At 39.2% G+C, this 57671-nt stretch carries 66 protein-coding genes, 2 tRNA genes and 1 other RNA gene (2 of these 69 cut by a window edge); 7 read left to right on the top strand and 62 right to left on the bottom strand.

Annotation, left to right across the window (positions count from 1 at the left end):
- The 5 genes from hpt to spoIIE all read right to left on the bottom strand — a co-directional run.
- Positions 1-145, bottom strand: the 5' portion of a protein-coding gene (gene hpt, locus J2S77_RS02080) for a hypoxanthine phosphoribosyltransferase (RefSeq protein ID WP_306974173.1). The gene continues 392 nt to the left of window position 1, outside the view; the window shows 145 of its 537 coding nt (coding positions 1-145); the start codon lies at positions 143-145; the stop codon falls past the left edge of the window.
- An 11-nt stretch (positions 146-156) separates the two neighbouring features.
- Positions 157-1527 (bottom strand): tRNA lysidine(34) synthetase TilS, encoded by a 1371-nt coding sequence (gene tilS, locus J2S77_RS02075; RefSeq protein WP_306974171.1) that lies wholly within the window; start codon positions 1525-1527, stop codon positions 157-159.
- An 84-nt stretch (positions 1528-1611) separates the two neighbouring features.
- A complete protein-coding gene (gene prkT / locus J2S77_RS02070; protein ID WP_306974169.1) occupies positions 1612-2538 on the bottom strand; it encodes a serine/threonine protein kinase PrkT in 927 nt (308 codons plus the stop codon).
- The gene (locus tag J2S77_RS02065) at positions 2501-3250 is read right to left on the bottom strand and encodes a vWA domain-containing protein (protein ID WP_306974167.1); all 750 of its coding nucleotides are present in this window, start codon (positions 3248-3250) and stop codon (positions 2501-2503) included. Before J2S77_RS02065 ends, prkT begins: the two co-directional genes overlap by 38 nt.
- 63 nt (positions 3251-3313) lie before the next feature.
- Positions 3314-5761 (bottom strand): stage II sporulation protein E, encoded by a 2448-nt coding sequence (gene spoIIE / locus J2S77_RS02060; RefSeq protein ID WP_306974165.1) that lies wholly within the window; start codon positions 5759-5761, stop codon positions 3314-3316.
- Positions 5762-6025: 264 nt separating this feature from the next.
- Here spoIIE and J2S77_RS02055 point away from each other — a divergent pair.
- Positions 6026-6099: transfer RNA gene (locus tag J2S77_RS02055), tRNA-Met, on the top strand.
- A gap of 15 nt (positions 6100-6114) precedes the next feature.
- A tRNA-Glu gene (locus tag J2S77_RS02050) sits at positions 6115-6186 on the top strand.
- 396 nt (positions 6187-6582) lie between these two features.
- Here J2S77_RS02050 and J2S77_RS02045 read toward each other — a convergent pair.
- The 26 genes from J2S77_RS02045 to metG form a co-directional block, all read right to left on the bottom strand.
- Complete coding sequence (locus J2S77_RS02045; RefSeq protein WP_306974163.1) at positions 6583-6792, bottom strand: hypothetical protein; 210 nt, start codon at positions 6790-6792, stop codon at positions 6583-6585.
- A gap of 420 nt (positions 6793-7212) precedes the next feature.
- Complete coding sequence (locus tag J2S77_RS02040; protein ID WP_306974161.1) at positions 7213-7593, bottom strand: S1 domain-containing RNA-binding protein; 381 nt, start codon at positions 7591-7593, stop codon at positions 7213-7215.
- Positions 7594-7667: 74 nt separating this feature from the next.
- Positions 7668-8069, bottom strand: a complete 402-nt coding sequence (locus J2S77_RS02035) for an FtsB family cell division protein (RefSeq protein WP_306974159.1) — start codon at positions 8067-8069, stop codon at positions 7668-7670.
- On the bottom strand, positions 8041-8649 hold the full coding sequence (gene yabQ, locus J2S77_RS14420) for a spore cortex biosynthesis protein YabQ (RefSeq protein WP_370871764.1): 609 nt from the start codon (positions 8647-8649) through the stop codon (positions 8041-8043). The genes J2S77_RS02035 and yabQ overlap by 29 nt, the downstream gene beginning before the upstream one ends.
- The gene (yabP, locus tag J2S77_RS02030) at positions 8646-8951 is read right to left on the bottom strand and encodes a sporulation protein YabP (RefSeq protein WP_306974157.1); all 306 of its coding nucleotides are present in this window, start codon (positions 8949-8951) and stop codon (positions 8646-8648) included. The genes yabQ and yabP overlap by 4 nt, the downstream gene beginning before the upstream one ends.
- Positions 8952-9009: 58 nt before the next feature.
- Positions 9010-9276 (bottom strand): RNA-binding S4 domain-containing protein, encoded by a 267-nt coding sequence (locus J2S77_RS02025; RefSeq protein ID WP_167262869.1) that lies wholly within the window; start codon positions 9274-9276, stop codon positions 9010-9012.
- A 9-nt stretch (positions 9277-9285) separates the two neighbouring features.
- Complete coding sequence (yabN, locus tag J2S77_RS02020; protein ID WP_306974154.1) at positions 9286-10734, bottom strand: bifunctional methyltransferase/pyrophosphohydrolase YabN; 1449 nt, start codon at positions 10732-10734, stop codon at positions 9286-9288.
- A gap of 17 nt (positions 10735-10751) precedes the next feature.
- Positions 10752-12320, bottom strand: a complete 1569-nt coding sequence (locus tag J2S77_RS02015; protein ID WP_306974152.1) for a polysaccharide biosynthesis protein — start codon at positions 12318-12320, stop codon at positions 10752-10754.
- Between the two features lie 76 nt (positions 12321-12396).
- Positions 12397-12930 (bottom strand): stage V sporulation protein T, encoded by a 534-nt coding sequence (gene spoVT, locus J2S77_RS02010; protein ID WP_306974150.1) that lies wholly within the window; start codon positions 12928-12930, stop codon positions 12397-12399.
- 91 nt (positions 12931-13021) lie between these two features.
- Positions 13022-16561 (bottom strand): transcription-repair coupling factor, encoded by a 3540-nt coding sequence (gene mfd / locus J2S77_RS02005; protein WP_306974148.1) that lies wholly within the window; start codon positions 16559-16561, stop codon positions 13022-13024.
- A 53-nt stretch (positions 16562-16614) separates the two neighbouring features.
- Positions 16615-16842: an anti-sigma-F factor Fin gene (locus J2S77_RS02000; RefSeq protein WP_306974146.1), complete on the bottom strand. Its 228-nt coding sequence runs from the start codon at positions 16840-16842 to the stop codon at positions 16615-16617.
- Positions 16843-16917: 75 nt separating this feature from the next.
- Positions 16918-17478: an aminoacyl-tRNA hydrolase gene (gene pth, locus J2S77_RS01995; protein WP_306974145.1), complete on the bottom strand. Its 561-nt coding sequence runs from the start codon at positions 17476-17478 to the stop codon at positions 16918-16920.
- A 119-nt stretch (positions 17479-17597) separates the two neighbouring features.
- Entirely contained in the window at positions 17598-18248 is a 651-nt protein-coding gene (locus tag J2S77_RS01990; protein ID WP_306974144.1) for a 50S ribosomal protein L25/general stress protein Ctc, read from the bottom strand.
- An 85-nt stretch (positions 18249-18333) separates the two neighbouring features.
- Positions 18334-19287, bottom strand: a complete 954-nt coding sequence (locus tag J2S77_RS01985) for a ribose-phosphate diphosphokinase (RefSeq protein ID WP_306974143.1) — start codon at positions 19285-19287, stop codon at positions 18334-18336.
- A gap of 57 nt (positions 19288-19344) precedes the next feature.
- Positions 19345-20718 carry a bifunctional UDP-N-acetylglucosamine diphosphorylase/glucosamine-1-phosphate N-acetyltransferase GlmU gene (gene glmU / locus J2S77_RS01980; protein WP_306974142.1) on the bottom strand — a complete coding sequence of 458 codons (1374 nt, stop codon included), beginning with the start codon at positions 20716-20718 and terminating at the stop codon, positions 19345-19347.
- A 447-nt stretch (positions 20719-21165) separates the two neighbouring features.
- A complete protein-coding gene (gene spoVG / locus J2S77_RS01975; RefSeq protein ID WP_167262890.1) occupies positions 21166-21453 on the bottom strand; it encodes a septation regulator SpoVG in 288 nt (95 codons plus the stop codon).
- 202 nt (positions 21454-21655) lie between these two features.
- The gene (gene purR / locus J2S77_RS01970; RefSeq protein WP_306974141.1) at positions 21656-22471 is read right to left on the bottom strand and encodes a pur operon repressor; all 816 of its coding nucleotides are present in this window, start codon (positions 22469-22471) and stop codon (positions 21656-21658) included.
- Between the two features lie 65 nt (positions 22472-22536).
- Positions 22537-23388, bottom strand: coding sequence for a 4-(cytidine 5'-diphospho)-2-C-methyl-D-erythritol kinase (gene ispE / locus J2S77_RS01965; protein ID WP_306974217.1), 852 nt, complete (start codon positions 23386-23388; stop codon positions 22537-22539).
- A 209-nt stretch (positions 23389-23597) separates the two neighbouring features.
- Entirely contained in the window at positions 23598-23756 is a 159-nt protein-coding gene (locus J2S77_RS01960) for a small, acid-soluble spore protein, alpha/beta type (RefSeq protein WP_306974216.1), read from the bottom strand.
- A gap of 139 nt (positions 23757-23895) precedes the next feature.
- On the bottom strand, positions 23896-24150 hold the full coding sequence (veg, locus tag J2S77_RS01955) for a biofilm formation stimulator Veg (RefSeq protein ID WP_306974140.1): 255 nt from the start codon (positions 24148-24150) through the stop codon (positions 23896-23898).
- Positions 24151-24321: 171 nt separating this feature from the next.
- A complete protein-coding gene (gene yabG / locus J2S77_RS01950; RefSeq protein ID WP_306974139.1) occupies positions 24322-25215 on the bottom strand; it encodes a sporulation peptidase YabG in 894 nt (297 codons plus the stop codon).
- 140 nt (positions 25216-25355) lie between these two features.
- On the bottom strand, positions 25356-26234 hold the full coding sequence (gene rsmA, locus J2S77_RS01945; protein WP_306974215.1) for a 16S rRNA (adenine(1518)-N(6)/adenine(1519)-N(6))-dimethyltransferase RsmA: 879 nt from the start codon (positions 26232-26234) through the stop codon (positions 25356-25358).
- Complete coding sequence (rnmV, locus tag J2S77_RS01940) at positions 26228-26788, bottom strand: ribonuclease M5 (protein WP_370871763.1); 561 nt, start codon at positions 26786-26788, stop codon at positions 26228-26230. The genes rsmA and rnmV overlap by 7 nt, the downstream gene beginning before the upstream one ends.
- A gap of 92 nt (positions 26789-26880) precedes the next feature.
- Positions 26881-28122, bottom strand: a complete 1242-nt coding sequence (locus J2S77_RS01935; protein WP_306974138.1) for a resuscitation-promoting factor — start codon at positions 28120-28122, stop codon at positions 26881-26883.
- A gap of 207 nt (positions 28123-28329) precedes the next feature.
- A complete protein-coding gene (locus J2S77_RS01930) occupies positions 28330-29094 on the bottom strand; it encodes a TatD family hydrolase (protein ID WP_306974136.1) in 765 nt (254 codons plus the stop codon).
- Between the two features lie 276 nt (positions 29095-29370).
- Positions 29371-31332, bottom strand: coding sequence for a methionine--tRNA ligase (metG, locus tag J2S77_RS01925; RefSeq protein ID WP_306974134.1), 1962 nt, complete (start codon positions 31330-31332; stop codon positions 29371-29373).
- A gap of 275 nt (positions 31333-31607) precedes the next feature.
- On the opposite strand from metG, the gene abrB reads away from it, so the two are divergent.
- A complete protein-coding gene (abrB, locus tag J2S77_RS01920; protein ID WP_306974132.1) occupies positions 31608-31883 on the top strand; it encodes a transition state genes transcriptional regulator AbrB in 276 nt (91 codons plus the stop codon).
- 42 nt (positions 31884-31925) lie between these two features.
- Here the strand turns inward: abrB and rsmI are convergent, their stop codons facing one another.
- The 9 genes from rsmI to J2S77_RS01875 form a co-directional block, all read right to left on the bottom strand.
- Positions 31926-32807: a 16S rRNA (cytidine(1402)-2'-O)-methyltransferase gene (rsmI, locus tag J2S77_RS01915; RefSeq protein WP_306974129.1), complete on the bottom strand. Its 882-nt coding sequence runs from the start codon at positions 32805-32807 to the stop codon at positions 31926-31928.
- 17 nt (positions 32808-32824) lie between these two features.
- Positions 32825-33562 carry a tRNA1(Val) (adenine(37)-N6)-methyltransferase gene (locus tag J2S77_RS01910; protein WP_306974127.1) on the bottom strand — a complete coding sequence of 246 codons (738 nt, stop codon included), beginning with the start codon at positions 33560-33562 and terminating at the stop codon, positions 32825-32827.
- Positions 33563-33654: 92 nt separating this feature from the next.
- Complete coding sequence (gene yabA, locus J2S77_RS01905) at positions 33655-33987, bottom strand: DNA replication initiation control protein YabA (RefSeq protein WP_167262917.1); 333 nt, start codon at positions 33985-33987, stop codon at positions 33655-33657.
- 13 nt (positions 33988-34000) lie between these two features.
- Complete coding sequence (locus J2S77_RS01900) at positions 34001-34828, bottom strand: PSP1 domain-containing protein (RefSeq protein ID WP_306974124.1); 828 nt, start codon at positions 34826-34828, stop codon at positions 34001-34003.
- Between the two features lie 5 nt (positions 34829-34833).
- Positions 34834-35826, bottom strand: coding sequence for a DNA polymerase III subunit delta' (gene holB, locus J2S77_RS01895; protein WP_306974122.1), 993 nt, complete (start codon positions 35824-35826; stop codon positions 34834-34836).
- Between the two features lie 19 nt (positions 35827-35845).
- The gene (locus tag J2S77_RS01890; protein WP_167262922.1) at positions 35846-36286 is read right to left on the bottom strand and encodes a YaaR family protein; all 441 of its coding nucleotides are present in this window, start codon (positions 36284-36286) and stop codon (positions 35846-35848) included.
- Positions 36287-36302: 16 nt separating this feature from the next.
- A complete protein-coding gene (darA, locus tag J2S77_RS01885; protein WP_167262924.1) occupies positions 36303-36632 on the bottom strand; it encodes a cyclic di-AMP receptor DarA in 330 nt (109 codons plus the stop codon).
- A 78-nt stretch (positions 36633-36710) separates the two neighbouring features.
- Positions 36711-37352, bottom strand: coding sequence for a dTMP kinase (tmk, locus tag J2S77_RS01880; protein ID WP_306974119.1), 642 nt, complete (start codon positions 37350-37352; stop codon positions 36711-36713).
- 12 nt (positions 37353-37364) lie between these two features.
- Positions 37365-38798, bottom strand: coding sequence for an aminotransferase class I/II-fold pyridoxal phosphate-dependent enzyme (locus tag J2S77_RS01875; protein WP_306974116.1), 1434 nt, complete (start codon positions 38796-38798; stop codon positions 37365-37367).
- 178 nt (positions 38799-38976) lie between these two features.
- On the opposite strand from J2S77_RS01875, the gene murB reads away from it, so the two are divergent.
- A complete protein-coding gene (gene murB, locus J2S77_RS01870; protein WP_306974114.1) occupies positions 38977-39897 on the top strand; it encodes a UDP-N-acetylmuramate dehydrogenase in 921 nt (306 codons plus the stop codon).
- 86 nt (positions 39898-39983) lie between these two features.
- On the opposite strand, the gene J2S77_RS01865 is transcribed toward murB, so the two are convergent.
- The 7 genes from J2S77_RS01865 to tadA form a co-directional block, all read right to left on the bottom strand.
- Entirely contained in the window at positions 39984-40175 is a 192-nt protein-coding gene (locus J2S77_RS01865) for a sigma factor G inhibitor Gin (protein ID WP_167262932.1), read from the bottom strand.
- A gap of 332 nt (positions 40176-40507) precedes the next feature.
- Complete coding sequence (locus J2S77_RS01860) at positions 40508-40771, bottom strand: pro-sigmaK processing inhibitor BofA family protein (RefSeq protein WP_306974110.1); 264 nt, start codon at positions 40769-40771, stop codon at positions 40508-40510.
- 69 nt (positions 40772-40840) lie between these two features.
- Positions 40841-41437: a recombination mediator RecR gene (gene recR, locus J2S77_RS01855; RefSeq protein WP_306974107.1), complete on the bottom strand. Its 597-nt coding sequence runs from the start codon at positions 41435-41437 to the stop codon at positions 40841-40843.
- A gap of 15 nt (positions 41438-41452) precedes the next feature.
- Positions 41453-41773, bottom strand: coding sequence for a YbaB/EbfC family nucleoid-associated protein (locus J2S77_RS01850; protein ID WP_306974105.1), 321 nt, complete (start codon positions 41771-41773; stop codon positions 41453-41455).
- A gap of 12 nt (positions 41774-41785) precedes the next feature.
- Entirely contained in the window at positions 41786-43516 is a 1731-nt protein-coding gene (dnaX, locus tag J2S77_RS01845) for a DNA polymerase III subunit gamma/tau (RefSeq protein ID WP_306974103.1), read from the bottom strand.
- Between the two features lie 145 nt (positions 43517-43661).
- An RNA gene (gene ffs, locus J2S77_RS01840) (signal recognition particle sRNA large type) lies at positions 43662-43929 on the bottom strand.
- 104 nt (positions 43930-44033) lie between these two features.
- Complete coding sequence (tadA, locus tag J2S77_RS01835) at positions 44034-44495, bottom strand: tRNA adenosine(34) deaminase TadA (RefSeq protein WP_306974101.1); 462 nt, start codon at positions 44493-44495, stop codon at positions 44034-44036.
- A 94-nt stretch (positions 44496-44589) separates the two neighbouring features.
- Between tadA and J2S77_RS01830 the strand changes: the two genes are divergently transcribed.
- Positions 44590-45873 carry a glycoside hydrolase family 18 protein gene (locus J2S77_RS01830; protein WP_306974099.1) on the top strand — a complete coding sequence of 428 codons (1284 nt, stop codon included), beginning with the start codon at positions 44590-44592 and terminating at the stop codon, positions 45871-45873.
- On the opposite strand, the gene J2S77_RS01825 is transcribed toward J2S77_RS01830, so the two are convergent.
- The 6 genes from J2S77_RS01825 to J2S77_RS01800 all read right to left on the bottom strand — a co-directional run bounded on the left by J2S77_RS01825 (position 45865) and on the right by J2S77_RS01800 (position 51638).
- Entirely contained in the window at positions 45865-46617 is a 753-nt protein-coding gene (locus J2S77_RS01825; protein WP_306974097.1) for a DUF3891 family protein, read from the bottom strand. The two genes, J2S77_RS01830 and J2S77_RS01825, sit on opposite strands and share 9 nt — an antisense overlap.
- A 49-nt stretch (positions 46618-46666) precedes the next feature.
- A complete protein-coding gene (locus J2S77_RS01820; protein ID WP_306974096.1) occupies positions 46667-47176 on the bottom strand; it encodes a type 1 glutamine amidotransferase domain-containing protein in 510 nt (169 codons plus the stop codon).
- A gap of 81 nt (positions 47177-47257) precedes the next feature.
- A complete protein-coding gene (locus J2S77_RS01815; RefSeq protein ID WP_306974094.1) occupies positions 47258-48571 on the bottom strand; it encodes a lysine N(6)-hydroxylase/L-ornithine N(5)-oxygenase family protein in 1314 nt (437 codons plus the stop codon).
- Positions 48572-48976: 405 nt separating this feature from the next.
- Complete coding sequence (gene acsA, locus J2S77_RS01810; protein WP_306974092.1) at positions 48977-50698, bottom strand: acetate--CoA ligase; 1722 nt, start codon at positions 50696-50698, stop codon at positions 48977-48979.
- A gap of 144 nt (positions 50699-50842) precedes the next feature.
- The gene (locus tag J2S77_RS01805; protein ID WP_306974090.1) at positions 50843-51046 is read right to left on the bottom strand and encodes a hypothetical protein; all 204 of its coding nucleotides are present in this window, start codon (positions 51044-51046) and stop codon (positions 50843-50845) included.
- Between the two features lie 25 nt (positions 51047-51071).
- Complete coding sequence (locus tag J2S77_RS01800; protein ID WP_306974088.1) at positions 51072-51638, bottom strand: sigma-70 family RNA polymerase sigma factor; 567 nt, start codon at positions 51636-51638, stop codon at positions 51072-51074.
- Between the two features lie 164 nt (positions 51639-51802).
- Between J2S77_RS01800 and J2S77_RS01795 the strand changes: the two genes are divergently transcribed.
- Positions 51803-51952, top strand: coding sequence for a YvrJ family protein (locus J2S77_RS01795; RefSeq protein ID WP_306974087.1), 150 nt, complete (start codon positions 51803-51805; stop codon positions 51950-51952).
- Between the two features lie 148 nt (positions 51953-52100).
- Here the strand turns inward: J2S77_RS01795 and J2S77_RS01790 are convergent, their stop codons facing one another.
- From J2S77_RS01790 to J2S77_RS01750, 9 genes are all read right to left on the bottom strand, one after another.
- Entirely contained in the window at positions 52101-52403 is a 303-nt protein-coding gene (locus tag J2S77_RS01790) for a rhodanese-like domain-containing protein (RefSeq protein WP_306974085.1), read from the bottom strand.
- A gap of 136 nt (positions 52404-52539) precedes the next feature.
- Positions 52540-52896 (bottom strand): YidH family protein, encoded by a 357-nt coding sequence (locus J2S77_RS01785; RefSeq protein WP_306974082.1) that lies wholly within the window; start codon positions 52894-52896, stop codon positions 52540-52542.
- A gap of 135 nt (positions 52897-53031) precedes the next feature.
- Positions 53032-53814 (bottom strand): sulfite exporter TauE/SafE family protein, encoded by a 783-nt coding sequence (locus J2S77_RS01780; RefSeq protein WP_306974080.1) that lies wholly within the window; start codon positions 53812-53814, stop codon positions 53032-53034.
- A gap of 70 nt (positions 53815-53884) precedes the next feature.
- Positions 53885-55015, bottom strand: coding sequence for an MBL fold metallo-hydrolase (locus J2S77_RS01775; RefSeq protein WP_306974078.1), 1131 nt, complete (start codon positions 55013-55015; stop codon positions 53885-53887).
- A gap of 157 nt (positions 55016-55172) precedes the next feature.
- Positions 55173-55469, bottom strand: a complete 297-nt coding sequence (locus J2S77_RS01770; RefSeq protein WP_306974077.1) for a rhodanese-like domain-containing protein — start codon at positions 55467-55469, stop codon at positions 55173-55175.
- Positions 55470-55543: 74 nt separating this feature from the next.
- Positions 55544-56023, bottom strand: coding sequence for a DsrE/DsrF/DrsH-like family protein (locus J2S77_RS01765; protein ID WP_306974075.1), 480 nt, complete (start codon positions 56021-56023; stop codon positions 55544-55546).
- Positions 56024-56079: 56 nt separating this feature from the next.
- Positions 56080-56307: a sulfurtransferase TusA family protein gene (locus tag J2S77_RS01760; protein ID WP_306974073.1), complete on the bottom strand. Its 228-nt coding sequence runs from the start codon at positions 56305-56307 to the stop codon at positions 56080-56082.
- A 95-nt stretch (positions 56308-56402) separates the two neighbouring features.
- Positions 56403-56663: a metal-sensitive transcriptional regulator gene (locus J2S77_RS01755; protein ID WP_306974071.1), complete on the bottom strand. Its 261-nt coding sequence runs from the start codon at positions 56661-56663 to the stop codon at positions 56403-56405.
- Between the two features lie 232 nt (positions 56664-56895).
- On the bottom strand, positions 56896-57459 hold the full coding sequence (locus J2S77_RS01750; protein ID WP_306974069.1) for a CotY/CotZ family spore coat protein: 564 nt from the start codon (positions 57457-57459) through the stop codon (positions 56896-56898).
- 178 nt (positions 57460-57637) lie between these two features.
- Between J2S77_RS01750 and J2S77_RS01745 the strand changes: the two genes are divergently transcribed.
- Positions 57638-57671: the start of a deoxynucleoside kinase gene (locus J2S77_RS01745; protein WP_306974068.1), read on the top strand. The gene runs 614 nt beyond the window's last position; 34 of the gene's 648 nt are visible here — the first part of the coding sequence; it begins with the start codon at positions 57638-57640; its stop codon lies off the right edge, out of view.

Raw genomic sequence — 57671 nt, 5'->3', positions numbered from 1 at the left:
TCATAAACGGCATGGCACCTTTTAAAACACCAATTGCCAGAGGGAACTTCCCATCAAAGTCACGTGTGATTTGCGCTCCTAATTCTTCTGCTTTAGCTTGAATTTCCTCTTCAGAAATCAACACTTCTTTAATTTCATTATGCAAAACAAATCCCCCTATGATTCACTTTCATCAATTGAAAGTATGATATGATGTGTATCCGATAAATCAGCCCAATCGCTCTGTTTTAATAATGGAATCCACAATACACGACCATCTGCATCTGTTACCACCGGCCATGTATCACGCTCATGTAAAGGAACTTTTTCATCAATGAAGATATCCTTTACTTTTTTATGACCATTTAATCCTTTAGGACGTATTCGATCACCTGGACGTCTTGTCCGAACGGTTAGCGGCCATGTCACATCCGATTTTGATCCAACGACAATGTGAGGGTTTAAATCGATTGTTTTACTGTTCTCAGAGCTCAACTCTTGAACTTGTATGGTCCAACCATTTGGTAGCCGATGCATATCACCAACATTTAATGGAATCGCGTAACTATTCGGCTCGAACGTCTGGGTTGTTACAGTACACGTATCGTAAGATTTAATGGCTTTCAAACCTTGTCGCAATGTCCACTCACTATTAGGAGCTTCCGATTCTAGCCACATTTTAAATGACTGAAAATCATGGCGATAAGACTGATTACTTACACTAAGATAGTTTAATATTAGATGAAAGCCTCGCCTTTGTAAAGGTAATGGCAATGCCTTAAAAGAATTAATTGAAAAGGTCACCTTTTGTTCACAAAATTGGCTGATCAACCCCATACGTTCCTCAGCCCATTCATTTAACATCTGATGATCTTCGGATAATTCATGATGAAGATCCATAGCACTATTATGTATATTAGGATTTTCTGATTGAACAAATGGTAATAACTGATGACGGAAACGATTGCGCGTATAATGATCCGAAGCATTGCTTGGGTCTTCACGGAAAGAGATCGAATGTTGATTCACATAATCCTTAATCTGTTCTTTACTCACTGTTAACAAAGGGCGTATGACGTGAAGCGCATCTAATTGCTTACTAGCGTCCATGCCTCTTGGGAGGACACCTTTGCTTAGACGCATGAACATCGTTTCAACTTGGTCATCACCATGATGGGCTAAAACGAGTTTTCCGGATTCACTCACTTCTTTCGCGAAAGCGTCGTAGCGTAAAATTCGCGCCGCTTCTTGCACACCTGTTTGGTTCTTTTGTTGATAAGCCTTAGTATCAACTTTAAGTACACGACAAGGAATGGATAAGTCGGCAGCCTGATTAGCCACAAATAAACTGTCCGCGGCAGATTCTTCGCCGCGTAGCTGGTGATCCACCGTTAAGACTGTCAGGGATAAATTCCATTCTGATTGCATGCTGTACAATAAATGGAGTAATGCCATCGAATCAACGCCACCTGATACAGCTACATAAAGTTCATCTCCCTTATGAATCAACCCCTGCTCCTGGATAAATTGTTTTACTTGTTCTTCCATAAGACAAGCCGCCCTTTTTGATCATTCATCACCACTTTATCGTACCATTATACCAAATCCTCATTCAATTAACAGCGGGATCGACTATAATAATATATAGATCATTAACCCATTAAACGCCACCATCCCACTCAATGTAATTAAGTCACGTTCACTGATGCGTTGGGTATTTGTTTTAGTGGTACGACCTTGGACTGGGCGAGAAAGGCTTAATTGTTGCAAAGCTAGATCAAGATCGCGTTTCATATGCAAAGCATCACGGTATTTCCCTAACAAAGCCTGTTTAATGACTTGTTGAAAGGGCGTGATCCGCCTGCTACTAGATAAGAAACGCCAAAGCATTTGTTGCTGACCGTTTGAATCAAATTTCAACGGGCGTTCTGCGTGCATCAAACAAATCGCCAATGCAAATAAGTCGTAAGTTGGATCCGCTTTTCGTCCGCCTAGCCGCCAAAACCCTCGGTCATAGATGGACGTATATTCACGAATACCACGTCCTACTTGAGTAACCCCTCCAACATCCACTAACCGAATTCTTTTAAGGCCATCGTCAAATATCATATTATCTAACTTTAAATCACCGAAAATATAACCCATACTATGGAGCTGATGAAGTTCAGATAAAAGACGTGACATTAATCGGCCAAGATCAACTAATGATAACTTCCCCACTAGTGACGTCATAGGTTTACCTTGCACATATTCCATCACATAAAAGCTTTGCTTCATTCGATTAGGAAGATAACCATCATCTACATCGATTAAAGAAGGCCCAAGTGAAACACTTTGGGCCCGCTGTAATTTCTTTAGAATATTAGCTTCAGCCGTGACAACGGATGGATCGCGACTAATTTTTAAGGCCATTTTCTTACCCGATGCTTCAACAAGATAAGTAGACCCTCGCGCACCTTCACCTAATAGCTGTTTAATATGATACTGTCGATTATGCCACAGACCATTAATCCTCGTCCCATTAGCTAGACGAACGGTAGGATGGATCGATGACATCATATGCTGCCCCTCTCATCACATCATCTTGCTCACTAATATGGAAGGCCTTTGCCGCTTCACGCAATGCTGCACCAGTAGGGGTAATCCCTCCCACAGCAAACTTCGGAAATACCTTGGCAATTCGTTTACCATCATCCGTCCAATCAAGCAGCAATTTGACGACTTGCTTACGAGTTGGGAATTGATAAACTGTATACATAAATTGACCTTGTCTTGCATCTAAACTAATCATTAAATCATCTAGGGCCTCTTTCACAGCAGACATTTTCGTTTGCATACTAGCACTCGTATCCACTAGAATCACCATATTTAAATCAACTGTTTCACTTAAATCTTCCATAACCTCTTGTACTTCACCCCTTGTCTCAGGTGGCAAAGCCTCTTCATTTGTTTCATCACCTAAAATACTTTTTAGCTCTTGATTCACATAGCCTTGAATCGTTTGCGTCATAGCTTGCTGAGTGACCATTTGCATTGTTTCTGATAAATCATCCGCATATACAATCCGGCTAACCCCTTTACCTGCTTCAGCTATTTCATTGACTTCACGCAAACCAATCGGTTCTTCTGTTTGATCATCATCTAATACACCAATCACATTAACAGATACCCCTGTTGATACAATGTGACGACTAACAGCCACTGGATCTTCACCTTGGTTTGAACAACCATCTGTGATTAATAGAATTTGACTAACACTACCTTTATTCAACTGCCAACGCCTCCTTCAACATTTACAATCATTGTTGACAGCCAAAAATAGAAATATACGTCATTAAACCGTAGCTACTGAAGAGAATGAAGCCCATTTCGGACGACTTTTTTCGATTTTTGTCACTAACACGGTCATATCATCGACTATAGCTCCATGATGACTACGAATCGTTTCTTCTAATATTAAATCTGCCACATCTTGAGGATCATCTGTTTCGAGCTCACGAATTTTCCGTTTTAACCACATTTCCCGGTTATCTTCAGTTGCCGCAGACTCTAAAATGCCATCACTCACCATAACGAGTAAGTCGCCATCTTTAAGCGATTCATAAACAGGTTCCACATCGAATTCTTCTAAAATACCAATTGGTAAGTTACCCGATTCAATAGGGTAGACAGCATCGCCTCTTTTAATGAAACTCATCATGGCACCAATCTTCAAAAAGTTCACATGTGGTTCTTGTAAATCAATCACGGCCAAATCAAGCGTCGCATAGATCTCATCAGATGTTCGCAACGATAGAATCGAATTAATCGACTGTAAAGCGACTTGTTCATTAATACCCGATTGTAAAATTTGTTTAAGTAGCTTCAATGTTTCCGAGCTTTCTAAATAAGCCCGTTCGCCATTCCCCATACCATCACTAATCGCTAACACAAAACGACTCTTACCTAAAGGCAACGTCATATACGTGTCTCCAGATAATAGATTGCCTTGTTTCGCCGCATGAGCTACTCCTGAAGCCAACTGATAATTTTTCACCGAACTAAAGACAAACGTCCTGTCACCATGCCGTTCTGAAGAAGCCGTCTCTTCATCTACCACAACTGTTTCATTTAATAAATCCGATAAAAGCGGGGCAATTACTTTTTCCGCTTCTCCGTGATAATCGTTAAAATAAATTGTCATTTCTAAATCAATATTACCCTTATCAATCGAAAATAATTCCAAATGCTCCAATGAATAACGATTCTCATACAGCATGCGGCGAATCATTTGTTCATGCCAAACATAATCTTCTCGTTCCTTAACCATTTCTGTCGCGAAATTGTTCATCACTTCTGATACACCATTAAGTTGTTCCGATACAAACTGGCGACTTTCTCTTACTTGTTGTTTTAAACGCTTATTCGCTTTATAAAATGAAAATTCATAACGCATTTGATCCACGACTTGATCACTTTTCACGCAGAAATTCCGCAATTTCCCCATTTGAAAATTAAGTTGTGATGAATCTCGTTCTTCAATCGCCATCATCATTTGCTTTAATACAGGATAAGTACGATCAAATTGATTCACCCAACAATTTTGTTTCTTAAGACAAGTTTGACACGTCTTCTCCGTCACCCGACTCAAATACTCATCCACGTCATGCATGTCATCAAACTTTGTTGTATCCGTTTCAATCGAAGCAAAACTATCCGATAGAGCTTCAAACATTTCAGAGAATCGTTCTACCCGGTTCGCTGTTGCATCACGAACTTTTTGTAAATAATGCTCGTTTTCAGCTTGTGCTTCTTCCGTTCCTGGAACATACTTAGCCACTTTCTTACCGAGCATAGATGGTGTCAGCAAAAATAAACCTGCTGCTATGACAGTTTGCCATAACAGATTGTGTAGCGACATCATTTCAATGTTATAAATACCAATTAATAATGCAGCAATAAGTGCACCGAACGTCATCACAGTTCTGTTAACATTTTTTAATAAGCCAGCTAATAAACCGATGAGTGCTAATAAACTAATCTGATAAAGTTCAATAGCACTTGTCAAACTCAACATCAAACCAACCATTACACCGACAGCCGAACCCGCAGTCGTACCTGCTACTAAAGCAGCAAATAACACAACATAAATCGCCATGATCTGATCAATCGCAATACCATTGATGGTTAATCCAACCATACCCGTTAACACAGCCGTCGCTAATATCATGGCACAGATCATTTCTTCTACTTTGAACTTCGCGCGCGGTGGTTTTAGAGAATTAAATGGATACGCTTGCAAAAATACCATCACTAGAAATCCAGCAAGCGTACCTTCAATCACAAACATCGTCATATCATAAACCGTAAAAACACCTTGAAAAGCGATGATCATTAGCCTTGCCAATATAACGCTCGCACCACTCGTCAATGCCAGCCACTTTAGACGTTTTGAACGTGTTTGTCCCCAATGATGGTCAATCATCAGCATCAACAAACTACTCAAGCTGATAAAAACTGCGTGTGGGATACTAACAGTCAAAGCCCCTAGTATCATACACAACATCGTCAACGGAGCAAACGACCGTTTTGTAACTGCTGTAACAGCCAAAAAAGCAATCGCAAACGGTGAAATTTCCGATAATATAATGGCTCGTCCTAATAATAACCCTAATAAGTACCATAATAGTCCGTACGTAATCATCAATTGATAGAAAAACTTTGCCATTCTATTAAGTACTGGCATCGTTTCGTTTAGGCGACGATTACTGGCGAATATAGATCGTTTTGATAGAGAACTCACGTCATCACCACCCCTTATATGCACAGTTAATCACGAATATGACTAAAACTTTGTCAAAATCACGAGTAGCAATGGAAAAATTTTTCGACTTTTCCTTTCGTTAATTGATGAATTAAGCGTACAAATATGATTTAGGGTACATGCTTTTACATGGCTTGATGAACATCAACAAAATTTACAAGAGAAATCGTTGAAATCTTGTTGACACATGCATTCTCGTATTGTACTATAATCTTTGTGCTCAACAGAGCAGGTTTAAAACTTGGCGGTGTAGCTCAGCTGGCGAGAGCGTACGGTTCATACCCGTGAGGTCGGGGGTTCGATTCCCTCCGCCGCCACTTTTTTAATACTGAGGCCCGTTGGTCAAGTGGTTAAGACACTGCCCTTTCACGGCAGTAACACGGGTTCGAATCCCGTACGGGTCACTAAAAATGAAGCTCGACATTGTTTTTAAAACAATGTCGGGCTTTTTATGTATGCTTGATCATTTTATAAATACGAAAATAACAGACTTGAGTAACTCCATTCGTTCCAGTCCTGCAAGAGAAAGTAATAAATAACAAACTAAGTAGGAATAAAATTCGAATAACATTTCGTATTCTTATTTTCATTGATATAACAAGATTTATTTACAGCTTGCAATGAAGGTTTTAAAACGATTCTTAAACGCTGTATTATTTGTGATCCCAAGGACAATTTGTTCTGGATTATTTAGAAAAGATTTGTGGAATTTTATGTTAAGGATCTGTTAAAGTTCAATGTTGATATTTTTATAATATTTGCTTGTAGGCTAACACACCCGTTAGTGAAATAGACATACCTTATTCTTTGTGCATCGTTTCAACCTTTTTCCTGTAATTTAAATCTATAACAATATCTCCGACACCCATTGCGATAAATCCATTTAGTAAAGCAAATATCGGAAGTGTTATACCTCCACCACCATTTGAAAAAGGAACCATAATCATTACCACTACACTAAAGAAGACGAAAGCCATTCCCAATAAATATAAAGTTCGACCAACAAACAATTTAAACCACTCCCATCTATATGAAGAACTTATAAAAAACTAATTCTTTCTTCAAGTAACCTGCCCGTTATTTGAACAAGAAACTTAAAAGCATCATTTCATTTTACTTATTGAAAAAATTGTATCTACGATCTAAGTAATGAAGAAAAAACAATTTATTTAAGATTATAGTTGATGGTGCCCCCAGGTGAATAATTATCACTTGCTGAAGATTTAATAAATTCGGCAGAAGTTTTATTGAAACAAATAATGTACTATTTATACCGTTATTAGCTATTAAAACTCACAAACCTGACCTAAATTGTACTTATACCCCAACAAATATTTAGAGCCATAATAAAAAATGCCACAACAGAACAATGTTCCGTTGTGGCATTTCTAAAATCGCTATATATTGACGAACCTAAATAGACAGCAAAATTACCCTCTTTTAGCACCACGTCCACCACGGCGAGATTCCGTATGCTTTTTAAGTGAGGACATCTTATCTTCACTATCCTTTAAAAATTTGTTCATTTTTGATTCAAAGTTTTCTGCGCGTTTCTTCTGTTCTTCGCGCTCATATTTCACATCCGCCTTTTTAATGGATAAACCAATCTTTCCATTATCTTCTACATTTAAAACTTTAACCTCGACCTCATCACCGACGGATAAGTGTTCGCTAATGTCCTTAACGAACTGATCTGCCACCTCACTAATGTGGACCAAGCCAGTTGACCCATCTGGAAGCTCAACAAAAGCTCCAAAATTTGTAATGCGGGTCACCTTACCGTGCAACTTGCTGCCTACTTCAACTGACATAAAGAAAATGCTCCTCCTTAATAATAATAAGAAAATCTACTCTTTATCATTATATATAAGCTCGATTAAAAGTGTCAATAAGAAGGCTCACCTTCTTCACTGTCTTCAGGCAAGTTGAAAATTACTTCTCCTTCACGCGAGAAGAAATAATCTTTCCGTGCGATTTGTAATAAATAATCAGTGTCATTTAATAATTCAACTTCTCGTTCTAATCGCTCTTGTTCATCCTTAGCTGTTTTTAATTCCGCTTGAAGTTGTTCTTGTTCTGCTTTTTTATCTTCATGTATAGCTTGTTGTTGTACATAATAAACTGAAAGTGTACCGGCTACTAATAAGAAAAGTAAACCAAAGGCGATTAAGCGACGTTTCAGAAGTTTTTTCTCTCTTCGCTTTCGAGCAAGATAAGCTTCTTGTTCTTTAACGTATGTTGAATCTAACTTTTCAACATTATCCATTCTTTTCTTCTTCTTGAACATCCCCTGCACGCCTCCTTTTCTTTATGAATAGCCCAAGTTTTTTCCACACAACTCTAATTCTATTATCGCAAGTTTCGACGAACTGTTTAAGGTACTTTTTTACTATTCTCGGCAGAAATGGTGCCAGCAATAGCTTAATCAGCTTAAATAAAGTCACTATTACTCGCCATACAATACTCAAAACAAAAACGACTATGCCCGCCAATACACGGACAATCCACGTTATAGGTTTAACAATCACATGGTTTATGAGCTGATAAATAGCTCGAAAACAAGCGGACAAAAGATTCAGAAAATACGCAAAAAATCGTAGAAATATGTCTTGAAATAGCGCATAGTATATCGAAATACCTAGAGCTAAGGCGATTATAAAATAAAATCGCAGTGCTCCTCCGTTAAGTTGAAATAAGATATAGTATAACCATACCCCAACTAACCCACAAAATAAACTATCAATTACTAATCGGTTCTTAAAAGCATGCGGACGAACCAACTGCTTGTACACATCAAATATAGCACCGATTAGTAATCCGCATAGAATAAGGACGAGCATCGTGGTGAATTGTGTTGTTAGCGTCATTTCAATAACTTGCTAAAGAATCCTTTAGCTGGCTGTTGTTTAGACTCATCGATATAATCAAATGAATAGATTTTACCTTGAATCGTGAGCAACCCTTCATCAACATTCAAATTCTTCATATGCAAATTATGGCCGCGCACCATCAAGTACCCTAGTGATGTCTTTAACAGAAATTCCTCTGTATCAAAACTATCGACATCCAAAACCCCTGTTAACTTCAATTCCTTTCGATCAGTCAAAGTCACAGCATGCTCTCGTTTTTCCTCGCGCTCTGGTTGATAGAGTGATTTTTCATATGGCATGTCTACCCCTCCTATTCACTAGCCATCTTATGACTAGCAATAAGAGTTCATGCATCAATTAATCATTTGTTTCAACTTTTTCTTCTTTAATGACTGTGTATAGACGTGTTGTTTGATCCTTTTTCACATGTTCCTGTAAGGATTCTACTTGAATAACTAATTTTTTATGGCCGTACTGAATCATAACTTCATCTCCAACTGTAAGGTCAGATGATGCTTTAGCTGGTTGACCATTAACTTCTATACGGCCTTGATTCGCTACATCTTTCGCAACTGTACGTCGTTTAATTAAGCGTGATAGTTTTAAAAATTTATCTAAGCGCATCATGTCACCTCATTGCTGATTTCTTTTAATCTCTTGCCAATACTCCTCAAGCTTTTCTAAAGACAAGTCCGTTAACGCTTGATTACTCTCTTTCACACGTTTTTCAACGCTTTGAAATCTTTGAATAAATTTATAACACGTTCTATTAAGTGCTACTTCTGGGTCGATACGATAATAACGTGCTAAGTTCACAAGCGAAAATAAGACATCTCCTAACTCTAATTCCGCTTCATCACTTGTTTCATTCGCCACTGCCTGTTCAAATTCCTTTAATTCTTCATAAACTTTCGCTATAACTGGTTGAGCTTCTTTCCAATCAAATCCAACCTTAGAAACTTTCTTTTGAACTTCTTTTGCCAATAGTAAGCGAGGTAGTGACTCATTCACATCATCTAATATTGACTCTTGTTTCGGACGACCTTGCTGTTTAATTTCTTCCCAATTCCGTTTTACATCATCAGCAGAATCTACATCTTCATCGCCAAAGACATGAGGATGGCGTTCAACCATTTTGTCAGTCACATTCCGAATGACATCATCAACTGTGAAATAACCGTGATCTTCACCAATTTGACTATGGAGCATCACTTGAAGGAGAACATCCCCTAACTCCTCAGCTAGATGATCATCATCCTGCTGGTCAATCGCTTCAATCACTTCATACGCTTCTTCAATCAAATAAGGACGAAGTGATTCATGCGTTTGCTTCTGATCCCAAGGACATCCTCCTGGCCCTCGTAATCTTGCAATGACCTCACGCAAAGCTGTAAACGTGTGGTGTAACTGATCACGTGATTGAGGCGGTACATAAACCGTGATTAAATTACTCACCGGAAAATTCCGATCAAGTTCATATAATGGGACTGTTCGCTGCCAAGCTTGATCACTTCCAGCTGCATGAACAATGGTAACAGGATAATCATGTGGCAAATCCTCCATCAACGTCAACTTCACATCAGAGGCCGTGACGGTATCAAACACTTGGCTAATTAAAAGATGTTGCTCATATTGAATCACATGTCTATCGAGAGCTGTTCCGTCTAATAATTGAAACCCTTCGATTGGATCAACATTGACGGCTGTTAAGAGTGGATCGATAAAACTCTGCCCACCTTCAATTGAAACTGTCAGCTCGTCCTGCTCTGTTTCTAACAATAACTGCACCGTCTTTTCAGCGACCATTGGATGCCCTGGTACTGTATAAATGATATCTTTTTGTCCGGCTTGCTTGATTAAATCTTTAGCAATAGTTTCATAGACACTCGCAAATTGATTATTCGCCTCATAAACTTCATCGTAGCTAGAAAATGTGACACCTTCTGCTTGCAGATCATGAATAACTGGATGATCAAGCGTTCGAGTTAAAACGCTTTCATGTTTTATGAGTTGTCGGTAAATGCCTAATGGTAATTGATCAACCGTACCAGCACCAAGTCCAACAATATGTATATGTCCCATGCAACCCCTACTTTCTATTAGTCTTTAAACCATTTCCCTATCTGTGGTAATTGGGATAATGTTTGCCGTTCATAGGTATTAAATAACTTGCTCTTTGTCATAATGGATAAAATCACCACCGCTCCAAGTCCACACATCAACACGACAGCAATACTTAATAACCATCGCTGATCTTCCTGTAATACCCCAATCGCCTCTAAGCCAAACGAAAACAATGAAACGAGCGCCACCATTAATAAGACAAATCCAGTCGCTTTAATCATAAAAGGGAGTAAATTCGTTAATTGTGACTGTTTAATCCAAGCGATGTAACAAAGAATCAGAACCAATAAGCTCGCAATGACGGATGCAATCGCTCCACCCATGATGCCATATATAGGTATGAGCCATACGTTCAAACTGACTTTCAACACTAACAACAAGCCCACTCCGATCAGTTGTTGTAAACGGACCTGATAAGCCTGCAACATAACGGATAATGCCATTAAGAGTGATAAGATAAAGACAAGCATGACCAGCCATTGAATCGCACCTGTCCCATCTGAAGACTGATAAAACAATGGATTCAGCCATGGCATAATCACGACTAATCCGCCTGCAGCACTTAATGATAACAACCACGTCACTTTAAAGGCGAGGCGCTCATCTAATTTAGAGACCTGTCCACTCACTTGTTCGTAAGCAGGAACAATCGCAAACGCTAAAGCCGATCCGAACACTAAACCTAACTGAATCAACGGATTACCTCGGTCAAATACACCTTTAGCTACTTTCGCCTGTTCAAAGGTTAACCCAAATTGTTCTAATCCTCGCACCATTGTCATGATATCTACCAACTGAAGTAATAGATGCAAGATATGAGTCAAACTATAAATAATCATCCCTGTCATGAGCGATTGCACTAATTTTTTTGAAACCGTTAACGGCAACCCAAAAGACAACTGATGACGAAATCGCGATTGTTTAAATAAGATTAGTAATAATGCAAAAGCGACAATCGTCCCTACCATTGTCGCGAGACTCGCCACATAACCTAGTGTATACAACGAGGTGGAATTCTGAGCGATCAAAATGGTTGCAACAATGATGCCAATCACACGTATGAATTGCTCTGTTATTTGGGACCATGCCACAGCTGCTGGCTGACCCATCGCTTGAAACCACCCTCGAAAAAAGGCTGTAAAAGGAATTAGTAAAAACAATAAGCTACTCATTCGTACAGCTGATAATAAGGCGGGGTCACCCATTAATTCTATAATTTCAGGCGCTAGTAAAAATAAGCTCAGACCCATAACAAAGCCAGTGCCACATAATAAATAAAACACCGCAGACGCGTTACGTAAACGAGCCTGGGCGTTTTGATTGAGCTCATAGGATAAGGTATGAGAGATCGCACTCGGAAAACTATAAATTGATAACATTAATGCTAGCGAGATCAATGGATAAATTTGTTGATAAATATATAACCCTTCATCACCTGCTAAGTTTTGTAAAGGAATGCGATACACCATACCTAATATCTTACCAATAAAACCTGCAATTGTAAGAATAATTGTACCTTTTAACCATTGATCCGCCCGCGACATAATAAACCTCTTTCTGAATTTAATACATCACTATTATAGCATAAAACAGGTTCAAGAACGGACCATCACGAAACAATTACTCCATTTGTCGAGCCAAAAAGTTACTCGCCGTCTCACACACTTTAATTTCAACATCTGCGAGCGTTCCTTCCTCAGCAAACATCACAATACTCCCGACGGGATCACCATTAGATATAATCGGCTGGATGATAAACGACGCAAGTGATTCTTCCTGACCTTGAACTAAGTCAACGGAATAAGTCTGTCGCTCAACAACTGAATCCCGATTTTCCATCGCTTTTTCAATCGCTTCTCCAATGGGTTGCTTTAAGTACGATTTCTTCGATGCACCTGCGACTGCAATATACTCATCACGGTCAGATACCAACACCTTATAACCCGTCGCATCGAAAAGTGCATGAGCGTATTCTTGGGCAAATTCACTTAACTCGTTAATCGGTGAATATTTTTTCAAAATCACTTCTCCATCACGATCAACAAAGATTTCGAGTGGATCACCCTCACGAATACGTAACGTTCGCCTGATTTCTTTAGGGACGACAACTCTTCCTAGGTCATCAATTCGACGCACAATTCCTGTTGCTTTCATACTGTGTAATCCCCACTTTCCCTGATGTTACTCATCAGTTGATGAGTCTAGTGTTTAGTTCTTGATTGTAGTATGAAGCAGCAGAAGAAAACTATGCATGGTTTGGTTGTTTTTTCACTTGATGCAGTTTCGTTAACATATCTTCCAAGACATCGTAACGTTCTTGTTTTTGTTTGCGTCCATAATTAATCATAATCTTAAGCTTATTGCCTTCTGTTCCTAGTTGCACCATTCGTCCATATTCATTGGCCAATACGAACAATTCAGATCCGTCGACTGTTAAACTCGCTTCTTCATCCATCATCATTTCAATCGACTGATTCTTTTCATGAACTGTTTCAATACGTTCTTTCTGAGCCAATAAGCGAATGCGAGCCACTTGCAGAAGTTCTTCTACTTCTTGTGGGTATGGACCGAAACGATCAAGCAATTCATCTTTCATATCAAATATCTCCTGCACATCACTTGCTGCGTTAATTCGTTTATACATTTGGATTTTCTGTGTTTCATCATCGATATAATCACTTGGAATATAAGCATCGAGTGAAAGCGTCATTTCGACTTCGAATGGTTTCGTTTCTTCATATGGCTTACCTTCTTGTTTCGCCTGGATCGCTTCATTCAGCATTTGCGAATACAAATCGAAACCGACTGAGTCAATAAAGCCATGTTGTTCAGTTCCTAATAAATTTCCTGCTCCGCGAATGGATAAATCGCGCATCGCAATTTTGAAACCCGACCCTAATTCCGTGAACTCTTTGATCGCTTCCAACCGCTTTTCAGCCACTTCTGAAAGCACCTTATTCTGTTGATGGGTGAAATAAGCATACGCTAAACGATTCGAACGACCGACACGTCCACGTAATTGGTATAACTGACTAAGCCCCATACGATCAGCGTCGTTCACAATCAATGTATTCACATTTGGAATATCAACACCTGTTTCAATGATAGTTGTACTGACTAATACGTCATAATGGCCTTCCAAGAAATCGAAAATAATGTTTTCAAGCTGGCGTTCGTTCATTTGACCATGCGCAAAAGCAACACGTGCATCCTCTACTAGTTCATCAACTTCAGCTGCAACACGGTCAATCATATCAACGCGATTAAATAAAAAGAATACTTGGCCATCACGCGACATCTCCCGTTCAATCGCTTCTTTAATAAATGGCGGATTATATTCAACAACATATGTCTGAATTGGAAAACGGTTTTCAGGTGGTGTCTCAATGACTGATAAATCACGCACACCGACCATCGACATATGTAAGGTTCTCGGAATCGGTGTTGCAGTTAATGTGAGCACATCTAAATTAGCCTTAATCTGCTTAATCTTTTCTTTATGCTTAACACCAAAACGTTGCTCTTCATCAATGACAAGTAAACCTAAGTCTTTAAATTGAATATCCTTCGATAGCAAACGATGCGTCCCAATGACGACATCAACCAACCCTTTTTGTAGATCCGAAATGGTTTCCTTTTGTTGTTTAGTGGTTTGGAAACGGCTAAGCACCCGGACATTAATCCCGTACTCTTCAAACCGTTCTTTAAAGGTTTCATAATGTTGCTGTGCCAAAATGGTTGTCGGAACAAGCATCGCAACTTGCTTATTATCAACGATCGCTTTAAAGGCTGCACGAATCGCCACTTCTGTTTTACCATAGCCGACATCACCACATAATAAGCGGTCCATTGGGCGTTCTTTCTCCATATCAGCTTTTACTTCTTGAATACAACGCATCTGATCTTCTGTTTCTTCATATGGGAATGCCGCTTCAAATTCCCGTTGCATTTCATCATCTTCTGAGAAGGCAAACCCTTTCGATGATTCACGCTCGGCATATAACTTGATTAAATCATCAGCGATATCTTCTACAGACGATTTAACTCGTGATTTAACCTTCTTCCATTCTGATCCACCTAAGCGGTATAACTTTGGCTCTTTACCTTCTGATCCGACATATTTTTGAACTAAATCAATTTGTTCAACGGGTACAAACAACTTATCGTTTCCAGAGTAACGAATGACCATATAGTCTTTGTGAACATCACTGACTTGCATCGTTTCAATGCCTAAATACTTACCAATACCGTGATTCGTGTGAACAACATAATCACCAGTTTCTAATTCTTGATAGCTCTTAATCCGTTCGGCGTTAGATAAAGTCTGCTTCTTGCGTTTCTTCGGCATTTTCTTTTTAAACAGTTCTTCTTCCGTTAGTACAGCTAATCGGTAACTCGGCATTTCAAAACCTTCACTGATATAACCAGTAATAATAATGGGCTTTGAAACAGGTAAGGCCGTCGTATTAGGCGCACGACTTGCTGTCATCTCATAATCGTCTAAGACTCGTTCGACACGCTCAGCTCTTTCTTCATTTGCTGCGATAATGACGACAGAAAAGTCTGCCTCACGCCAACGCTCCATTTCATTTTGAAGCAAATTCATTTGCCCATGGAATTGCTGCATTTGCCGACTAGACATATTAATCACATTTTCCGGCTTTGTATTCGGAATGTGACGCAGAAATAATGATAAATAAACCTTCGAGAAGGTCATACCTTGCCACACCGTCAACCAATCAAATGAAAGGGTGAGCCCCTGAACGATCGCTTGACGCTCGAGCATATCCGTGTACCAATTCGCTTCTTCACGGTCGAGTTGTTCCGCTGTTTCTGAGATTCGGCTCATTTCATCCAGCATTAAAACCGTTTGCTCTGGGAAGTAATCTAGCAAACTATTTTTCTCACCATAAAGAAGTTGAACATATTGTGAGATTCCATCAAACATCTCACCCTGTTCTAAACGCTCTATATCATAATTAACATGTTCATGTAATTGTTCCCGCTCTTCATCAGTATTAAGTTGTCGAGACGTTTCCTGGCGTAACATCTTTAGCTCTGTCGCCGCGTGCTGCATCTGTTCAACTGTCGCAACAAACTCCTCAGCTGGACTAATTTGGATCGTCTGAATCTCTCCTTGTGAGCGTTGTGTTTCCGCATCGAAATAACGAATGGATTCGACTTCATCATCAAACCACTCCACACGAATCGGGTAAGCTTCAGTTAATGGATAGACATCCACGATGCCACCACGACGACTCATTTCTCCAGGAGCATCGACTAAATCAACCATTTTATAGCCTAAATGATGCATGTTTTCGATCATCTGCTCTGGGGGTGCCTCTTCACCCGTTGTTAGCGTCACTTCATATCGATCGAGCATAGATGCAGGTGGTAATAGTCGCTTGAACGCCGAGATTGGCACGACTAAAATCCCTCGCCCACGTTGACGCCACAATTTTAAAGCCTCTAACCGTTGCGCTTTTAATTCAGGGGAAGCAGACACAATCTCAGCGGCTAAAAGTTCATTAGCTGGATAAAGATGAACATCTTGCTCGTCTTCTGATACAGCTGATAGTTCTTCATAAACTTTTTGCGCTTGTTGTAACTGGTGCGTGACATAAACAATCGGACGTTCTAAAGATTCAGCTACAATCCCAGCCAATACCGCGCGTGATGGGTTGGTTAAGCCTGAGACTTGTTGTTCGTTCATTCCTTGTTCTAAGCCTTCGATAATCGTTGCGAAATCATCTTGTAATGATAAATATTCTTTAATGTTTTGCAAACTTTTCTCCCCCTTACCTCAACAGAAAAAGGCTTTGGTCCTTACCAAAGCGGCTAATGGATGAAATAATCTTGTTCGAATAGATTTGGATTTTGCGTTAGAATATCTTCACATTCCTCACAAACTAACCATAGATGCAAAGAACCATCTGGTGTTGTTTGTAAAAATTCATGGAAATTAGTTTCTTCTCCCGAGTGTTCTAACAACCAATTCTCAAGCATTGAATCACCATCAAACTCTTGCATCACCTTATGACAATGACGACATGATACATGTAACACATCAGAACCTCCCTCATTCAACAAGCTATACTATGTTATAGCTTAACCAACGTGAAGGTTCTATATTCGATTATATTATTGATTGAAGTCATTCATCACTTCTAAAAATGGTTTCTCACACCATGCTTCACATGCCCGTGCAGCCTCGTCAATGGATGGGTTGACTGATTTTTGCTCTTCTTTAGAGAATTTACCTAACACATAATCGACAACTGACTGCTCGCCTTCTGGTTTATCAATTCCAAAACGTAGGCGGTTAAACTCTTTTGTACCTAATTGATTAATAATGTCTTTTATCCCATTATGGCCCCCGTGGCCACCTTTTTGGCGCAGACGGATTTTGCCAGTCGGTAAATCAAGATCATCATAAATAACCAGTACGTCGGACGGTTCTAGATTAAAATAATCAACCGCTTCACGTACTGATTGTCCAGATAAATTCATATACGTTTGGGGTTTTAATAGTAAAACCTTTTCACCATACCAATTTTCTTGGACATAATGGCCTTTGAATTTATCTTTTTTATACTTCCAACCGTTTTGTTCAACGATGTGATCAATGATTTGGAAACCAATATTATGACGTGTTTTTTTATATTTCAAACCGGGATTACCCAGACCTACAATACACTTCATGTTCCGTAACTCCTTATTTCTTTCTATGTAAAAACCAATACATTAAACAAATGGAAAAAACAGATCGAAGCGCACAACATGAGCTGACTTCGATCTGTTCACTTCAAGTAAATATCAAATTATTTTTCTTCTTCTTCATCTTCGGATTTTTCGTTAATCACTTCAGGCTCAGCGTCTTCTTCAGATGTTCCTTCTTCGCCTACTTCAGGGACATCTTCTTGTTGTGGTGGTAATACAGTTACAATCGTTGTATCTTCATCATCTAGAAGTTCAAAGTTCTTACCAGATTTCAGATCGCCTACTGTGACACTGTCACCAATTTCTAATTCATTAGCATCGATTGTGATATCTTCAGGAATATTACGTGGGGTTGCACGTACGTTAAGCATGTGCATCGTTTGTTGCATCACGCCACCTTCTTTTTCACCTTTAGATTCACCTTCGATATTAACAGACACTTCTACGTCTACTTCAGTAGACATATCAACAAGATAGAAGTCTACGTGTGTTAAATCGTTTTTAATGACATCTGTTTGATAATCATAAAGCATCGCTTCTAACGATTTGCCACCTTCAACTTCTAAAGAGAACACCGCATTACGGCCTTCATCTCTAACTTTTTTAAGTAAATCCATACTATCTACTGAAACCGTGATTGGATCTTTATCCTTGCCGTAAACAACGGCTGGAACTCGACCCGCTGCACGAATCTGTTTTGTTTCAGAACGAGTTGTGTCTTGTCTTTCCTTCGCTTGAATTACTGCTGCCATGTGTATTCAACCTCCGTTTTGTAAGAAACTTTCTGATATTTACTCTTACCCTCTATTATACCTTTTTAAACGAAAATGTAAAATTTTAATCAAAAAGTGAACTAATCGAACGGTGTTCATGAACGCGTTTGATCGACTCGCCAATTAAATCACCAACAGATAAACGGACAACTTTATCTGTACCTAAGTCATCAGATAATTTAATCGTATTCGTCACAACACATTCTTTTATGGCTGAATTCTCAATTCGTTCAATTGCTGGGCCAGATAATACTGGGTGTGTACAGCACGCATAAACTTCCTTCGCGCCATTTTCAATCATCGCATTCGCAGCCAATGTAATCGTACCAGCTGTATCAATGATATCATCGACAAGAATAGCTGTTTTACCTTCAATATTACCGACAATATTCATAACCTCAGCTACATTTGGTTGTGGTCGACGCTTATCAATAATTGCGATTGGCGCACCTAAACGATCGGCCATTTGCCTGGCACGTGTTACACCACCGTGATCAGGTGAAACAATAACTACATCTTCTAATCCTTTTTCTAAGAAATAATCTGAAAGGGTTGGTCCAGCAATCAAATGATCAATTGGAATATTAAAGAACCCTTGAATTTGTGCGGCATGCAAGTCCACAGAAACGACGCGGTCTGCACCAGCTGTCTCTAATAAATCCGCAACTAATTTCGATGTAATCGGCTCACGCGAGCGTGCTTTGCGATCTTGACGTGCATATCCATAGTAAGGCATTACAATGTTAACCGTACGAGCTGAAGCGCGTTTTAGCGCATCAATCATAATCAGTAATTCCATGAGATGTTCGTTAACTGGATTGCTCGTTGATTGAACAACAAACACATCACAACCACGTACACTTTCCTCAATATTAATTTGAACCTCACCATCTTTAAACCGTTTGACCGAGGATTTGCCGAGTTCGACACCAACAGAATCAGCTATTTCTTGGGCTAACTCTGGATTTGAAGTAAGGGAAAATACTTTAAGACTAGAGTCTTGGTATTGATTAGTCATAAAAAAGGAACCTCCACCATCTCGATTGTTTTATATTTAAACTTGCTAAACCTTATGTTAAGACCGTTTCTTCAAACGATCGACATAACCTTCTTTATTCTCTTGTCTTGAACGAGCAATCGATAACGCTTTTTCTGGCACATCTTTCGTAATAGTAGAGCCTGCAGCGACGTAAGCACCCTTTTCAATCGAAACAGGGGCAACTAAGTTAGAATTGCAACCAATAAATGCATCGTCCCCTATAATTGTTTGATGCTTCGATTGTCCATCATAATTAACCGTAATACTGCCACAACCAACGTTCACATTATTACCAAGTTCGGCATCACCTAAATAAGATAAGTGCGATGCTTTACTATTTGATCCCATGGTTGTCTTCTTCACTTCAACAAAATTACCCACTTTTACATCATCACTCAATGTGCTTTCAGGGCGAATATGAGCGAAAGGACCAATTTGAACTCTCGAACCAATTTGACTATTGGTGACGACACTCTGCTTAATTAGAGTTTCTTCTCCAATTGTAGCATGATCAATGGTCGTATGGGCACCAATTACTGAATGGGAGCCAATCTGTGTATCACCATGAATATGGACACCTGGTTCAAGCGTAACATCTGTCCCGATGGATACGTCAGGCCCAATATATGTCTGATCTGGATCTACGATGGTGACACCTTGGCGCATATGGTACTCGTTAATCCGTTTTTTCATCAGTTTCTCTGCTTTAGATAACGCAACGCGGTCATTAACACCAACTGTTTCTTCAACATGTGATGTCTTGTGTGCTGCCACTGTTTCACCACGTTCGTTCGCAATTTCCAACACATCAGGTAAATAATACTCACCTTGCGCATTATCATTCGATACTTGAGATAAAGCCTCGAATAATAATTCATTATCGAAACAATATGTACCTGTGTTAATTTCAGTCACTGCTTTCTCTTCTTCAGATGCATCTTTTTCTTCTACGATTTTTTCAACCTGACCATTACTCTGACGAATGATTCGGCCGTAACCAGTAGCATCATCCACGTCAGTCGTTAAAACCGTAACTTTAGCTTGTTGTTGTTCATGCTGATCCATTAATTCACGTATCGTATCCGCTGTAAGTAATGGGGTATCTCCACAAACGACAACAGTTGTTCCTTTTTGACCTTCTAAAACTGAGCCCGCCATCTGTACTGCATGGCCTGTCCCTAGTTGTTCTTCTTGAACAGCATATTGTGTCTGATCACCTAACTGTTCTTGTACTGATTCAGCTCCATGGCCTACAATAGTCACGATTTGATTCAATCCTAATTGATTTAACTGATCCATGACATGTTGCACCATAGGCTTCCCGCAAACGGGGTGAAGTACTTTATATAATTCTGATTTCATTCTTGATCCTTTACCTGCAGCCAAAACGACAGCATTACGATTCGCCATTCTTTTCCCTCCAACAGTCGAACAAAACTTAAATATTAACAGTCTAAAATCATTATAATCATCCATTATGAATATATCTTAAAACAAGGCTACATGCAACTTAGAGCGCTAATTCTGTCGAGTGAATAAAACGCTTTATTATAGGCCGTTGTTGATATTGTGATCCGCTATCGGTGGACGCTTTCCGTGGGCACGGCTCGAGCCTCCTCGGAAGAAAAGCACTTCCTGCGGGGTCTCGAGACACGTGCTGTTCCCACAGGAGTCGCCACCTTCGCTTCTCACAATTCAACAACTCCGTGCTAAACTATTCTTAAATCAATACGTAACTTTGATAATGCCAAATAAAAACATAATAGTAAAAACAAGTTTAAGTTCAGTCCTTTTGGGTTAAAGATAAAAAAAGAGATTCAATCGCTACTGACGATTGAACCTCTGGTCATTACTTTTTTAAGAAGCGCCTGCTTCTTCATATTCCACTTCTTCACCTGCACGACGATATTCTTCCAAGACAGCATCTTGGATTTTACCACGTGTACCAGAATTAATTGGGTGGGCGATGTCTCTAAACTCTCCGTCTGGCGTACGTTTACTAGGCATCGCTACAAACAGCCCATTATTCCCATCAATTACACGAATATCGTGGACAACAAATTCATCGTCTAAAGTAATTGATGCAATAGCACGCATACGACCATCAGTGTTTACACGACGAAGCCTTACGTCTGTTACTTGCATTCTGTCTCACCACCTTTAGAAATTAAACTGAACCTTTTTCGCACAATGATATTGCACAAAATTTATAGGACTCTATTTTTACTTTTCAACAATGAGACTTAAATTCCTGCTAAAATTTTTATTTTTTTATAATTTTGTGACAAAGGTGAAAAAAAAGAAGGAGCTACTCTGCATAAGAACATGATTAGCTCCAAATTGAATCTTAGGAATCGAAATAGTTACCTCGCATCACTTTTACATCTTGTGTTTTTTCATTGACATCATGGATCTTTAGTAATGATGTATAATTCATCACACGCCGTTCTTCATCTTCATCCTCAGCTTCAGCTAGAACACCAATACCTTTGACATGAGCATCAAATTCAGCCATTAAGCTTTCCATCCCTTTAATCGTACCGCCTGCTTTCATAAAGTCATCCACTAAAATCACATTAGAACCAGGTGTAATATGGCGTTTAGCTAAAGCCATCGACTGGATCTTTCGGGAAGAGCCTGATACATAGTTGATACTAATGGTTGAACCTTCTGTCACGATTGGGTCACGCCTGATAATCACAACTGGTAAATTAAGCGCTTCTGCCACTGCGTAAGCGATTGGAATTCCTTTGGTTGCTACGGTTACGACGTAATCAGCTTCTATATGTTGAAAAGCAGAACCAAAAATCTTACCAATTCGACGTACATAATAATTATGACCTAATAAATCACTCATATATAAATACCCACCAGGCAAGATGCGAGTCGGATCTTTTAACAACTCAATCAACTCATCGATAAAATTCTGACTCGCTTCTAATGGATAGTCGGGAACGTATTTAACACCACCTGAATAGCCAGACACCGTTTCAATTCGTCCTATTCCTAACTGTCTGAACATATCATCAATAATATCAATATCTTCACTAATGGATGATTTTGCTGCTTCGTATGTTTTTACAAAGAACGGAAGTGAGACGAGTATTCTTGGGTTTTCCTTAAAATAATGCGTCATAGCTGCGATTCGTTGACTTCGTTTCATTTCATCCACCTCAAAAGCCGAATAATTAACCCTACTATATCACGAATTGTTTGGCATGACTATAATCAACGTAGTGCATGGACTGTGTAGACATCTTGGCAGAACCCTTTTAAGCTGTTATAAATTCGATCTGCTTTAGCTTCCTGCTGGACAAGCGCATAAACGGTTGGACCGCTTCCACTCATTAAAACACCAGGTGCGCCAGCTTTTTGCATCCTTTCTTTTATTTGTGCAATAGTTGAATGCATCTCAACTGTAATCGGCTCTAACACGTTATTCAACTCAGCACAAACCTTGCCAAAATCCTGGTCTTCAAGTGCATGAGTCATTGCTGAAGTATCAGGGTGCATCATTTTCTCCAAGTTGACTCGTTTGTATATTTCCTTGGTTGAAACACCGACAGTTGGCTTCGCAATGACCACGTAGCAGGGTGGTAGTGAAGCAACAGGTCGTAATATCTCGCCTCTACCACGGGCCAATTGTGTGCCACCTTGAATACAAAAGGGTACGTCTGAACCAATACGCTCAGCTAACTGTTCCATTTCTTGATTTGTTAAACCTGTATCGAATAGTCGATTCAAACCTCGGATCGTTGCAGCAGCATCACTACTACCACCTGCAAGACCTGCAGCAACAGGGATCTGCTTATCAATTTCAATCCTTATACCTTGTTTAATTGAGAACTGTTGTTTGAATATATTGGCTGCTTGATACGCTAAGTTTTGTTCATTATCTGGCACGAATCGGTTTTCCGATTCAATTTGGATTTGGTCGTTCTCTAACTTTTCAAAACTTAAACGGTCAAATAAATCAATGGTTGTCATAACCATTTCGACTTCATGATAACCGTCATCTCGTTTATGTAAAACATCGAGTGTTAAATTTATTTTGGCTGGTGCTTTTTCAAATAACATGATCATCACCTACTGTTTTCATCATCTCTGTGATTGTATCATATACGAACGATTATCTGTTATCAATGCAAATGAAACAAGTTTATTTATGTCCGTTATTGATATTAAGATCCGCTGCCGGTGGACGCTTAAAAAATGTTATATAAACCAGTACTAAATTTTACAATCTAAAAAAAGCAGACCTGAAAATCAGGTCTGCTTTCCCCAACGATTTAACGTTGTTCCTTATCCATCTGTTCTTGTGCCATCTCAACAGCCCGCTTCACCATGTTACCGGCATCTCTTGACTTGATACCGCCCCAACCTTCTTTTTGTACCGTGTCGTAGAACCCCAGCTCTTTTGCGATCTCTTCCTTGAAACGACTAGACATTACGCCTTTTCGACCCAACGACCACAACTCCTTCTGTCGTTTAATACGACACGCTTAGGTTATGTACGATTAAGAATTCGAAACATGGTAAGTGTTGAGGGCATTAACAAAAAGAAGAAAAATAAATGATTAGCTTAAATTAAGCTAACTTAGTCATCTCATCTGTAAATGTAATTTTAACTGTTTCAGTTAAAACGTCCGCATAGCTGTAAGAAACACGTTCGAAAGCGTGCTCATCTTGATCAAGTTCAACAATAAAAACGGAGGGATATGTTTCCGCCAGAACGCCACAACGTTCAATTGTTTTACGACGACCACCGTTTGCTTCTAGCGTTAAACGTTGACCAATTTTAACGTCTAGTGCTTGTTTAATTTCACCCAATGTTTTTCCCATTAAACTCCACCTCACTAAATTAACTGTAACACATTTCCTATTGTTAGTCAAAAGTTTTTAATTATACCAATATAAGCGATCATATGTCAATAAAAAGTCTCATCTTCTTCTTAATATGACCGAATTCAGCAAATTCATACATTAAAAACTCGTTAAAAAAATTAAACACCGCTATGGGCGGTGTTCTTGTGGGTGCTCATTTGTTTGGGGTAATCCTTGCATATAGGGCAAACCAATTCGAAACAAGCCTCTTGTTTCAACGCCTCCAATCCCTTTTTCCCGCGTTATGGTTTTGTGAAGCACATCATGTAAATCCACCTTATCCATGAATGAGGTGAATCCTACTTTCGCAGTAACATATACAGGGTCAAGTGCATGAATATTAATTCGTGTAGGCGAACTCGCAAAATTCGCCCCCGCTTTTATTAACGACTCAAAATGAGATTGACATGCCCCTGCAAAAATAACCATCTGATCCAAACTCGGTTGAATACGTCTAGCTTCACGTACAGATTCTACGAAATATTTACTATTACGATAAGCACGAATATCCTGTTCTTCACCTTTATCTTTAGAATACGCATCATGGCCAGTAATCACGAGAATGTCAGGTTGAATTTTTTGAACAAGTTCTTTCGTTTTCTCTGGCATCTCTGACTCATTCACGTGAATGCCATGAACTTGTAATCCCAACCGTTTATACAACATGATACATTTTTTAAGGAATAAATGATCCCCATCAATGTGTAGGACTTTCGGACATAATTGAAATTGAATAATAGGGTCTTCAGCGACCATAGAAGATGTATAATGACGAAATGACTGTAAATAATAATCTTGACGAAACATACGATAAGACGTTGCTTCACTTTCACGAATCGATCGCTCTAACTGATTACGTTCATTATCTTCCACTCGTCTTAAATCGGAGGAAGGTGCATCAACCTCTAGTCGGAAGTTTTCCCCGAATAGCACAATTTCATCCTTATGAGAGTGTTGCACACGAAATAAAAGGTCATGATTATAGGAATAACGTGTCACAATATCTCCTTTTTGCCAAGTCATATCGCTCGCCCTTTCCGCAGATGCCCTTCTCATTACACACTATTACATAGGATGAATAATTGTGCTTGATGATTCCATAAAAAAACACCTAACACCTTTTATTTTTACCAAACAAAAGATGTTAGATGCTTTATATAAGATCAATTATTTTTTACATAAAGGCTCATCACATCGCTTAAATAGCCGAACTCTTCAAGCGTTAATGATTCTCCTCTTCTTGTCCCATCAATATTAGATTCTGCAAACACCTGATCAAGTTCCGCTGCATCTAAGTCTTTAAAAGCACGTTTTAAATTATTACGTAATGTTTTCCTGCGTTGTCCAAAGCTTGCTTGTACAAGCTCAAAGTATAGTGCTTCATCTTTAACAGACACATATGGCTGACTTCGAACATATAATTGCAAAATCGCTGAATCAACATTGGGTTGTGGCACAAAACAGGTTTTCGGAACGGTCATAATGACATCAGATTCGGTATAATACTGAACAGCAATTGATAACGACCCATAATCTTTCGAATTAGGTGCAGCAGCCATTCGAGCAGCCACTTCCTTTTGCATCATAACTGTAATCGATTCAATCGGAAGCTGACTTGATAACAACTTCATTAAAATTGGCGTTGTAATATAATACGGCAAATTCGCCACGACTTTGACCTTCTTACCTTCTGGAACATGTTCAGCAATAAATGTATTTAAATCGACTTCTAAAATGTCCTGATGGATCACTGTTACCTGCGGATAAGGCGACATCGTATCCTCTAAGACATCGATCAGACGTCCGTCAATTTCAAACGCATAAACATGTTCAGCTTTTTTTGCTAATTGTTCGGTTAATGCGCCAATTCCTGGACCAACTTCAATCACAACTGTTTCATCATCAATACCTGCTTTAGACACAATCTTTTCTAGAATATTAACGTCAATTAGAAAGTTTTGTCCTAAACTTTTCTTAAAAGATAATTGATGACGCTCCATAATTTCTTTCGTCCGTGTTATCGTCGCTATCGATTTCATGATTGCTGTCGCTCCTCTTTCAATATCTCATCCATAACGGATTCGAATTCATCTACCGTGATCTGAAACATGTTTAATCGTTTTTCTAATTGTTTGGCATTAGCATAGCCAATTTTTAACCGCTCACCTAAATGCTCACGTCGCGGTTTGGCATGTGCACCACCTACTAACCCATATTCCAATAAATAAGGCCGCCATTCAATAGGCTGAAAAGATGTTTGACGCAGTTCATAAACAGATTCAAGCGCTTCACGGATCGCCTGTTTTGTAGCGTGCTCTACACCTAGCCCATTCGAGCCTTTTGCTTCATCTTTTGGCATGAAAGCATGCTTACACCCCGGAATCTGCTGTTGTACAATCCGCCTAATCCGTTCACCTGGGAAATCAGGATCAGTAAAGATAATCACACCACGTTTAGCCTGGGCATGTTTAATTCGTTCTAAAGTTGGCTCGTCAATGGCTGAACCATTTGTTTCAATCGTATCAGCATCTACCGCTTGTTTTATTTTAGCTGTGTCGTCACGACCTTCTACGACGATGACTTCTTGTATTTTCAAATCAATGCCTCACTTTTATTCATATCAACTTCATCATAAAAAATCCTGCTATACCTTCATAGTATAGCAGGATTCTCTTCAAGGCAAAAATATTAATCAAGAACGCGTACTTGAACGGTTCTGTGGCCCCATCGATATGCTTCAGATTTTGAACTTGCTAAAATATCAATCTTGTTTCCGTTAATAGCACCGCCTGTATCAAGTGCAATAGCAGTAAATGAACCAGATGGTGTTTTCACTTCCACTCTAGAATGTAACGGAATAACACTAGGGTCAACAGCAATAATTCTCATACCGTTATGAGTTGTTTTATTACTGACATTTACGCCTGTTGCAGTAACGCCTGAACAACCACTACAATTCGCTGTATATTTCGTTGAAGTAAACGTTTGAAAGCCACCAGATGATTCTGAAACTTGTTGTACATCTGATGATTCTGAACTAGACTGCGCTGTTTGTGTTGGTTGTTTTGTTCCTTTTGCAACAACACGATTTTCACTCTCTTCAACAATTTCCTCATCTACTAGTTCACGAGAAACTTCTTCGCCGTTCTCTTTGGTAATCTTGTATTCTTCCACTTTCTTACCATCTTGACCTGATTGCACGACTTCACTTTCACCTTGCAGAATCGAATCATCTTCACGTGTCTCAGTTTCATGAGGAACATCTTTTTCGACTGTTTCATACTCTGTAGAAACGCGAACAATTTCGATTGTTTGGTTGTCTTTTACTTTTTCAGCAGGATCCACATTGATACGATCATTGTCATCTAATGTGATACCTTGCTTGTTTAATAGATTTTCTACCGTTTGATTAGGAACATGAGCTGTTTGTTTTTCACCACCGTCATTAATGGTGACCTCAAGAGCTTTATTGATTGCGATATGCATATTATTGCGAATATCATCTTGAGCCGAAACGGACATTTGGTCGTTTTCGGATAGCTCAATTCCTTCATCATTTAAAAAGTTTTGTACGTTATCTTCTGTTGTATAGTAATGATTTGATTTATTTCCAATTGTAACGATGACTTCATCTGTTTCATTGTAAGTAAGTTCCATTCCATCTTCTACCGGAGCGTCTAATGACTTAGACAACTCATCATGTTTACCAACCTCTAAGTCTATTTCAGTCAATAACTCTTCAACGGTCTCAGCCGTTGAATGAACAGTTTCTTCCTCACCGTTTATAGAGACTGAAACTTCAGCTTTCATCGCATCGCTGATAAACATGGCAACTGAGAAAAAGGCAATTAACACTGAAAAGAAAATAATAGACATGTGTTTCGAAGTAAAGCGACGCCTGCTTCCTTTCGCCTGTTCAAGATTTGCCATAAACTATGCCTCCTTGTACGCAACCGATTATAGGCACCCTATACCAATAAGTCAACTAAAAAAGTCCTATTTACACATTACATTTTGATGACAATCTTTGATATTTGTTTACAAATTGGTAGCTATTTGATACCTAAAACCATCATTAACCAAGCATACTTGATTTATACGTACGTGGAACATTTTATTTTATGAACGGTTTTTTCATTATATGCGAAATAGATTTTTAGCGTTTTTATTCGTTTCTTTTGCCACTTCATCAACTGAGATTTCTTTGAGTTCAGCAATTTTCTCCGCGACAAGTTTCACATACGCCGGCTCATTACGTTTGCCCCGATTCGGATGCGGAGCTAAAAACGGGCAATCCGTTTCGATTAATAGCTTATCAAGCGGTACCTCTTGAGCTACTACTTTAGGATCTGTCGCATTTTTAAACGTGACAGGCCCTCCTAAAGATATATGAAACCCTAAGTCTAAACATTCTTTCGCGTAAGAGACATCATCATTATAGCAATGCATAATGCCACCAACATCACCAGCTTGCTCTTCTTTTAAGATTTCAACAATATCAGCTGTAGCTTCACGATTGTGAATAATAATTGGCATGTTTACGCGTTTTGCTAAAGCGATTTGTTTACGGAATACGTCTTTTTGTACGTCTTCTGGTGATTTGTCCCAGTGATAATCCAAGCCCATTTCTCCAATGGCGACAACTTTTTCATGAGCACTTAATTCTTCTATCCATTGTAAATCCTCATCTTGCATATCAATCGCATCTACAGGGTGCCAACCTACTGCTGCATAGATGAAATCATATTGTTCAGCGATTTCGATAGCAATAGGAATTGTTTTGCGATCGAAACCGACGACTACCATTTCAGTAACGCCTTCATCTAAAGCTCGTTGGATCACTTCATCACGGTCTTCCATAAATTGATCGGCATTTAAATGCACATGTGTATCAAATAACATGACGTTGCACTCCTTTTTTTCATCTACATGAAAAAGGGACGAAATTCGCCCCTTTTAATTTTGGCTATGTTAAAGTCCGTTGTTACTATTGTGATCCGCTCCCGGTGGACGCTTTCCGTGGGCACGGCTCGAGCCTCCTCGGAAGAAAAGCACTTCCTGCGGGGTCTCGAGACTCGTGCTGTTCCCACTGGAGTCGCCACCTTCGCTACTCACAATATAACAACTCAGTGCTTCATGTTTAGAAAATCAACACTTAACCTTAACAATCCTTATCTTTTAATTAATTTGTGTTCCGTTTGGTAAGGTTTGATCGATTGTTGCGAGGCTTAAATGACCATTGTCATCTTCTCCGGCTAGAATCATACCTTCTGATAATTCACCGCGAAGTTTCGCTGGTTTTAAGTTGCTCACACAAATTACTTTTCGGCCGATTAGATCTTGCTCACCATAATGCTCTGCAATACCTGAAACAACTTGACGCTTCTCGTAGCCTAAATCAAGTTGAATCTTTAATAGTTTATCTGTCTTCGGAACTTGTTCCACATGAATGACTTCACCAACGCGGAAATCAATCTTAAAGAAATCATCAATGGTGACTTCTTCGGCTTGGTCTTCACTTTCATTTTCTGTTTCTTCAGCTGGTTTTGGTGAGTTCTTCGTCATCATATCTACAATCGCCTGAACTTCTTCTTCAGTGTCAAGACGAGGGAAGATTGGTGTTCCTTTTTTCACGACTTGTGCGTTTTGGACAAGATCATGCTCAGCAATGCTATCCCATGTTTGTAACGCCTCATCTTGAATGCCAAGCTGATCCAATATATTCTTAGGTGTAGACGTTAAGAAAGGTTTAAGCATAATAGCAATCTTGCGAAGAGACTCGACTAAATGAGCCATCACATTTCCTAAACGATCGCGTTGTGCTTCATCCTTAGCTAATACCCAAGGCTCATTCTCATCGATATATTTATTCGTGCGACTGATAAATTGCCATAATGTTGAAAGTGCAACTGAGAATTCCATCTCATCCATTGCTTCTTCTACTTTTTGTTTCGTTTCCGTCGCTATTTTCACTAAGTCTGTATCATAACTTGTTTCATTTAAAGTGATCGCTGGCACTTGACCGTCGAAATATTTATTAATCATCGCTACCGTACGATTTAATAAGTTACCTAGGTCATTGGCTAAATCATAATTTGAACGCTCCACGAACGCTTCTGGCGTGAAGACACCATCAGAACCAAACGGTACTTCACGTAATAAGTAATAACGTAGCGCATCTAACCCATAACGATCAATTAAATCAACTGGGTCGACGACGTTACCTTTTGATTTAGACATTTTGCCATCTTTCATGAGTAACCAGCCATGAGCAAAAACTTTCTTTGGAAGTGGCAAATCAAGAGCCATAAGCATGATTGGCCAATAAATTGTATGGAAACGAACAATCTCCTTACCAACTAAATGCACATCCGCTGGCCAATACTTTTGATAGCGTTCGTCGTTATCTGTTCCGTAGCCTAAAGCTGTAATGTAGTTGGATAATGCATCAATCCAAACATAGATCACGTGCTTAGGATCACTAGGGACTTTCACACCCCATTCAAATGTCGTCCGTGATACGGCTAAATCTTCTAATCCTGGTTCAATAAAATTACTTAACATCTCATTTTTACGTGATTCTGGCTGGATAAAGCCTGGGTTGTCTTCGTAAAACTGTACTAAACGATCAACATACTTACTCATCTTAAAGAAATACGATTCTTCTTTAACTCGCTCAACAGGACGACCACAATCAGGGCAGTGGCCATCATCTAATTGACGGTCGGTAAAGAATGACTCACAAGGGGTGCAATACCAACCTTCATACTCATCTAAATAGATATCACCTTGTTGGACGAGTTGGTCAAAGATTTTCTCAACAATGACTTTATGACGATCTTCAGTTGTTCGAATGAAGTCATCATGAGAAATATCAAGCTTGTCCCATAAGTATTGAATGCCACTCACGATGCCATCCACATATTCTTTCGGAGAAGTTCCCTCTTCTTCCGCTTTGCGTTGAATTTTTTGACCATGTTCGTCAGTACCTGTTAAGTACATGACATCATAGCCTCTTAATCGTTTATACCGAGCCATCGCATCACCTGCAACCGTTGTATACGCATGGCCAATATGTAAGTTGCCACTTGGGTAGTAAATAGGTGTTGTAATATAAAACGTATTCTTCTCCTCAGGCATTAAGAAACCTCCTATATAAATTAATATCACGTTTGTTATATATGAATACCATCATATTCAGTTAGGTTCTATTGTAACGATTTTAAGCGTTAATTTCCATTGTTTTTCATTGTACATCCTATTTCTTTATGACACATCTACACCATTGATGTATGTTGTTTCAATTTGAAACACTTTACTAGTAAATATACTTTAATTAATTGACTATACATACAAAGAGTGGTAAATTTAGTCTCGAAAGATAGCGAAATTATGATCGAGAGGGGAGAAACAAAATGAAATCAACTGGTATTGTCAGAAAAGTCGATGAATTAGGACGAGTAGTTATTCCAATTGAACTTCGTCGTACATTAGATATCAACGTTAAAGACGCTCTTGAGATTTACGTTGACGACGATCAAATTGTGCTTAAGAAATACCAACCTAATATGGCTTGCCAAATTACTGGAGAGGTTTCTAACGACAACATCACAGTTGGCGACGGAAACATCGTTCTAAGTAAAGAAGGCGCACAACAATTAATTAATGAAATCCAAAAGAAAATGGATTAATGTGAGAAAGCGGGGTTATGATGCCCCGCTTTTTTTCTATGTTTAGGACTCATGATAAGCATCATAAATATCACGACTCGAAACACCACGATCTAAGGCCACTTTTTTGACCGCTGCTTTCGTTTTGATATCTTCTTTTGACTTATAATAATCAACATGTTCAATCACTGACCATGATGCCCACCAATGATCTTCTTCCTCTTCTGTATGATCAGCTGGTTCTACAGTGATGCAAAATTCACCACGTATAGTAGCATCATTTGAACAAGCCCACTCATAAACTTCCTCAATAGTTCCAGACACATATTCCTCAAACGTTTTAGTTAACTCTCTAGCCAGTGTTACTCGGCGAGACGATTGATATACATCATTCATTCGTTTTAAGGTTTGCTTTACACGGTAAGGAGACTCGTAGAAAATTAAAGTATGGCCTGTCCGGTCTAATTCCTTTAAACGATTTCGTAGATCTTGATCTTTCTTCGGCAAAAATCCAGCAAACGTAAAAGCATCAGTTGGTAATCCTGATCCAACTAAAGCGGTTAAAGCTGCATTCGCACCTGGTAACACAACGACATGAAGCCCTTCTTCGCGAGCATCTCGCACTAACGTATAGCCTGGATCCGAAATAAGCGGCATGCCAGCATCACTCACTAAAGCGATTGATTTCCCCTCACGTAAATCATCAATCAAACTTGCCCGCTTCGCTTCCTCACTATGTTCATGGAAACTGACTAATGATTTTTCTATTTCAAAATGGTTTAATAGTTTTTTCGTTTGCCGTGTATCTTCACAAGCAATTAAATCGACTTGTTTTAAGACGTCCACCGCTCGAAATGTCATATCATCTAAATTCCCAATCGGTGTTGGGACGATGTATAAAGTCGGGCTCTGATTTTTACTGAAACTCTTTTGAATGTGAACCATGTGAGAATTCTTCCTTTCTACCCATGTAAAATCGCCTTCATCGCATCTGTGTATGCTCCATTTTCCTGATGAATATAAAACGGTGGCTCGACTTTAATATCTGATTTCCCATCTTTTAAGAACTCGATTAATACCATTGTCGCATCTCGACTTGGTTTGGCATGGACGAATTTTAGTCGTTTGATCGCTAGTTTATAGGTTTCAGCTAAGGTCATGATTTCAACTAAACGATTAGGGCGATGAACCATCGAAACTTTGCCTCCTGATTTGACTAGTCGACTACAGGCTTGTAACACATCTGTTAACCCACCATAAATCTCATGTCGTGCGATTGTTAAATAATCATTATTGTTTTGTTTCTCTTTCGAAGCCGTTTTAAAGTATGGCGGATTACACGTCACAACATCGAACTGTTGATTATACTGTTTCGATACTTCACGAAGGTCACCATGAATCATTTCGATATGATCTTCTAGTTCGTTAAGTTTAACATTACGTAACGCCATATCATACAAACGTTCTTGAATTTCAACACCATAGATTGACGCATTCGAACGCTTAGATAGATACAACGGGATAACGCCATTACCTGTACACAAATCCATGACACGACCACGTTTAATCGGTAAATACGTGAAATCCGCTAACAAGACGGCATCAGCTGAGAATGCGAACGCTGATGGGCTTTGAATCACTTGCCGCTCATCATCGGTAAATAAGAAGTCAATTCGTTCATCACCTTTTAATTCTACCATACCCTTTAAACCTCTCTTCTAATAATCACAAACACGCTAACAATAAACATCCTTTACTACTCATAGCAGTAAAGGATGTTCAGGAAACCTATCTAGTTAAAAAACTTCAAGCAAAACATACAATCTTCTTCTTCTCTTGGTGTTCCGAAATAGACGTGACAAATATGGAAGCCTTCTTCATAAATTCGCGCCAAATTGTCATAACCTTCGCCAACTCGCTTGGCTGCTTTATGTTCATGTTTAGCGGGTTCATCCTGTGTTAAATCGTCTACACGCTGACGCAAGTGATGGTTTTCATGCGATAATTGATGATTTTCTTCCATTAGTTGAACGAGATCGTTTTTCAACAACGAAAAATCCTGCTGTAATTCTTCAAACTGTTTTTCTAAATGAGAAAAACGCTCTAACACTTCCTTTTTGTTCACAACATCCACCTCATTACTCTGTTGCTGGCACTTTAATGGCGCCTTCATCAATTAATTCATCAACTGTATATTCAACTGTGCGTTCCATTTCTGTTAACTCAACTTGCACAAGACGCTCTAACATATTCAAGCCGACAACCTTACCAGATCCATTAGAAGTTGTTAAGCTTTCACCAATATCAGGCAACTCTTGCTTAGCTTCTTCGTACATATCATTCTCATATTTTAAGCAGCACATCAAGCGGCCACATAATCCAGAAATCTTAGCTGGATTTAATGATAAGTTTTGATCTTTCGCCATTTTAATTGAGACAGGTTCAAAATCACCTAAGAACGTAGAACAGCAAAGCATGCGTCCACAAGGTCCGATTCCACCTAACATCTTAGCTTCATCACGTACACCAATTTGACGTAATTCAATTCGTGTCTTAAATACTGAAGCTAAATCTTTCACTAAATGACGGAAGTCCACACGTCCATCTGCCGTAAAGTAAAAAATAATTTTATTACGGTCAAACGTATACTCTGCATCAACCAAATTCATATCTAATTGATGCTCTTTAATCTTTCTCGAACATTCGTTAATCGCTTGTGTTGTTAATTCATTGTTTTCAGTCACCGTCAATTTATCTTTGTCGTCTGCTACCCGAATCACTTTCTTAAGTGGTAAGACGACATCTTCTTCATCAACTTGACGATTTGAAATCACAACGCGACCAAACTCGATCCCGCGAGCCGTTTCAACAATGACATAATCTTCAGTTGTTAATTGTAGCTCCCCTGGATCAAAATAATATATTTTACCCACTTGTTTAAAGCGGACACCAATAATTTCTATCACGTTTATCACCTCTGCAATTGAAGGACTAAATGTTCCATTGCAAGTGTATTGTGAACATTGTAGGCTAACCTACGTTTCGTTTGAAGCAATTCATATACACACGCTTTGGCTTCATGTAATGTCATCGTATATTGAAATTGCTTTAATCGGTCATTTTGATCAATTAAAACGATACGATCTTGTCGTTCTAAATGGTATGAAATAATATCTTGATACCATAATATTAGTAAATCTATTCCTAGCTCGTGTTGGTGGCGTTCCTGGAAATGTTGTAGCCACACTTGATGGAGGAACAGATATCCTTCTTCTTTAGGATTCATGACTTTATCTATCAATTGTATCACTATTTTTCGCGCTTCGGCAAACCAACTATCCTCTTCATATGTTATGGCTTCATTTAGATCAAAATTAAGAGCTGCATAAATTTGTGACGTCGACTCAGGTATACCTTGTTCGATAAATTGCTGCGTTAAATCATTTTGATTCAAAGCATGGAATTGTATACGTTGACAACGTGACAAAATTGTATTCAGTACAGAGCCCACATTCTCGGTCATTAAAATCGCTACCGTTTGTTGGCTTGGTTCTTCTAAGAATTTCAATAAGCGATTAGCTGCATTAGTTGTCATTTTGTCAGCTTCTGATAGGATATAGACTTTTTGATTGGATTCTAGACCTGTGTATGTAAATTCCTTTTGCAGAAATTCAATTTGTTCTTTTTTAATTGATTGACCTTCTGGTTCAAGCCAGTGGACATCAGGATGATTGCCTGATTTAATTCGTTTACATGACCGACATTCCCCACAAGGCTCACTCGATTCTGGATCTACCTCTTCACAAAACGACCGCATCGCAAATAAAAGACTGGCGTTTTGTTTGCCAGTCCCCTTTGGCCCATGGAATAAATAAGCGTGTGCCATTCTATTTTTAACAATACTGTTTTGTAACATACGAGTTGCCACAGGTTGTAATTCTTGTAACTGTGTCCACGTTTCCATTAACGTCATCCTGTTCTATTTAAGCATATAAATTCATAAGAAGTCCTTTAATTTCACCAATATCATCTAATACATCTATGGAGCTTTTCTCTTGATCTAATACATCATCCGTAAGTTTGACCAATTTTTCATCGACTTGTTTAACAATTGATAACGTCTGGTTCCCACCATTTAAATCCCACTTCCGCGACTGTTCAAGCTCTAAACCATAATTAGTCGCTTCCTGGATGAATTGACGAACCATTTGTTTGTATTTGCCTAGGTCAGGAAAAGAACGAAATTTCGCCACTTTCTCACCTTGCTTGGTTAAATCACCTAGCAAGCGGTTTAACTCAGATTCTTTCATTTTCTGAGCTTCTTGTCCGACCACACTTTGGAATGACGATTTCATATTCATTTGTTTGGGTTGTTTTTGCTGCGTGGCCTCTAATTGCGCACGCATTTCTTGAGTTACTTTCACAATCAGTCACTCCTGCTTAAAATTGATGGAAGGCGTCAACAGGTAATACAAAGACGGTTGCGCCGCCTACTTCGACCTTGACTGGTTTCGGAATATAAGAGTCTGCATTACCACCCATTGGTGAAATGGGAGCTACCATTTGGTCACGGTGACTACAATTATCTTCAATGATTTCTAACGCGTGATCAACATGGTCTTCGTGAACACCAATCATTAAGGTTGTGTTACCTTCCTTTAGAAAACCGCCACTCGATGATAACTTAGTTGATTGATAATCATTGTCTGCCAACGCATCTGCCAAGCGGTTAGCATCCTTATCTTGTACAATCGCAAGGATTAGTTTCATCCTTATCCTCCTCTTAACGAACTCTATACTTAATTACTATTATAACAAGTTTTTTGACAATTTAGCACTCATAAAGCATTATTTTTCAAATCGATGATCTAAATATTGATCTACAGTCGCCTCGCACGCCTGTTGAACCGCCTCAATCGGTTGATGAGCATCAATACTTTTAATGCGATCAGAAAAACGTTCCTTTAATAGATCATAGGCTTCTTTTACTTTTTGGTGGAAATCAAGCTTCTCTAAATCAAGACGATTTTTCTCACGTTGATCATTATCTTGGATCCGATTTAATCCGACTTGAGGATCGAGATCAAATAAAATCGTTAAATCCGGCATACAATCTTCAATCGCAAATTTATTAATGTCATACACATCGTCAATTCCTAAACCGCGAGCATAGCCTTGATAAGCTAAGCTACTATCAACAAAACGGTCACATAAAACGACCTGACCATCTTCTAAGGCAGGAATAACCTTTTCTACTAAATGTTGACGACGTGCAGCTGCATACAATAGAGCTTCTGTTCGTGAATCCATCGCCGTATGGCCAGGGTCTAAAATCACTTGACGAATCTTCTCAGCAATATCAATGCCGCCTGGTTCCCGTGTCATTAATACTTGATACCCTTTATGCTCAAGTTGATCCGCAATATATTGAATCACTGTTGATTTACCAGCGCCTTCTCCACCTTCAAATGTAATAAATAATCCGCTCACAACACTCTTCCTTTACTCTATAGAATAAACCTTAATCTGTGTATGACTAGAAGAACCTGTCTTTTGAATATGGACAGTTTCAGCTTTTGCTTGTTCAATCATTTCTACCGCTTCATCCGTAATGATTTCCCCTTCTACGATGACAGGAATACCTGGCGGGTAAGGGGTAATCGACTCAGCAGCAATCCGACCAACTGCTTCTTGAAAATCAATAGATTCTTGGCTGAATTGCGCTAAATCTTTATAAGAATATGGCAAACGAACAATACCGCTTTGAAATGAGATATTAGTTTCTATTTTATCATGGTTTTGCTTAAATGGAATGCCTTTCAAACAATCCATCGTAGCTCGTATTCGCTCACTCCACGATTCATCGTCTGAATTTAAGCCATGAATTAATAATAGCTGTTGCTCACTGACCAATTCAGCGTCAATTCCATTCTCATGTAGCCACATTAACACATCGTGTAAGTTATAACGATCGGACGTTATGATCGTTTTTAAAGGATCATCAGCACGTTTACGAACTTCTGACACTTGAAAACCATCGAGCTGATTAATCGCCTTGTTAAACTTTTCTATCCAATCAAGCGTCTTCTTCAAGTCTTCCTTATGTAGATTCGCAACTGTATAACGAGCTAGATCTAAGCTCATCATAATTAAATAAGATGGACTACTTGATTGAAACACTTGTAAATAATATTTTAACAGATCAGCTGACACATAAGCTGACTGCAAATGTAAGAATGAACACATCGTAAGGGCTGGCAGTGTCTTATGGGCTGACTGAACGACAACATCCGCTCCACAATCAACCGCAGATTTCGGAAAGGCATCACTTACATTAAAATGGGCTCCATGTGCTTCATCTATTAAAACAGGAATCTGATGAGCGTGCGCTTCCGTTACTATTGATTCTAAATCATACGTCGCCCCGAAATAATCAGGATACGTTAACACAACTGCTTTAATACTTGGATAGCTATTTATAGCCTCAGCCATTACCTCAGCACGTAATAAACTAAATCGGCCCGTTGATTGATCAAAATCTGGCGTCACAAATATCGGCCTCGCTCCTACCAAATGAAGCGCATGCATGATGGATTTATGGCTATTGCGCTGAACTAATACGTGATCACCCGCTTCACAAGTCGCCATAATCATCGCCAAATTCCCAGCTGTTGTTCCGTTCACCAAGAAGTACGTCTCATCCACACCATAGTAATGAGCCGCTAATTGTTGTGCCTGAGCAATAGCTCCACTCGGTTCATGTAAATCATCTAAACCAGGTAATTCCGTCACATCATAAGCTAAGAATGGATGCCAATCAGCAAACTCATCCGGAAATAACTGCCCATTTTTATGCCCCGGGACATGATAGGAGTGCGGTGATTTACTAATATGCTCTTTTAAAGCTTCAACAAGCGGTTTCTGGCTTTGATCCAATTTAATCACCTAATCTTCATTCGTTGATAACCCTATTTTACACGAAAAAAGTCTTAAAACACATTGCATCAAACGGTAAATATTCATTTCGTGTTATAATAAGAATAATATATAAACTGACGCGTCTATAACAAACCATTCATACGCGTAAAATTAAAGCGTTGAGGTGATGAACTGCATGGCAACTAATGCATCGATCGAACAACAATTACAACAAATACTTGATGATGACCATATCATGATTAACGAACCCTTAAGAAACCATACGTATACTAAACTTGGTGGCGCAGCTGACTACTTCGTCACGCCTTCATCCTACGAGGCCGTCCAAGAAGTGGTGAAATTAGCTAACCGTGAACAACTTCCATTCACCCTTCTCGGTAATGGTTCAAATTTAATCGTCAAAGACGGTGGCATTCGGGGGATTATCTTAAGCCTAAAGGAATTAAAAGACATTAAAGTCGAAGGAAATGAAATGATTGCACAAAGCGGTGCCCGAATCATTGATGTCTCCTATCGCGCATTAGACGAGCAATTAACGGGATTAGAGTTCGCTTGCGGAATTCCCGGCACAGTCGGAGGAGCGCTATTCATGAATGCTGGCGCATATGGAGGCGAGATTAAAGACGTCTTAAAAGAAGCCGTTGTCGTGGACCCTGATGGTAACTTACTGACCCTTTCAGCTGATGCCTTTGATCTACAATATCGCCACAGCAACATCCCTGAAAAAGGCTATATCGTATTAGAAGCTTTGTTCATTTTAAAACCAGGCCAATACGATAACATCAAAGCCGTCGTAGATGATTTAACGTATAAACGTGAATCCAAGCAACCTTTAGAATACCCATCTTGTGGCAGTGTCTTCAAGCGCCCACCTGGTTATTTTGCTGGAAAACTCATTCAAGACAGTCATTTACAAGGTAAAGGTGTAGGCGGTGCTGAAGTGTCCACTAAACATGCTGGATTTATCGTGAACAAGAATAACGCAACGGCAACGGATTACATTCAATCTATTGAACTTGTGCAAAATACAGTGAAGGAAACATTTGGCGTTGACCTTGAACGAGAAGTTCGAATTATCGGAGAAGATCCTGAATAAACGCTCATAATTTAAAAGACGCAACGACTATTAAGTTAATAGTCGTTGCGTCTTTTTCGTTATTCTATAAAAAATAGGAGAGGAGATTACATCAACATCTGATTCGTTAACGGACGAGATTTCATTTTCTCAACGTAATATTGATACTGCTCTTCTTCAGGATTCGTTTGAACAATTGCACGTTCGCATGACTGACAAATAAAATTCGTTAAAACATAGATTCCTTGCGCTTTCCATTGGTCACACACTTGGCAGTAGTGAAAGGTCATTTGATTCATCGGTTCCACCTCCACTACCTATCATCCCCAGCTTAATAGATTCTTATACATGTTCTATGAAACTTTTTATAAAATAGGGCTGTTAAAGTATAGTGTTGATTTTCGATTGATGCAGCACTTAGTTGTTGATTTGTGAGTAGCGAAGGTGGCGACTCCAGTGGGAACAGCACGTGTCTCGAGACCCCACAGGCCATGCTTTTCGGCCGAGGAGGCTCGAGCCGTGCCCACGGAAAGCGTCCACCGATAGCGGATCACAATATCAACAACGGACTTTAGCAAAGCTATAAAAATAAAACGAATGCAATACTGCACTCGCTTTACCTTCAACAACTCTATAAGATTAACAGATGGATGGCCACTAATGCTCCTACACCCATCACGCCTAAGAATCCTGCAACAACAGATGTAAATAAATTAATCGGGATATGTAAACCAAACATTGAGCCAAACACATTAGCAATGAAAATAAACAATGCCCCTATGACAATTTTAAATACACCCTTTGATAACCAATGCATTATACTAACAGGCACACCAAACAACAACAATAAAACAATTAAAGCTAAAAGTGCTAATACCACGACAATTGGATCCATACTAGAACTCCTTTCGCTTGTCCTAGTAGAATCCTATGCGCGTATTAGCACGATTAGAACTCCATTCAATTATAAATCGCGACGTCCTTCTAACGCTTTCGATAACGTCACCTCATCAGCGTATTCTAAATCGCCTCCGACAGGTAATCCGTGCGCAATTCGGGAAAGGCGAATGCCTGATGGTTTCACGAGACGTGATATATACATCGCCGTCGCTTCCCCTTCCACATTCGGGTTCGTCGCCAAGATTAATTCTTCTACCTGCTCATCTTTAAGTCGTTCAATCAACGTCGATACGTTTATATCTTCTGGTCCGATTCCTTCCATTGGTGAAATCGTTCCGTGCAATACATGGTACTTGCCCTGAAAATCTTTCATTTTTTCCATCGCGATCACATCTTTTGGATCTTGGACCACACAAATGACTGAACCATCACGCGATTCATCACTACAAATACTACATGGATCTTGATCCGTTATATGACCACACGTACTACAATGTGTTAGCTCGCGTTTTGCATTAACGAGTGATTTTGCAAAATCTAATACATCATCTTCTTCCATTTCTAGCACAAAAAATGCCAGGCGAGCGGCAGTTTTTGGACCTATACCTGGCAGTTTTGTGAAACTATCAATTAGTTTCGTAATTGGTTCTGGATAATACATTTATTAGCATGCCTCCTAGAACATTCCCGGCATATTCATACCTTTCGTGAATTGTCCCATCTTCTCATTCGTTGTGTCGTCTACTTGCTTCAAGACATCATTTGTTGCTGCAATGATTAAGTCCTGAAGCATATCAACATCATCTGGATCAACTACTTCTTCGTTAATTTCAACGTCGGTAACTTCTTTTTTACCATTAGCAACAACCTTAACCATGCCACCGCCAGCTGTCGCTTCAAATGACATCTCATGTAATTCTTCTTGCGCCTTCATCATCTTCTTCTGCATTTTCTGCATTTGTTTCATCATATTATTCATATAATCCATCCCTTTCAATCAAATATTTTATTAAGAATCTTTCACTTCTACAAAATCATCTCCGAATAACTGTTGGGCTTCGGTAATGACTTGATCCTCTTCAGCTGGGTTACTTCCTTCCTCATTTTCTGTTGATTCTTTTGGTGCAACTGTTTCTGTTTCATCATCTGATTGTTGACTTAAGAAATCCTCTCGAATCGGCTGCCAATCATCTTTTGGAATTGGAATCATTGTCAGCCTTTTACCAATATATTCACTTAATGCTGTTTCAATCATATCTTGGTTTTCTTCAATGAGCTTGCAATGAATTTCATATTCAAACGCTATAATGAGCGATTGTGGTGAAGCAGCTTTAGGCTCGCTATTGACTAGTTTAGCATGGGCAGGTGGACTTGTCTTTTTTAACTGATCCATAAAAGTTGCCCAGTTATGACGAACCGATTGAATATCATCTTTTGTAGCGTTCGATAACGTTTGGCGCACTTTTTCATATGGGACTTTATATTGCTTCTGACGGTTCGTTTGTTGGCGCTTAGGTGCTTCTTGTGGCGCCTGTGATTGATTAGCCTGCGAGACACCTTGTTGTTTTAGTGTCTTTAGTTCCTTCTCTAAGTTCGCAATCTGTTGTAATAATTCTGGTGATGCGGCAGCTCCCTGTTGTTCTTCAGCTTCACTCGGTAGTTCGCGAATATTTAACAGCGCCACTTCAACTAAAATTTTCGGGCTATTCGTCCATTTCATATCTTGTTGCGTTTGATTTAAGACTGAAATCGCTTCTTCTAACCAATAACCTGTCAGTTGTTGACGCACTTGATGGAATTGCTCATTTGGAATCGCACGAACGAGCGCTTCTTCCATACCATCTGCACTGTTGTACATTAACAAGTCACGTAAGAAGTTGATGAAATCAAAAACGAATTGACTCGGATCTTTTCCTTCTTGAATCATTTGGTCGAGTAAACTTAAAGCTTGCTTCCCGTCTTGTTGAATGAGCGATTCAATCATTGCCAGTAACTGTTCTTGGGCAATTGACCCCGTTACTGCTAACACATCATCCATATGAATATGGCCATCTTCACTATAGGCAATCGCTTGATCAAGTATACTTAACGCATCACGCATACCACCTTCAGCGGTTAGACCAACATGAACAATCGCATGATCATCATACGGAATATCACTATCATCGAGGATTAATTTTAAACGATCGACAATCGCTTGTTGTGAAATTCGTTTAAAATCAAAGCGCTGGCAACGCGATATAATCGTCAGTGGGATCTTATGTGGTTCAGTCGTTGCCAAGATAAACATCACATGCTCAGGTGGCTCTTCTAAGGTTTTGAGTAAAGCATTGAATGCACCTGTCGATAACATATGCACTTCATCAATAATATACACTTTATAAGAAAGGGCACTAGGTGCGTACTTTACCTTATCACGAATTTCGCGAATATCATCCACACCGTTATTAGAAGCGGCGTCTATTTCTATAATATCTGAAATCGAACCCTCTTGAATGCCACGACATGCATCACATTCGCCACACGGTTCCTCAACAGGGGAGTGCTCACAATTAATTGCTTTGGCAAATATTTTCGCTGCACTCGTTTTACCTGTACCGCGTGGTCCTGTAAATAAATAAGCATGGGCGACTTTAGACTGTAGAATCGCATTTTGTAGCGTTCTAGTAATATGCGATTGACCGACAACATCTGTAAATTGTTGTGGTCGCCACACACGATACAATGCTTGATAGGCCATGGACGTAGTCTCCTTTAGTTTCTCTTCTTCCATTATAACCGATTCGATTCAGACATTTCAAAACGTAATACAATTGTTTGGTAGTCGTTGTAATATCTTAAAAAAACTCACCCGCTTAACAGGTGAGTTGTCTTCATTATGTACGCCGTGCACCCATCTTCGATAAAGTAACCCATAAGCGTTACGTCAGATTCTAGCTCGGTCCAGGTTGCCCTGCGACACACAAGAGGGGCCGCTTACTGCTGCTTCCTTCCGGACCTGACAGGGTTCACGGGTTCTCGTTGCACAGGACCCAGACGTCAACACTATGCACTGACGTCAGACCTTAAAGCTACTTTACCTCGGACGGGAATTCAGTCCCACTATAGCGGATTGTGGGTTACAGGGCACCGCTACCTCCCCACCTAGCACGGCAAGTGTTCATTTAATTATAGAGCGCCTTTTCAAAAGCGCATATACTAGTATATTACGTTTAAATCGAATTTGCAATAACAAAGAAATCCAATTCGTTAACAAATTATGTCGACTTTTTTTGTTTCCTTAATCGACGGAAAAAATCAGTTAATAACGACGCACATTCTGCTTCCTTCACACCTGATGTAACAGTCGCACGGTGATTAAACCGATCATCATCTAATAAATTCATAAGCGTACCAGCACAACCTGCCTTAGGATCTGTCGCACCATATACAACATGAGGAATACGTGACTGAACAATCGCTCCTGCACACATTGGACAGGGTTCTAACGTGACATAGAGTGTACAATCTTCTAATCGCCAACTTCCAACATGCTGATTAGCCGCTTCAATCGCCAACATTTCAGCATGTGCCACACTTAATTGCAATGTCTCTCGTTGATTATAACCTGTAGCAATCACTTGGTCTTCATATACAATTACAGCACCAATCGGCACTTCTCCAATAGCTTCTGCTTGCTTCGCTTGTTCGATCGCTTCATCCATAAATGATTCCTGCATCTTTATCACCTAATCTCATTATAACATGGCATGGATGCATATTAACGATTGAGCTCTCATAAATTCATAAAGAATAAGTGAGAGGAGTGCGTTTATGTTAATTCATGTAGTCGAACGAGGTGATTCCTTATATTCAATCGCCAATCGTTATCAAGCATCAGCAGATGAATTGATTATGATTAATCAATTAGAAACGCCAAATGATTTAGTAGTCGGGCAAACACTCGTCATCCCTATTGATGAGTATACGGTGCAAGCTGGTGATAGTTTTTATTCTATTGGTCAAAAACTGAATATCCCGTTTGAAGATTTAGCCGAGTATAATGATTTGGATTACAATGAACCCTTAATGATTGGGCAAGTCCTATCTGTTCCTCAGGCACCTAAAACCACTATATCCACTAATGCCTATGTCGAACCGTTCGGGGACACGGTAAGTGATCAACTTATTGAATCTGCAGCCAACCGCACACCATTATTAACTTACTTAGGATTATTTAGTTATGAAGTTAATGATGATGGTACATTAACGCCACCGCCAATTGAGCCATTACCTGAGATTGCTAGCGAGAATCAGACTGCACTCATGATGGTCATCACCAATTTACGTGATGGTTCCTTTGACCAGGAGCTTGGCCGTAGAATACTAACAAATGAGCAAGTACAAGACGAATTATTTAACCAAATTATTACAACAGCAAACGAAGTTGGGTATCAAGATATTCATTTTGACTTCGAATTCTTGCCAACAGATTTACGTGAAGCTTATAATCAATTTCTCCAAACAGCAAAAGACCGTTTATCTCCAGAAGGCTTGATGATTTCAACAGCACTTGCGCCAAAAACAAGTGCCGAACAAACAGGGGCATGGTATGAAGCACATGATTATGCAGCTCATGGTGACATTGTCGATTTCGTTGTGCTCATGACGTATGAATGGGGTTATAGTGGTGGTCCGGCAATGGCTGTATCGCCGATTGGTCCCGTCACCGATGTGGTCGAATACGCTTTAACTGAAATTCCTGCCGATAAGATTATGCTTGGTCAAAACACTTATGGCTATGACTGGACATTACCTTATGAAGAAGGCGGCGACCCTGCCCAAGCCATTAGTCCCAATCAAGGCATTCAACTGGCCCGTGAATACAATCAAGCGATCGAGTTCGATGAAGAAGCACAAGCCCCTTACTTCTATTATTGGGATGAAGATGGCAACCAACACGAAGTATGGTTTGAAGACGCCAGAAGTATTCAAGCCAAATTCGATCTTATTAAAGAAAAAGGTTTGCGAGGAATTAGTTATTGGAAACTCGGTTTAGCTTTCCCTCAGAACTGGGCATTGCTTGATCATGAATTTAATATTCGAAAATTAAACTAAATAGATATGGCGTTCATCAAATTCCGTTAAGTCAAACGCTTGCTGAAGACCACGATTGTTAATTAAGTTTTTATCCACTTCCTTAACAGGAATCGTCAGATGAAATGACTCTTTAAATGGGTTAGGCGAAACAGCAATCCGTTGTTCGTCTAACCATTTTGCTTGTATAGGCTCGTCCAAGCCTTGAAATTGTTGTCTAAAACCGTTCTTAAACATGTTAATCTCTTCATGCTTGGGTGTGCCTGGTTCATTTAAGCACATATAAAGCGACAAATCATCACAGAATTGCAGTAACTTAAAATGAAAATCTTGCTCAGATTCATCAGGTAATTGCTGCTGTTTAATCGATTGTTGTCGATTCATTTCCCGGGTAATAAATTCGGAAATGGTCGGATCATCAGATTGTTGGTCAAAAAATGACGCATAATGCCAACTACATAATAACGCTGCGTATGCTGAGTGCTTATGAACCTGGTCGACTCCCCATGAATAGTGATCAACTTTCGGTTTGACAGGGTAATCCATAAATGAATGCGGTTGGTTTTTTTCGTCATTCAAAATGGGTTGTGCATCTAAGGGAATCCAGGCATAGTCATGATGAGACACAGCGTATTCTACTTGGTCACGCCAATTTTCTCCTTCGAAAATTTTAGACAACCATTGTTTCGCTATTTCGCCGCTTACAAGCGCATGGTCATGCTGGCGAATCATGATAAATGAATCTTCACGTTCTGTTATAATCATACTAACTCCCTACCTTCTATGGACAGGTTATGAGCTAAATAGACCTAGCTCATAACTGTTTTAAGGATTCACGATTAAAATCTGGAATATCATCAGGCTTTCGACTCGTCACAAGGTTATGACACACGACAACAGGCTGGTCATGGTAAATAGCACCTGCATTTTCTAAGTCGACAACAATAGAATCATAACCTGTTACATGACGGTCTTTTAAGGTTTTAGCTGTGATCAATAACTGTGGTCCATGGCAAATCGCAAATACAGGTTTATCTTGATCCATAAACTGACTGGCAAACTGAACAAATCGGTCGTCTGCACGAAGTTGATCAGGCGAAAAGCCTCCAGGGATAAATAGGGCATCGAATTGGTCTGGACCAACTTCATCAATACCATAATCAACTGCTACTTCAACTTCCCCGCGCTTACCTTTCACAACTTGACCACCCAGTTTTTCAATCGTTTCTACTGAATGACCCGCTTCACGAAACACATAGGCTGGGTCTGTGTATTCTCGGTCTTCGAATTCATTCGTCATGAGACACGCAATCCGTTTAAACATAGCGAACCCCTCCTTGACCTTATCGTTTTTGTTATTAACCCTATTCCCGTTACCTATAAAATCAAACGACTTCACACAATCCTACTCATAGCGAAATTGTTGGAAAATCGCATGATCCTGTGCCTTATAAACCTGTTTTCCAACGATATCATTAATAATTTCCATATTCCGTTGAACAGCAAGCCCTAAATTTGTTGCTGCTGTCCCGTGGGAATGCTCAAGATTCGTCACCACATAAAACTGATGGTCACGCTCATCATTGAATTGCAGTCGGTATTCACGTGTCAGATCATACATCCACTTATCTTTATTTTCCCATTTAACTTTGTCCTCAAAACGGTCGGTAAACCATTCAGGAATATCCGGCTTATAGCCTGTCGCTAACACTACTTTTTCAGTGTCATATTCAAATGATTGTTCTTCTTGCCACTGCTGACAAACCAGCTCATATGATCCGTCTTTTTGCTTAATATCATTAACTTCTGTTAACGGTTGAATCGTTACTTGAGGATCCGATTCACCAATCGAGAAATTATATAATAAATGGTAAATATGATCCAACGTCTTCACATCCACCCCATTACGCAACGGATCTAACGTCTCTAATGTCCGTATGCGTTTATCAAACTCTAATTGATGGAAATAATCCACATACTTCGGAGAGAAAAACTCCTGTCCAATACTGGCTGCTTCAAGCTGAAAAATCCCTTTACTCCGCGTAAACCACGTAATATGAAAAGAGTTATTCTTCCGTTCTTGTAATAAATCATAAAAGACTTCTGCTGCACTTTGCCCTGATCCGACCACCGTCACATGGTCAGACTTTAACAATTCATCTTTTTGATCTAAATATTGACTCGTATGCAAGACATCTTCTTCCGGCAAATCTTCTGCTGCATTTAACACAAGCGGTTTGGATCCTGTTGCCATGACGACATGCTTTGCATAATAATGTGACGTTCCACCTTGTTCTACATCTTCTACAACCACTTCATAATGGGGTTCAGAATCGTCATGATGATCAATCACATCTACCACACGATGACCGTAATAAAGGCCATTTATTTGAGCTGCTGCCCACTGTAAATAATCATTATATTCTTGACGCGGAATTTCTAAACGGTGATAAAAGAAAAATTTATAAAGTCGTTCATGGTCATGCAAATAATTTAAAAACGAGTAACGACTCGTTGGATCTGCGAATGTCACTAGATCAGCTAAAAACGATACTTGTAAATCCATCCCGTCAATTAACATGCCAGGATGCCAATTCATTTTCGGCGTTTCATCGAAAAAGATTCGGTCAACGTCATCCAGATCTTCAGTTAATGCGGCTAAGCCTAAATTGAAAGGTCCAATGCCAACACCAATAAATGTGTAGAGTTTATCATCCATTAAGATCACCTTTTTCTATTGTGTAGTCTGTACTTATTTAAGTTTCCTATTTTGTGGGAATCTAAACTTGTTTCATAAATAATTATGGTCCGTTATTGTTATTATGATTCACTTTCGGTGGACGCTTTCCGCGGGCACGGCTCGAGCCTCCTCGGCCGAAAAGCGTGGCCTGCGGGGTTTCGAGACTCGTGCTGTTCCCGTGACGGCCAGGACGGCCTAATGTCGACGTTGGTCACAGGACATGACCACTTTTAGTCGACCAGGAGTAGCCACCTTCGCTCATCATAATTCAACAACTAAGCGCTAACTTATAATTCAAATCACCATAAACTTTTTAAACTAACAGAAAAAGCACAGCACTGGGAAATAATGCCCGAGTGCTGTGCTATTGATCAATTGAGATTCTTATTCTTCCAACGTCGACGTATCGCCTTCTGGCAGGCCTAGTTCACGTGATTTCAATAGTCGGCGCATAATCTTACCACTACGTGTTTTCGGAATGGCATGAGTCACTTCGATTTCACGTGGAGCTGCATGAGCCGCGAAACCTTTCTTCACGAACTGACGAATTTCTTCTAATAAGTCTTCCGATTCTTCATAACCGTCATTAAGCGCAACAAACGCTTTAATGATCTCACCACGTTCAGGGTCTGGCTTACCGATGACACCCGCTTCAGCAACAGCTTCATGTTCGATTAACTTACTTTCGACTTCAAATGGACCGACACGTTCACCTGATGTATTAATGACATCATCTAAACGTCCTTGGAACCAGAAGTAGCCATCTTCATCTTGGTAAGCACTATCACCAGACACGTACCAACCGTTTAAGAAATAACTTTCGAATTTCTCAGGGCGTTTCCAAATCGCACGCATCTGAGCTGGCCAACCCGCTTTAATCGCTAAGTTACCCATTTGGTTTGGTGGCAATTCTTCACCTTGGTCATCCACGATCGCTGCGGTTACACCTGGAATCGGTTTACCCATCGAACCAGGACGAATATCCATCGTTGGATAGTTACAGATCAATTGCGCACCAGTTTCAGTCATCCACCACGTATCGTGAATCCGTAGATTAAAGGCTTTTTTGCCCCAATGAATCACTTCTGGATTTAACGGTTCACCGACACTTAAAATATGACGCACACTATCTAATTTAAAGTCATCTACGATTTCTTTACCTGAGCTCATTAACTTACGAAATGCCGTTGGTGCAGAATACCATACGGAAATTTGGTAATCATCTATTGTTCCGTACCATGCCTCAGGACTAAAACGACCACCAACAACGACATTCGTCACCCCGTTTAACCACGGCGCAAAGATACCATAGCTCGTGCCAGTTACCCAACCGGGGTCAGCAGTACACCAATACACATCATTTTCTTGTAAATCAAGTACCCATTTACCCGTTTGATAATGTTGGATCATCGCATTATGAACATGATAAACCCCTTTTGGTTTACCTGTTGAACCTGATGTATAGTGAATCACCATACCGTCTTCTAAATCGACCCATTCAAGATCGAATGATTCACTCGCTTGTGCCATCTCTTGATGATAATCGATATAACCATCTGGAATATCAGTTGAATCACCGACTAAGACGACTTTCTTTAAGTCAGGCAATTGATCTTCAGGTACGCGTGATAATAATTCAGGCGTCGTAATGAGCATAACTGCTTCACTATCTTCCAAACGGTCTTGTACCGCCTGCTCCATGAATGCTTCAAACAACGGACCAGCAATGGCACCGACTTTCAAAACACCTAAGAAGCTCGCGTAAAATTCAGGCGATCTCGGCATGAATAAAAACACGCGATCACCCTTCTCAATGCCTTGATCTTTTAACACATTCGCAAACTGATTACTTTGTTTTTTCAACTGATCAAATGTTAAGGATTCCTTGCGGTCAGGTGAGACGTATTGTAACGCGACCTGATCTTTTTTATCGGGATTTTCGGCATGACGATCGACCGCTTCATATGCGATATTCACTTTACCTGTCTCATGCCAAGTGAAGTTCTGTTTCGCTTCATCCCAGCTGAAGTTTTGGTATGTTTCTTCATAATTGTTTAAGTTGTGTTGTTTGTTACTACCTTTTAAAACGTTTTCACTCATGACCATCACCTCATTCGAATTGTTGTCAAACTTATTTAATTGTTTAAAAATTCTGTACTCATATTGTATATGAAATCGCTTTATATTAAAAGTGATGAACTTAAAATCACCTAATTTTTGCATGAGGAAAATCTAATTTTTACTGTTCTATTACTTTTTATTCTTCTCAACAAATTCCCAGAAATCAATCGGCTTGATTTTCTCACTTTTCACAGCTTCGACCACCTTCAAATTGATTTCCTGCTCCACGTCCTCTTGCTCTTGGTAGTTGGTATGATTGATGCTCTTCTTAATTTTTGGCTTCATCATCTTCAACGTTTCATGAATGATGATATTTTCATCGAAGTTCTCCATATCTTTCTCTCCTTTCTACAACTGACTAACTCAATTTACTTTTAATTTTTTTAACAGCATCTCGCTTATGCTTAGAGATGTTCTGAGAACTATCATTGAAGTATTCTGCAATCTCCTTAATTGATAACTGCCCCATGAACGTTAACTCTAAAATACGTTTTTTCTTCTTAGACAGGTCATTGATCGCATTTATGAGTCTCTCATCGGAAAATATGTCTGTTATAGTTCCATGCAAATCATAAGCGTCATGTTCTGCAGGAAATAAATCAATAATAGCTGTATCATCATCTTCTGACGCTGGTTTATCAAGAATTAAGACATGACGATCTTGGTGCTTTTTTAGCTTTTGATCATAGTCATTGGTATACCTTCTAGATAATACTGATATATAACTAACCAACCTATATGTCATATAAAACTTAATAAACTGCTGATTTAATTCTTGGTTTGCATTTTCATCGTTATACTCAATCGCTTTTTTAAGCAAAAGAAAATGATCTTGTTCTTGGAAAAAACTTTTTATGATCGGTTGTTCGAATAACTCAGGATTCTGATTAACAAATTCATCTACACAATGATAAGCCTCGTACATATCCATTCCTCCTTAATTTAAAAAGAGAAATAATCATCAAGTAATCAACTTTTTTTATCAAAAAATCGAACGTGTGTTCTATTATATAGTTAAGTACTTTTATTTTCAAACAAGTATATATTTATTTTTCTACCTCTCTTTAGGGAATTAAGGAGGGGTATAAAATGAATGTAACTTTATTGTATGACCTTATAGGAAATTTTGGTTTTCCCATTGCGATCACGATTTATCTATTAATCAGATTAGAACAAAAGCTTTCAGAGCTAACCTCTGCAATCAAAACGTTAATTGAAAATGTTAAATCTAGACTTTAATCATTAAAAAAGATGCCTACGCGACGATAACTTTCGCTGTAGGCATCTTACATTAATGACATATTTAATTATTTGTTACATGTTCAAATATTGAAAACGAGTGGATAAACCCTTTCTCACAAGATAACAATTATCCCGCTTCAAATATTTACGACTGCTTTACCGGACCATTCCAATCAAGCATACCACCGACCATATTCTTCGCATTGAAGCCATGTTGCTCGAGGTATTGAACGGCTTTACCACTGCGGTTACCTGAACGGCAAATGACGACATGCTCCTGATCTTGACTTAACTCGTCTTTGCGTTCTTCTAATGAACCAAGTGGAATATGTTTGATGCCAGGAATATGCCCTTGTTCAATTTCTTCTGGTTCGCGAACATCGAGTAAATTTACGTCCTCTTTATTTTCAAGTAACTGTTTCACTTCATCTGTTGTGATTTCATTCATCGATAACGCCTCACTTTCTTAAATTAATGACACTTATAATATACCATACCGATCTGTTTAATCACCAATCAAACGTGTCAGCCTATCCAATATAAAAAAGTCACCCCATACAAACAGTATGAAATGACTCCATGACTTAGTATAAATAAAAGTAAGCGAAAAACAGTCCTGCCATTACGAGCATTAAGGCCGAAATTAACCAAACGAGATGAAGGGAGGATGTGAACGTTTGATCGTTAATTTGTTTTTTCTTGCGCACATAATGAACCGTTGAAAAAACAATCGCAACCAATCCAATCACAACAGATAAGATTCCGATCATTTCAACTAACTGATCCGATTGACCGCCTACACTAGCACCAGTCGAAAAATGAACATTTACGATTAAAAAGCCTATCCCCATAATCGCTAGGGCTGTTCGAATCCAGGCTAAATACGTTCGTTCATTTGCTAAGTGTTGTTGAATATATTTCGAATCCTCCGTTTCGCGCATGTAAATCACCCTCCAGAAGTTGAAGCTGACTATTTTTATCATTCACTTTATGTAACTCAAATAATACCTTCATATATAGTTTACCTTTGAATCCTATACAAAAAACCCACCTATTCTAAGGTGAGTTTCATTATATCATAGAAAATCGAGCCAGATTTTGATAGCTGATGCCAAAATTAATACAGATAAAATACCTTGTAACAACTTCGTATTAATCTTCTTACCAGCATTCGCTCCTAATGGCGATGCAATTAAACTGGCTACAATCATGATAATAGCTGGAACCAATAAGACTTGTCCTGTCATCAACTTACCAGTGGTTGCACCGATTGAAGAAATAAATGTGATTGCCAAAGATGAAGCAATGGTCATGCGCGTTGGTATTTTTAACACTAGCAACATAATTGGCACTAACACGAAAGCACCAGCAGCACCGACAATACCAGCACCAATACCTACAATAAATGCAAGTGTTGCAGCAATCGTTTTATTAAATGTCACTTGATCAAATGACTGATCGTCCACACCTTTCTTAGGCATAAACATCATCACAACAGCTACAGTCGCTAACATCGCGTATACAAAATTGACCTCATCTTCTGATAAAAACCGAGAACCAAATCCACCAATGAAACTACCTATTAAGATGCTGACACCCATGTAGATAATCAAATCTTTATTTAAATAACCACCTTTACGATAAGCCCAAACACCACCAATCGTCGCGAAAAATACTTGAACAGCACTGATACCCGATACTTCATGGGCACTAAATGCCGCAAATCCTAAAAGTGGTGGGATATATAATAGCATGGGATACTTAACAATCGAACCACCGATCCCAACCATGCCCGAGATAAATGATCCTAAGAAGCCAATCAAAAAGATGACAAGCATAAACAGTAAACTATATTCCACCTTAACACCCCCCGGGGTAATTAATTTTGAAAAATAAAAAGAGGGAGACAGCCTCCCTCTTTATTCATATTTATTTGACGGCACAGCGGTTAGGTCCGATCTCCATTTCTCGTTTCTCTTCAAGTTCTGGAGTTTCTTTACCCATATTCGTCATACGAACTTTTTCGTGAGAGTTTGGTTGAGGTGGTAAGTTTTCTGTCACCATCTTACGGAATTCTTGCTCATCCTCAACTTGAAGACCATCATTTTGTTCGAATAAGACACCTAGTTTCTCTTGTACCGAACCATCTTCGTTTAATTCTTCTTTAAATGAATAGTGAGCTGGTAGAACAATTAAATCGTTTGATAGTTCTTTATAACGTTCATATAGGGTCTCACGTAAATCACCGACCCAATCGTCCGCCTTACCTGCTAAGTCTGGGCGACCAATGGATTGGATAAATAGAATATCACCTGTCATCAAGTACTGATCATCCACGATGAATGATGTTGAACCAAGTGTGTGACCGGGTGAATAAAGCGCTTGAACATCAATCTTAGATGAACCAACTGTGATTTCTTCTTGGTCTTGAATTGGTGTATATTCAAATTGTACTTCTTCTGCATCTTTTGGTGGTAGATAATACGTTGCACCTGTTTTATCCGCAATTGCACGGCCACCAGAGATATGGTCTGCATGTAGATGCGTATCTAGAACGTATTTTACTTTAGCACCTTTTTCTTCTGCGAAGTTAATATACGTATCAGCCATACGTGTCGCGTCAATAATTGCTGCTTCGCCGTCAGAAACGATCATATAAGATAGGCAACCTTTACCTAGACGTACGAATTGATATAATTCGCCACCGTCTTCTAAATCGCCTAATTTAACAGGCTCTAGGTGTTCACTCCAAGCTCTCATGCCACCTTCTACAGAATAAATATTGTCGAAACCTTCATCTACTAACTGCTCGGCAACCATTTTAGAAGAATTACCTTTGGCACAAATTACTGCAACATCTTTATCTTCTGGAATGTCATCTTTAATCGACTCAACGCCATCCATAAGATCGAAATACGGTTTATTTAAATAATTAAAACTGTCACTTTCTACTTTCCAATCTTGGTAATCTTCTTCTTTACGGACATCTAAAAGCAAGATATCTTTTTGATTCACTACCTTTTTAGCTAATTCATCAACCGTTAGTGTTTTGAAACTCATGATCAAAACCTCCTCATAATAATTAAATATTTCACGTGAAACACGCTTATATCGTAATTTAACCGAATCATAGATATTGGTCATAATCGTTGCACCAACATCTATTCTACTGTCAGTCTATTTTAAATATTGTTTTTGCACAATGTTGAGTGAGCTATTATTGTGTTGATCCGTCCCAAGCTAACATGCCACCAGTCATATTTTTAACCTTATATCCGCGTTCTTCTAGATATTGCGTCGCTTTACCACTACGGCCGCCCGAACGGCACACCATAATATAGTCTTCATTTTTATCTAATTCATTCTCACGAAATTCTAATAGACCGAGTGGAATGTTTTTGGCACCTGGAATATGACCTTCTGCTACTTCATCCGCTTCACGAACGTCAATCACTGTTACATCTGCATCTTGATCTACTAATTCTTTCACTTCTTCTGGTTTAATCTCTTTCATCTTAAATCCTCACTTTCGACTACCTTTTATTTATAGTGTTATTAATCCTTTGAAAATCATTCGAGTTGAATAACTTAGATAAATAAGTTAACAGCGCCATCTTCACCTTCAGCGATATAGGCTGCGACACCACCATATTCAAGACCATCCATTAACTCTTCTTGTTTAATACCCAGTAAATCCATTGTCATGGTACATGCTAGTAATGTGACATCTTGTTCTTTTGCCATATCAATCAGATCTTCTACTGGCATCGCATTGTGCTTTTTCATGACACTTTTGATCATTTTTGGACCTATGCCTGCAAAGTTCATTTTAGATAATGGTAAGTTTTTTGCACCATGTGGCATCATTTTGCCGAATATTTTTTCCATAAATGATTTTTGTGGGCGTAGCTTTTCATCTTTTCTTAGGGCATTTAAGCCCCAGAATGTATGAAAGATTGTGACATCATGATCATAAGCAGCTGCGCCATTCGCAATGATATAAGCTGCCATTGCTTTATCATACTCTCCACTAAATAGGATTATATTTGTCTTTTTGTTTTCAGACATGATAGAACCTCCTGTGTCTCCATATACCTATAGGGGTAAATTGTTAGTTAAAATTTTTATCCTTTTTTCACGTAAAAGGTATATACGCCGCCTTCTTCTTTCGTATCGACTAGTTCATGTCCTGATGATTTCGTCCATGCAGCTAGATCGCTTTTTGCACCTGCATCCGTTGCTTGCACTTCTAAAATCTCGCCACTTTCTACATCATCAATGGCTTTCTTTGTCTTTACTATTGGCATTGGGCATGCTAAACCTTTTGCATCTAACGTTTTTGCGATTTCCATTTTGAAAATCCTCCTTCAATAAATTTGTTTAAATACCCCAATGGGTATATTAAAGGTTAAAATAAATTGTGTCAACTTATTTCGCTTTTTATTGATTAGCGACTCTTAACGAGTAAATTGACCGCTTCTTTGACACGTTCGTCTGTATCTTCACCATTTTCTTCAGCTTCACGTACACATTCAATTAAATTCTCGCTAACAATCACACCAATTGTACGATCAATTGCGGTACGGCTTGCTGATAATTGGTTAATCACTTCTTGGCAATCTTCGCCATCTTCCATCATACGCAAGGCCCCACGTAATTGGCCTTCAAGGCGCTTAACTCTATTTTTAACTTTTGCATCATATTCCATATTCTTAACCTCCCTCTTGTATACGTTTGAAAAGTAGTTTGACGTTACATCTGTCATTATATACCCCTGTAGGTATATTGTCAAACACGTCTTTTTATTTCTTTTAGTTTGTTCATCTTTTATTGTGATCGGCTTTTGATCATTAACTCAACAATATTTTAACATACCCCTCTATGTATCTAATTAAACATAAAAACAGTCAGTACCCCAAAAGGTACTGACTGTTCTGGCATTAAGATTGGGATTGAGAAGGTCCACAGCTTTGCCCATTAGAAGCATTAAAATCTGAAACAGGTAGTGCGCGTACTGGCTCAAGACATGAAATACCAACGAAATCACATAAATCAACTTTTACGCAAATGCCTGTGCGTTGCAAGTTACGAATCGAGTTACCAGGGAAGTAGTTACAGACTTCATGTCCCCCAGGACCTGGTGTTGATCCTCCTTCAGTTACTGGCAACAATAATTCTAGGTCGGCACAGCAATCTTTATGAATTTTACTAACACGGAATATTGGTGATTCAAAGCAACGGAAAACGCGGTTATTTCCTGTAGTACCTTGTAAAATACCATTGCCGACAAACGGACGACACGATCCTTTACAGTACAAAATAAACGGAACCGTGTCATTTCCTGACGATGGTGATGCTGGTGATAATAGGTCATCGATTGATTGTTTACAGCCGACATCACAACCTTGGTCATCAACTGCATCTTGCGCCTCAGCTATTTTGCGCACGGTTTTACATACGCATTTTGAGTCTTTGCAATCTAGTTCATTGCAATCATCCCACATATTTATTCACCCCTTTTTTGTTTCGATACTATAAACTATGTACTGGGGCAAAAAGTGTATAGGTGGTTGATAGGAGTATTGAAAATTTTTTATTTCAATTCATATCCCAATACCGAATTAAAATTTGGTATGATGGATAACAGCTAGTCGAACTTTGTCATGAATGGAGGAATCATGCGTGAGACAAAATAACACGCCTTTTATTGCGGTTG

This window comes from Alkalibacillus salilacus, from assembly GCF_030812915.1.
GTDB lineage: Bacteria > Bacillota > Bacilli > Bacillales > Alkalibacillaceae > Alkalibacillus > Alkalibacillus salilacus.
The sequence above is the reverse complement of the archived record's forward strand: the minus strand, read 5'-3'. Positions and strand labels throughout refer to the sequence as shown.

Coding starts and splice junctions, on each gene's coding strand:
- tilS (WP_306974171.1), bottom strand. CDS start 1,527: ATGGAAGAACAAGTAAAACAATTTATCCAGGAGCAGGGGTTGATTCAT.
- prkT (WP_306974169.1), bottom strand. CDS start 2,538: ATGATGTCATCGATCCATCCTACCGTTCGTCTAGCTAATGGGACGAGG.
- J2S77_RS02040 (WP_306974161.1), bottom strand. CDS start 7,593: ATGTCAGTTGAAGTAGGCAGCAAGTTGCACGGTAAGGTGACCCGCATT.
- J2S77_RS02035 (WP_306974159.1), bottom strand. CDS start 8,069: ATGTTCAAGAAGAAGAAAAGAATGGATAATGTTGAAAAGTTAGATTCA.
- yabQ (WP_370871764.1), bottom strand. CDS start 8,649: ATGACGCTAACAACACAATTCACCACGATGCTCGTCCTTATTCTATGC.
- yabP (WP_306974157.1), bottom strand. CDS start 8,951: ATGCCATATGAAAAATCACTCTATCAACCAGAGCGCGAGGAAAAACGA.
- J2S77_RS02025 (WP_167262869.1), bottom strand. CDS start 9,276: ATGCGCTTAGATAAATTTTTAAAACTATCACGCTTAATTAAACGACGT.
- yabN (WP_306974154.1), bottom strand. CDS start 10,734: ATGGGACATATACATATTGTTGGACTTGGTGCTGGTACGGTTGATCAA.
- J2S77_RS02015 (WP_306974152.1), bottom strand. CDS start 12,320: ATGTCGCGGGCGGATCAATGGTTAAAAGGTACAATTATTCTTACAATT.
- spoVT (WP_306974150.1), bottom strand. CDS start 12,930: ATGAAAGCAACAGGAATTGTGCGTCGAATTGATGACCTAGGAAGAGTT.
- pth (WP_306974145.1), bottom strand. CDS start 17,478: ATGAAGTGTATTGTAGGTCTGGGTAATCCCGGTTTGAAATATAAAAAA.
- J2S77_RS01990 (WP_306974144.1), bottom strand. CDS start 18,248: ATGGCAGCAGTAATTCAAGCGAAGGAAAGACAAGACACAACTCGTTCT.
- J2S77_RS01985 (WP_306974143.1), bottom strand. CDS start 19,287: ATGACTAATCAATACCAAGACTCTAGTCTTAAAGTATTTTCCCTTACT.
- glmU (WP_306974142.1), bottom strand. CDS start 20,718: ATGGCGAATCGTAATGCTGTCGTTTTGGCTGCAGGTAAAGGATCAAGA.
- spoVG (WP_167262890.1), bottom strand. CDS start 21,453: ATGCAAGTAACAGACGTAAGGCTTCGTCGTGTAAACACTGATGGTCGT.
- purR (WP_306974141.1), bottom strand. CDS start 22,471: ATGAAACGAAGTCAACGAATCGCAGCTATGACGCATTATTTTAAGGAA.
- J2S77_RS01960 (WP_306974216.1), bottom strand. CDS start 23,756: ATGTCTAGTCGTTTCAAGGAAGAGATCGCAAAAGAGCTGGGGTTCTAC.
- veg (WP_306974140.1), bottom strand. CDS start 24,150: ATGGGAAAAACATTGGGTGAAATTAAACAAGCACTAGACGTTAAAATT.
- yabG (WP_306974139.1), bottom strand. CDS start 25,215: ATGACTTGGCAAAAAGGAGATATTGTGACACGTTATTCCTATAATCAT.
- J2S77_RS01935 (WP_306974138.1), bottom strand. CDS start 28,122: ATGGCAAATCTTGAACAGGCGAAAGGAAGCAGGCGTCGCTTTACTTCG.
- J2S77_RS01930 (WP_306974136.1), bottom strand. CDS start 29,094: ATGTTATTTGATACACATGTGCATTTAAATGCCGATCAATTTATGGAA.
- metG (WP_306974134.1), bottom strand. CDS start 31,332: ATGCCTGAGGAGAAGAATACGTTTTATATTACAACACCTATTTACTAC.
- abrB (WP_306974132.1), top strand. CDS start 31,608: ATGAAATCAACTGGTATTGTCAGAAAAGTCGATGAATTAGGACGAGTA.
- rsmI (WP_306974129.1), bottom strand. CDS start 32,807: ATGGTTCACATTCAAAAGAGTTTCAGTAAAAATCAGAGCCCGACTTTA.
- J2S77_RS01910 (WP_306974127.1), bottom strand. CDS start 33,562: ATGGTAGAATTAAAAGGTGATGAACGAATTGACTTCTTATTTACCGAT.
- holB (WP_306974122.1), bottom strand. CDS start 35,826: ATGGAAACGTGGACACAGTTACAAGAATTACAACCTGTGGCAACTCGT.
- darA (WP_167262924.1), bottom strand. CDS start 36,632: ATGAAACTAATCCTTGCGATTGTACAAGATAAGGATGCTAACCGCTTG.
- murB (WP_306974114.1), top strand. CDS start 38,977: ATGGCAACTAATGCATCGATCGAACAACAATTACAACAAATACTTGAT.
- J2S77_RS01865 (WP_167262932.1), bottom strand. CDS start 40,175: ATGAATCAAATGACCTTTCACTACTGCCAAGTGTGTGACCAATGGAAA.
- J2S77_RS01860 (WP_306974110.1), bottom strand. CDS start 40,771: ATGGATCCAATTGTCGTGGTATTAGCACTTTTAGCTTTAATTGTTTTA.
- recR (WP_306974107.1), bottom strand. CDS start 41,437: ATGTATTATCCAGAACCAATTACGAAACTAATTGATAGTTTCACAAAA.
- dnaX (WP_306974103.1), bottom strand. CDS start 43,516: ATGGCCTATCAAGCATTGTATCGTGTGTGGCGACCACAACAATTTACA.
- tadA (WP_306974101.1), bottom strand. CDS start 44,495: ATGCAGGAATCATTTATGGATGAAGCGATCGAACAAGCGAAGCAAGCA.
- J2S77_RS01830 (WP_306974099.1), top strand. CDS start 44,590: ATGTTAATTCATGTAGTCGAACGAGGTGATTCCTTATATTCAATCGCC.
- J2S77_RS01825 (WP_306974097.1), bottom strand. CDS start 46,617: ATGATTATAACAGAACGTGAAGATTCATTTATCATGATTCGCCAGCAT.
- J2S77_RS01820 (WP_306974096.1), bottom strand. CDS start 47,176: ATGTTTAAACGGATTGCGTGTCTCATGACGAATGAATTCGAAGACCGA.
- J2S77_RS01815 (WP_306974094.1), bottom strand. CDS start 48,571: ATGGATGATAAACTCTACACATTTATTGGTGTTGGCATTGGACCTTTC.
- acsA (WP_306974092.1), bottom strand. CDS start 50,698: ATGGTCATGAGTGAAAACGTTTTAAAAGGTAGTAACAAACAACACAAC.
- J2S77_RS01805 (WP_306974090.1), bottom strand. CDS start 51,046: ATGGAGAACTTCGATGAAAATATCATCATTCATGAAACGTTGAAGATG.
- J2S77_RS01800 (WP_306974088.1), bottom strand. CDS start 51,638: ATGTACGAGGCTTATCATTGTGTAGATGAATTTGTTAATCAGAATCCT.
- J2S77_RS01795 (WP_306974087.1), top strand. CDS start 51,803: ATGAATGTAACTTTATTGTATGACCTTATAGGAAATTTTGGTTTTCCC.
- J2S77_RS01790 (WP_306974085.1), bottom strand. CDS start 52,403: ATGAATGAAATCACAACAGATGAAGTGAAACAGTTACTTGAAAATAAA.
- J2S77_RS01785 (WP_306974082.1), bottom strand. CDS start 52,896: ATGCGCGAAACGGAGGATTCGAAATATATTCAACAACACTTAGCAAAT.
- J2S77_RS01775 (WP_306974078.1), bottom strand. CDS start 55,015: ATGAGTTTCAAAACACTAACGGTTGATGAATTAGCTAAAAAGGTAGTG.
- J2S77_RS01770 (WP_306974077.1), bottom strand. CDS start 55,469: ATGAAAGAGATTAAACCAGAAGAAGTGAAAGAATTAGTAGATCAAGAT.
- J2S77_RS01765 (WP_306974075.1), bottom strand. CDS start 56,023: ATGTCTGAAAACAAAAAGACAAATATAATCCTATTTAGTGGAGAGTAT.
- J2S77_RS01760 (WP_306974073.1), bottom strand. CDS start 56,307: ATGGAAATCGCAAAAACGTTAGATGCAAAAGGTTTAGCATGCCCAATG.
- J2S77_RS01755 (WP_306974071.1), bottom strand. CDS start 56,663: ATGGAATATGATGCAAAAGTTAAAAATAGAGTTAAGCGCCTTGAAGGC.
- J2S77_RS01750 (WP_306974069.1), bottom strand. CDS start 57,459: ATGTGGGATGATTGCAATGAACTAGATTGCAAAGACTCAAAATGCGTA.